Here is a 41934-nt window from a genome sequence, read left to right as displayed (position 1 = left end):
GCCGCGAGTTCGGCCGCGCCTACATTGAACTGGTGGAAAATAGCCCGCTGGCCAAGGAGCATTGGCAGAAAGCCGCACGCGAACAGGTCTGGATGAGCCATGGCGATCATGTCACCAGCATCCCGTCCGGCTTTAAGGTGATCGCCCGCACGGACAACGCCCCCTATGCCTTCGTTGCCAACGAAGCCAAAAGAATATACGCTGTTCAATTCCACCCGGAAGTTGCCCACACCCCGCATGGCTCCGCGCTCCTGCGCGATTTTGTGAAAGACATCTGCGGTTGCGACGGCGACTGGAACATGCAAGCCTTCCTCGACCAATCGGCCGCCGACATCAAAGCCAGGGTCGGCTCCGAAAAAGTCCTTTGCGCCGTTAGCGGCGGCGTGGACAGCTCCGTGGTGGCGGCCCTCATCCACCGCGCCATCGGCGACCAATTGACCTGTATTTTTGTCGATACCGGCCTGCTTCGCGGCCAGGAAGTCAAACAGGTCATGAGCATGTTCAAGGATGATTTCCACATCCCCGTGAAGCATGTGGATGCCAGCGCCTTGTTCCTCAGCCGCCTTGCAGGCGTGACGGACCCCGAACGGAAGCGCAAGATCATCGGCGAGACCTTCATTGAAGTGTTCGATCAGGAAGCGACCCAGCTTCAAGGCATCAAGTGGCTGGCCCAGGGCACACTATACCCGGATGTGATCGAATCCATCTCCTTCCATGGCGGGCCGAGCCACACCATCAAATCCCACCACAATGTCGGCGGTCTGCCAGAAAAAATGAACCTCAAGCTGCTGGAGCCCGTCCGCGAGCTGTTCAAGGATGAGGTGCGTGCCCTTGGCCGCGAGCTTGGCATGAGCGACACGATGGTCAAGCGCCATCCTTTCCCGGGCCCGGGCCTTGCCATCCGCATCCCCGGTGAGGTTACGAAGGAAAAGGTAGCCATCCTGCAGCAGGCCGACGCCATCTATCTGGAAGAAATCCGCGCCGCCGGCCTTTACGATGCCATCTGGCAGGCGTTTGCCGTGCTGCTGCCGGTCAAAACCGTCGGCGTAATGGGCGATGCCCGCACCTATGAAAGCGTCTGCGCCCTCCGCGCCGTCACCTCAACCGACGGCATGACCGCCGATGTTTACCCGTTCGACATGGGTTTCCTTACCCGGGTGGCCAACCGCATCATCAACGAGGTCCGCGGCATCAACCGGGTGGTGGTGGATGTTACCAGCAAACCCCCCGGCACCATCGAGTGGGAATAGCCTAAACTAAGCTAACCGTTTCAGTTAGGAAAACCGGGGCACCGCGACTGGGCCATTGAGGCTCCGCGCCATAAGGGGCGCATATTCCTTGCCGCAGGCAAGGCAGCCAAATACCCTATTAGTGTCCAAAAGAGTTGGGCGCTAATAGGGTTGTCCCTTTGGGGATAAATGTGTAAACACAGGCTTCAACTGCCAATACCCCGCTAGAGGAGATCGCCGTGAACGAGCAGGTCATTCAGGAAATCACCGACGAGGTCAAACGCGACCAGATGATTGCCATGTGGAAGCAATACCAGGGCTGGATCATATCCGCGGTATTGGCAGTATTAATCGGCGTGGGCGGCCAGCAGGGTTATCAGGCCTATCAGCATGCGCAGGCGGAAAAGTCATCGGTCGCCTTTGTGGCTGCCAGCAAACTGGAAGACGAACAAAAACTGGATGATGCGGCCAAAGCCTTTGAAGACACGATGAAGCACGGCACCCCTGGTTTCGGTGCCATTGCAGGGTTCCGCCTGGCGGCCATTTACGGAGAACAGGGCAAAACCGAAGCCCAGCTCGCCACGCTGAAGGCCATTGCCGATGAAACGCGCTTCGATCAGGCCCAACGCGAACTGGCACTGCTTACCTGGGCTTATAATTTGCTGGCTCAAGGCAAACAGTCGGAAGCGGAAGCACCTGTGAAAACCGCCCTGAAAGACAGCCTCTATCCCGGACTGTTCAAAGAATGGCAGGCCATGGCGGCACTGAAGCAAAACGATAGCGACACCGCTAAAATCCTGCTGAATGAAATCGCCACAGATGCCGATGCTCCGGAAAGCCTGAAAATGCGTGCCAAGGGCATTCTGGCCGTGGTGGAAACCGGCACGTCCAAACCGGCCACCGCAGCGGCACCGGCGGAGGCCTCGCATGAATAAACCCGCACGTCACCTGCTGCTGGCATTGTTCAGCCTGGGGTGGCTTGCCGGGTGCAGCACGCTTAGCAACATGTTTGGCAGCGATGAGGAACCGCCGCTGGAAGGCACACGCCTTTCGGTTACGGCCGAGGCGGATAACGCCCTTCCCCAGGCCGAACTCAAGGGTGAATCCATTACTCTGCCGGATGAGCAGGCCCCCAGTTCCTGGGTACAGTTCGGCCTGATGCCGGGCAACCATGCCGCCAATCTTGGCCTTCCAGACCACCAGAAAGGTGAGCTCTCAGTGGCGGATACGGCCAATGCCGGTCACGGCGCAGGCTGGAGCATGCCCTTCAGCAGCATCCCGGTTGCCACATCGGAACGTATTTACGCCATCGACGCCAAAGGCAGCGTGAGCGCGCACAACCGCGATAACCTCAGCCAGCTATGGACCTACGATCCGCCTGAGGAATGGCAGAAAACCTTGCCAGGCGGCGGCCTGGTGGTGGTGGGCGATACGGTTTATGCGGTCAATGGCGGCGGCCTCGTCACCGCCATCAATGCAGAAACCGGCGAAAAACGCTGGGAACGCGTGCTGGGCGTTACGGTACGCGCCGAACCCAAAATACAGGATGATCACCTATACATCTCTGCTGCCGACAACCAGATGCTGGTGATCAGCACCAAGGACGGCAGCATTCTCTGGAAACACCAGGGCATCACCGAACCGCTGCGTATTTTCTCAAGCCTTCCGGTCGCGCTTCATGAATCCGTGGTCGTCGTGCCTTACGGCTCGGGCGAATTATACGCCCTGGATGCCGCCACCTCACGTGAACGCTGGCGCGACATGGTCCAGCCCCGCAAGCGCGGCAACAAGTCAAAAGACATCAATGATCTGGCGGCTCCGCCGATGATCGCCTTCCCCAAAATGATTGCCGCCAGCCGCAGCGGCTTGATCGTTGGCATGGACGTGCGCAACGGCATGCATGTATGGGAACGTGAATTCCCCTCCATCCAGCATGCCTGGCTGGCCGATGGCGTAACGCTGGTACTGACATCCTACAATCAGGCCGCCGCGCTGGATACCGATACCGGCAAGATATTCTGGACGCAGAACCTGCCTTTTGAAGGAAAAAAGAACGAAGCATCGCCTTGGCGATTCATTTTGATGGCAGGCAGCCGTGTGCTGATAACGGGCATCAACGGCGAGGCTGTCTGGCTGAATGCACAAACGGGTGAACAGATCGGCACCCAGTCCTGGCCCAAAGGGGCATGGTCGCTTCCGATTGCCTTGAATGACGGCTGGCTGCTGGTCACCAAGGACGGCACCTTGACCAAGCTCCGCTAACGCCCAGATCATTGGCTTTTATGAACGCATCCGCAACACGCACCCTCGCCATTGTCGGCCGTCCGAATGTTGGCAAATCGACGCTTTTCAACCGCCTCACCGGCCGCCAATTCGCCCTGGTGCACGATCAGCCCGGCGTCACGCGTGACTGGCGCGAGGGCGACGGCTCAATTGCCGATCTCGCTTTCCGCGTTTTGGATACCGCCGGGTGGGAGGACACCGATAAGCAAAGCCTTTCCGGCCGCATGCGCATGATGACCGAAGCCGCCATCAAGGCCGCCGATGCTGTGCTTTTTCTGGTTGACGCCCGTGCGGGTCTTCTGCCGGATGACCAGGAAGTCGCGCAGCTGCTGCGCAAAGCCAAAAAGCCCGTGATACTGGCCGCCAATAAATGCGAAACGCGCCAGTCTCAATTCGAGGCTCAGGAAGCCTGGGGGCTGGGATTAGGTGAGCCCATTCCGCTTTCCGCCTCGCACGGCGATGGGCTGGATCTCCTGTATCAAAAACTTCGTGCCGTCTGGCCGGAGGATGAGCCGGATGAGCCGGAAAGCGCCCTGAAAGCGAAACAATTGCAGATCGCCGTGGTCGGCCGCCCCAATGCCGGCAAATCCACCCTCATCAATCAGCTGGTGGGGTATGAACGCCTGCTCACCGGCCCGGAAGCCGGCATCACGCGCGATGCCATTGCCATCCCCTGGGAATGGCACGGCACCTCCCTTACCCTGATCGACACCGCCGGCATGCGCCGCAAGGCAAACGTGAAAGAAGCGCTAGAACAGATGTCGGTCAAGGACGCCCTTCGCGCCGCCCGTTACGCGCAGGTGGCTGTGGTGGTGATGGATGCCACCGTCGCGCTGGAAAAACAGGATCTCACCATCGCCAGCCACATGGCGGAAGAAGGCCGTGCCATTGTCATCGCCCTGAACAAGTGGGACCAGGTTGAAAATGCCGAAGCCTACCGCAAGAGCCTGCGTTCACGGCTGGAGGACGTGCTCTCCCAGGTGCGCGGGGTACCCATGGTGCCCATCTCCGCCATGCGTAGCGAAGGGATGGACAAGCTCATGAACGAGGTCTTCCGCGTGTACAAGCTATGGAACACCCGCTTCTCCACGGCGGAGCTCAACCGCTTCCTCACCGACGTGCAAGCGCTTCACACACCGCCGCTCGCGGGCAATCGTCCCATCCGCTTCAAATACATGACGCAGATCAAGGGCCGCCCGCCACGCTTCATCATCTTTTGCAACAAGCCCGACGACGTGCCGGAAAGCTACATGCGCTTCATGTCCAACGCATTGCGCGATGCGTTCAACATGCCGGGGGTTCCCATCCGCTTCTTCCTCCGTAAAAGCGACAATCCTTACCACAAAGCGGATAAGGACAAATGAGCATCCAGTTTCAGCACGTGAGTTTTGCCTATAAAGGGCAGCAACACCTGGTGCTGGACGATGTAAATCTGGATGTTGCCGATAATGAAACGCTGGTGGTGGTTGGCGGCTCAGGCAGCGGCAAATCCACCCTCATCCGCTGCCTGTTGAAACTCGCCCGTCCGCGCAGCGGCAGCATCCTGGTTGATGGCGAAGAAATCGGCATGATCGACAGCGCCACATTGCGCCGCAACATGGGCGTTGCGCTTCAGGGAAACCGCCTGTTCGCGCATTTGCGTGTGTGGGAAAACATTGCACTGGGCCTCACGCTTTCCGGCATGCCGCGCGCCGAAGCGCGCAAGGAAGCCGAGAGCCTGCTCGAACTGGTCAAGCTGGACGGCGCCATGTCCTTGCGTTTCCCGCACGAACTCTCAGGCGGTCAGCAACAGCGCGTATGCGTTGCCCGCGCATTGGCCACCAAACCCCGTTACCTCATCATGGATGAACCCTTCGGTGCGCTGGATGCCATCACCCGCCGCGGCCTTCAGGAGGAACTGAAAAACATCCGCTCCACCATGCATGTCAGCATTCTGTTTGTAACGCATGATTTGATGGAGGCCTTCCTGCTGGCCGACCGCATTGCCGTAATGGACGCGGGAAAAATCATTCAATGCGCCGCGCCGGAAACCCTTCTGGAAAAACCGGCAAGCCCGGTGGTCGAAGGGCTCATTGCCAAACCGCTTGCAGACATGAAGCACCTGCTGAAACTGGCGAAGGAGCGCATGGATGCGTAACTACGCACAGTTTCTTCTCTCACGGTGGCCTGAGCTTGCCGCCGGCATTGCCGAACACATCATGCTCTGCGCCATCACGCTGGGCATCGCAGCGCCATTAGGCGTAGCGCTTGGCGTACTGGCATTCCGTAGCCCGCGCATCCGCGGCCCGCTCATGTCGGTTATCAGCCTGCTGCAAACCATCCCGGGCATGGCGCTGCTGGTGCTGATGCTGGCACTGGTAAGGCATATCGGCATGCTGCCCGCCTTGCTTGCGCTGATTCTTTATGCACTGCTCCCCATCAGCCGCAACAGCCTGGTCGGGCTCACCAGCTTCCCGCATAACCTGGTGGAGGCAAGCAAAAGCCTGGGCATGACGCCTTGGCAGCAATTGCGCCATATCCGCATTTTTTACGCATTGCCCTTCATCGTCACCGGCCTGCGCATTGCCGCGGTTCAAACCGTGGGGCTTGCAACGCTGGCCGCCTTTGTCGGCGCGGGCGGGCTGGGCCAATTCATCAATCGCGGCCTGTTTTTATCCGATACCCGCCTTATCCTGATGGGCGCCATCCCCGCCATCATCATCGCCCTTCTGGTAGACGGCGTCATGGCCATGCTGGAAGCATGGGTACGGATACCCCGCCCTTCTTCCGGCTCTCAGCACCAGTGGCAAATGGGCCTGGCTGGCGCGGCCCTTCTAGGTATGGCGCTGTTCACAGCAATGTTTCACCCCTGGTGGCAGGCCAAACAATCCGACGATAGCATCACCATCGGTTCAAAAAATTTCACCGAACAACTCATTGTAGGCGAATTGATTGCCCAGACACTGGAGCAGAATGGTTATCACGTCATACGCCGTTTTGGTCTGGGCGGCAGCTCCGTGCTCCATCAGGCGCTGATCAACGGCGAAATCGATATTGCGGTGGAATATACAGGCACCGCCTTAACGGCCATCCTTCACAAACCCCCGCTTCACAATCGCGAGGAAGCCTTCCTTGCCGTGCAAAAGGAATATAACAGACGTTTCAACCTGGAATGGCTGCCCCCCTTGGGCTTTAACAATAGCTACTGCCTGGCCATTCGCACAGGCGATCCCAAGCTGGAGGGCATTTCCACCATCAGCGATCTGGCGCTTCATGCAAACAACTTGAAAGCAGCCTTCGATTTCGAATTTGCTGAACGCAAGGACGGCTACGCAGGCCTGCGGCAGGCATATGGTTTAAAATTTGCCGAGATTCGCGACATTCACCCCGATATTCTCTACGACACCCTGACCAAGAAACAAGTCGATGTCATCTCGGCCTATTCAACGGATGGCCGCCTTGCCAACTCGGGCTTTATGGTGCTCAAAGACGATAAAAACTTCTTTCCTCCCTATGATGCGGCCATCGTTGTAAGGGAAAAAACCATCCAGAATCAGCCCAATCTTCGTGCTGTTCTCAGACTCCTGAGTGACAGCCTCAGCGACGACACCATGCGGCGCCTGAACGGAGACGTGGATCAGAAAAAGCTGACGGTCCGGGAAGTGGTGAAGGACTACCTTGCCCGGCAAGACGAACTGTAACAATTAAAGGTTATAGTGCCCGCAGGAGATGAACATGTCGAAATTCCTGCGTTTTTTAAAAGAAATCACCATTGGCAACGTGGTCAGCACCATTGTTGGTGTTACAGGAACCCTTGCAATCAAGCGGTTTTTTCCTGAAGTTGCGCTGAAAATCGGGGAAGTCATGCAAAAACTGGTGAAAACCATGCCCCCCAGCGAAACACCAGGCGAAAGCGCCAAAGCCGCGGAAGCCATGACCAACAGCCTGCTGATCAATCTCGCCGGCAGCGCCAACATGCTGACGCAATTCGCCCTTAAAAGATTGAATAATAATGAACATGCGCCTCTGCTGACCGATGCCGGGCGTGTGGGTGCCAGCTATATCGGTGGTTCCGCCGCTTATCAGGGCACCACGGCCCTGCTCTATAATCTTGAGGTTACACGCAACGCGATGGAAAAAATCGAGAATTTCATGGGTAAACTGGTTCATGGTGCCCGTGGCCTTATTAACTCCTCGGCGCGCGAGGAAGGCCCAAGCCCTCTGGACAAGGAAATCGGCAGCCTTATCACACTCTCCATGGTCCCTACCCCCGGCAGCATACCGGGCGCGGCACTGGCCCAGATGGCGTTTGATGCCGTTGCTTGCCCGCAAAAATAGCCAACTGTCACTTTATTTTCGCAGCCAATAAGGTTAAAAGGCGCCAGTCTGACCTGTTGTTGAGCCTATGAACGCCTTTCTGAGCCTGGATGATCTGACCGCCCAAAACCGCACCATTCTGCTGCGGGCGGATTTGAACGTGCCCATGCAGGGCGGCCAGGTGACCGATGCCACACGTATCAGACGGATTGTGCCGACCATCCGCGAACTGGTACAGAAAAAGGCCAAAACGGTCATTCTTTCCCATTTCGGCCGCCCCAAAGGCAAATATGATCCCGGCATGTCGCTGGCCCCCCTGGCCGATGCGCTGGCGCAGGAACTGAACCAGAACGTAAAATTCGGCGTAGACAGCGTTGGCCCTGAAGCCAAATCCGCCGTGGATCGCCTTCAGCCCGGCGAAGTGCTGCTGTTGGAAAATGTCCGCTTTCATGCTGGTGAGGAAAGCAACGATCCGGCTTTTGCTGCCGCCTTGGCGGAATTGGGCGAAGCCTATGTGAACGATGCATTCTCCTGTTCGCATCGTGCTCACGCCTCGGTGGAGGGCCTTGCGCGCCTGCTTCCTGCTTATGCCGGCAGGTTGATGGAAGAAGAGCTGAACGCCTTAAACCTCGCGCTCGAAAAACCGGCCCATCCGGTAGCGGCTATCGTGGGCGGCTCCAAGGTTTCCACCAAACTGAAATTGCTGGGCAACCTCGTCAGTAAAGTAGACATACTGGTGATTGGCGGCGGCATGGCCAATACCTTCCTCTATGCCATGGGCAAACCAGTAGGCGCATCGCTTTGCGAAAAAGATCTTAAACCGACGGTGGAAGCCATCCTGGCAACCGCGCAGAAAGAAGGCTGCGACATTATTCTGCCGGAAGATGTAGTCGTGACCAAAGCCTTCGAGCCCCATGCGCCATGCCGTGTCATCCCTGTGGAAAAAACCCAGCCGGATGACATGATCCTCGATCTCGGCCCCCTTACGCTTGCCGCGCTGGCAACCAAGCTGACGCAATGCAAAACCGCCGTCTGGAACGGCCCCATCGGCGCCTTTGAAACCAGCCCGTTTGACAATGCCACGGTAACCCTGGCCCGCATGATCGCGGGGCTGACCGCCAAAGGAACATTAAAAAGCGTCGCCGGAGGCGGCGACACGGTAGCCGCGCTTCGCCATGCAGGCCTGACCGATCAGCTTACCTATCTCTCCACGGCCGGTGGCGCTTTTCTGGAATGGATGGAAGGTCACGAGCTGCCCGGCATAGCCGCATTGCAGACAGCTAAAGCAGCCGCCTAAACTCCCAGCGCTTCTCGTGCCAGGCGGTCACTTGCCGTTTCAATTGCTTCATAAAGCTGTCCCACCATTTTCTCTGGCGGCAGGCCTGGAGGTATGGGTTTCAGCACTTCAAGCGTAATGACGCCTGGATACTTGGTAATCTGCTTTCTGCCCCAAAAAAGGCCGGAGTTAAGCGCAACAGGTAAAATGGGCACATTCAGCGCTTCATAAAGCGCCATAATACCACGCTTGCGATATTTAACGGGCATCCCTGGGGATGTACGGGTACCTTCGGGAAATATGACAACCGGCCTGCCATCGGCGACTGCCTTTTTCGCCGCACTCAGCATGGTGCTCAATGCATCGCTACCCTTGCTGCGGTTGATCGGGATCATCTCCAGAAGCCGCGTATAAGCCCCAAACAGCGGTATACGCATCAATTCCCGCTTCAGCACGTAGGCGGGCCGTTCCAATATGTCGGTAAAAACCAGCGTCTCCCAGGCGGACTGATGTTTGCATGCAATGATGAATGCCCCTTTTGGCAGATTCTCCAGCCCTCGCCGCTCATCCGTCAATCGGCAGACAAATGCCAGGCTGCCCAGCACCGAGCGCACCCAGCACCGGGCGCCATACCAGCGGGCCTTCTCATCCATGTGCTTAAAAAGAGGAATCCACAGCCCCAGCAGAATCATAAAAAACCAGACACTGGGAATAAAAATGAGCGAGCGTGCCGTGTAAAGCCAGACCCGTGGCGCGGATGTGGTATAACGCGGCATATGTTTGACCCAGAAGGCCTTGGATATATCGGCTTCAGACATGGTTCTCCGCTTCCTGACGAAGGATCTCATCCACATAGGGTCGCGCGTACAAACGCCACATGCTGAGTCCATATTTATGATATTCACCCCAGAGCAGCCGGTATGCGGTCCAGCGGCTAGGCAACTCAGCGGGTTTTTCAAAAGGAAACACCGCATTGGGAATGATGCGCGCATCCGGCAATGCATGCCCCAGCTCTAGCATGGCACGAGGCAAATGATAGTAAGCGGTCACAAGATAAAAACTCTGCACATGGCTGGACTTCACCCAGTTGGCAACCTCCTGCGCGTTACCATTGGTGTCCTGGGCTTCATACCCAAGCGCGATGCGCTGCTGCTTGGCCATCTGTTCCAACGTTTCGCGCGTGCGCCCTTTGGCATGGTTTACCAGCACGTCCTTAACAGTCACCCCTTTACCCACACCGGAAATAAAAAGCCGGTCGGCCAACCCACGCTCGGTTAGCTCAAGCCCTTCCTGCACACGGGCAGCCCCACCCGTCAGCACCACAATGGCATCCGCCTTGTCCACCGGCACAGGCTGGGGCGCTTCCGGCACAAGCCGGAGAAAAAGAGCGAACCCCGCAAGCCAGGCTAAAAATGCCGCCGCTATGGCATATCCGAAAAACGTCAATAGCAGTCGCATCACACACCAACCCTGAAATCCGGCGCGCGCAATTCGCGATAGGTCGTGACACGGGCAGCCAGCACCGTCAGCATCACGGATAAAATACCAACCGCTATAAACAGCCACACATGCGCGCCGCCAAAATCCAGCAGCGGGAGAAATGGCGCCTGGATATGCGTCGAGATTCTTGCAAACACGAGCATGGTGACCAGGGCGCTGATCATACCGGCAACCGTTCCCTGCACACTCATCCAAAGCGCTTTGGCCTGAAACTGGTTGGCGATATAAAAGTCCTCGGCTCCCAAAGCACGCAGCAACTCCAGCGTTGCCCGATGCAAAGCAAGTTCAGTTCGGGTCGACATCACGATAATCACAAGGGTCACGGCCGCAATCAGCCCGACCACCCCAATCGCCAGCCATCCGGCAGACCTGACCAGACGATTGAAATCATTCAGCCAGGCGGCATGGTCATCCACCCGCACATCGGGATAATGTTCGCCCAGCCAGCTGCGGAACGATCCGTCTGCCGCCGGGTCAGGCATCATCATCACATCCACCAACGCCGGCACCGGCAGGCTCTCCGTGCTGACCCCTTCCCCCAGCCATGGCTTTAGCAGCATGTCCACCGTCTCACGGCGCACCGGCTCAATTTTAGTGACGCCCGGAGCATGGCCGATATCGGCCAGCGCTTTTTCCATACGGTCGTGATCTTTGGCGATAGTGGCAGGAATCTGGAGACTCAGGCGAAAATCATACTGCTGGTGCCAATTTTGTGTAGCGGTCTGGATATTCAGCGTCACCGAGGCACAGAGCAATGTCAAAAACACCATAAACGCCAGAATCCATGGCAATGCCGCGTAGGAATCCCTGCCGGAAAAAGGAAAATCGAAACGTTTCATCTGCCATCCCTCTGGTAGGGCGCCATCATACTCCCGCCATACCAGCCAGGCAAGGCGGCCCATGCTGAAAAAAGCAGAAAAAACGGTAGCGGGATAAGCGATTAGGCCCTATCAGTTTCTGCCAACCAACCGTTACCTTATTAAGAATTCCATGGATCATCTTGACCAGCTAGAGGCAGAAAGCGTCTATATTTTCCGCGAAGCGTTCCGGCATATCAAAAAGCTCGGCATGCTCTGGTCCTTTGGTAAAGATTCCACGGTCATGATCTGGCTGGCGCGCAAAGCTTTTTTCGGTCACGTGCCCTTTCCCCTTATCCATTGCGACACCGGCCTGGAAATGGATGAAGTCTATGCCTACCGCGATCAATATGTGCGCGAATGGAGCCTGAATTTTCTGAGCGAGGAATGCCCCGCGCTGGAAACGACCGACCCTAGCCTTCCACACGATGCGCGCGTGGCGGCGCGCAAAACGGGCGGCCTGAAAAACGCCATCGCCAAACACGGGTTTGAGGCCATCATCGCGGGTATCCGGCGTGACGAAGAGGGCACCCGCGCCAAAGAACGTTATTTCAGCCCCCGCAACACCGAAGCCCAGTGGGATGTGAAAAACCAGCCACCGGAATTCTGGAATCAGTTCGCCACGCGTTTTCCGCCTGGCACCCATGTGCGCGTGCACCCGTTGCTGCACTGGACGGAACTGGATATCTGGCAATATATCGATCGGGAAAACATCCCCGTAGTGCCGCTTTATTTCGCCCGTGAATATGGTGAATTCTTCGGCCAGAATTATGGCGGGCAGATGATGCGCTTCCGCTCGCTGGGTGAAAAGGGCATCACCTTCCCGCTTCCCAGCACCGCCAGCAATATCGAAGAAATCATCGCCGAACTGAAAATCACCAAAACCTCTGAACGCGCTGGCCGCCCAATGGGCGCGGACAAGGATGAGTCATCCTTCGAACGCCTTCGTGCTGATGGATACATGTAAAATGAACAACGCCGCGCTCAAAACCGAAATCCAGACGGAAGCCGCCAAATCCACAGCGCTGAAGCTAGTCGTCGTCGGCCATGTGGATCATGGAAAATCCACCCTCATCGGCCGTCTGATGCATGACACAGGCGTACTGCCAGACGGCAAACTCGAGCAGCTTCAGGCCAACTGCCAGCGCCGCGGCATGCCGTTTGAATGGTCCTTCGTGCTGGATGCGCTTCAGGCCGAACGCGACCAGGGCATCACCATCGATACCACCCGCATCTGGTTCAAAACCCCCGAGCGTGATGTGGTCATCATCGATGCGCCCGGCCACAAGGAATTTCTGAAAAACATGATCAGCGGCGCCGCCGGCGCCGATGCCGCCATCCTCGTCATCGACGCCAAAGACGGCATGCAGGAACAATCGCGTCGCCACGGTTACCTGCTGCATCTGCTGGGCATCCGTCAGATGATGGTGGCGGTCAACAAGATGGATGCCGTCGGCTATAGCGAAGCGCGTTTTAATGAAGTGAAGAAGGACTGCCTGGATTACCTCGGCAGTATCGGTGTAAAGCCCGCGCACATCATCCCCATCGCTGCCCGCGAGGGCGAGGGCATGCTCGCTCCGTCCGCGGAAATGTCCTGGTTCCAAGGCCCAAACCTGTTGGATGCCATCCGCGCCTGCGAATCTCATAAACCAGCGGAATCCCTTCCGCTTCGTTTCCCGGTCCAGGATGTGTACAAGTTCGATGACCGCCGCATCATTGCCGGCCGCATCGAAAGCGGCTCGCTTAAAGTAGGGGACACCATTCTCGTCTCTCCGCGCAACCAGCTTGTTAAAGTCAAATCCATCGAAGCCTGGGGCAAAACCGCCCCTTCCCAGGCCTTCGCCGGAGAGTCCGTCGGCATTACGCTGGATGAGCAGCTCTTCATCGAACGCGGCAACATCATCAGCCACGTCACGCAGGCGCCTGTTCTTGCCAGCCGCTTCCATGCCCGCATCTTCTGGCTGGGTAATGAATCGCTGCAAACCGGCAAACGCTACACCATCAAACTTGCCACAGCGGAATTCTGGGGCGAAGTTGAGATGATCCATCAGGTGCTGGACACCGAGACCCTGGGCCATACCGGCGCAAAAACGGTGAGCAAAAACAGTGTCGCTGAAATTTCCATGATCATCCGTGGCCATGCCGCGCTGGACGATGCCGCGGATATTCCGGCCATGGGCCGCTTCGTCATACTGGACGGTTACGACATGGTCGGCGGCGGCATCGTGTCGCTTGAGGGCATCCAGGATATACGTCCGCGCATCCGTGAAATCGCCTCAAGCAACATCACCCATGTGGATGCAGCGGTGGCCTATAACGAACGCTGCCAGCGCAACGGCCATTTAGGCGGGGTTCTCTGGTTCACCGGTCTCTCCGGCGCAGGCAAATCCACCATCGCCAAAGCCCTGTCGAAGCACTTGTTTGAGAAGGGCTATCAGGTTTACGTACTCGATGGCGACAACCTCCGCAGCGGCCTGAACAGCGACCTCGGCTTCAGCCCCGAGGACCGTTCCGAGAACATCCGCCGCGTGGGCGAAGTCGCCTCTCTCTTTGCCGATTCCGGCGTCATCGTCATCTCCGCGCTGATCTCACCCACCCATGCCGACCGCCTGATGGCCAGCAACGCCTGCCCGGATAAGTTCCACACGGTCTATGTAAAAGCCGATGTCGGCACTTGCGAGCAGCGCGATGTCAAAGGCCTCTACAAAAAGGCCCGCGCAGGCGTCATCCAGAACTTCACCGGTATTTCCGCCCCCTACGAAGAACCGGAAGATCCCGAAGTGACCCTCGACACGGTCAACGAATCGCTCGAAACCTGTGTCGAAAAACTTTCCGCCTATGTCGAGAAGCAACTGGTAGCGCCTCTGCGCCATCAATAGGCACTGAACATCGCCATGTCCGAAAACGCCATGAAGATTGCCGATCTTGCCAGCGCCACGCCGGTGCTATCCCTGGCGCATGGCCTGACATTGGCAGACTTGTATGAGCGTGAAGGGCTGATAAAGCTCGACGGCTTTTTCCTCGATTATCTGCGCCACGAACACACGGAATATCACAACCGCCTGATGGCCGCCCGCGCCGAACCGGACAAGCTGGACAATAAAACCTACTCCTCCCTGCTGACCGATCTCGCCCCGGCGCTGGACGCCTTCATGGCAAACCTGTTCGGCATCATGCCGGAACTGAACCGCCTGAACGCCACCCATCACACGCTGGAACCGCTCTACCGCTGCAAGCGCCTTTTCATCCAGCGCCGCGCCGCAAAGGCCCTGACCGCCGAAGCCGCCGCCACGCTTAACGGCAACGACCTGCTGCAGGAACTGGAAAACCACCTCGGCCGTCCCTACGATGAACTGACCTTCGCCACCGCCGTTTGCAACTGGCTGGAAAAAGAAACGGAACATACCGAAGCCCTGAATGCCGCCAGCCGCTTCGCTGCATGGGTCATCCACAATAAGGATGGGCACCATCGCTACGGCCACAGCCTGCTATTCAAGTTCCCCAGAAAACTCGATTTTGAACAGCTTGTCCCGGTCGAAACCATCGAAGTTGATGGCGTGCGCATGCTCGCCCTGCCCCATCATCACCGCCGCCAGCGCAATGGCTTCTCCCTCACCGATCAGGGCGCCACGCTCAAACACGCGCTGGACGAAGCCCATTACTGCATTTTCTGCCACCACCAGGGTAAGGATTCCTGCAGCAAAGGCCTGAAGGAAAAAGACGGCTCCTTCAAAAAAAGCCCGACCGATGTCACCCTCGCCGGTTGCCCGCTGGAAGAAAAAATCTCGGAAATGAACAGCCTGAAAGCAGCGGGCATTTCCATCGGCGCGCTTGCCGTTGTCTGCATCGACAACCCCATGGCCGCGGGCACCGGCCACCGCATCTGCAACGACTGCATGAAAAGCTGCATCTACCAGAAGCAGGAGCCCGTCAACATCCCACAAATCGAAACCCGCACACTAAAAGACGTACTGGAACTGCCCTGGGGATTTGAGATCTACAGCCTGCTCACCCGCTGGAACCCTCTCAACATCCACCGCCCCTTACCCAGGCCCTCCAGCGGTTATCGCGTGTTGGTGGTAGGCATGGGCCCCGCCGGTTACACATTGGCCCATCATTTAATGAATGACGGTCACGATGTCGTGGCCTTGGACGGCCTGAAGATCGAACCAGCGCCACCCGGGCAAAGCGGCCGCGATACACAGCTCAATCCTGTTTCTTTTGCTCCCGTGCATAGCATAGATCAACTGCAACAGGATCTCGCCATCCGCACGCAGGCCGGCTTCGGCGGCGTGGCGGAATATGGCATCACCGTCCGGTGGGACAAGAATTTCCTCTCCATCATCCGCCTGCTGCTGGAACGTCGCCAGCAATTTCTGATGTTCGGCGGCATTCGCTTCGGCAGCAACCTGACGCTGGAAGATGCTTGGGCGCTGGGTTTTGACCATGTCGCCCTCTGCATGGGCGCAGGCAAACCCACCCTGCTGAACATTCCCAACGGTCTTGCGCGTGGTGTGCGCACCGCATCGGATTTTCTGATGAGCCTGCAACTAACCGGCGCCGCCAAAACCGACAGCATCGCCAACTTGCAGCTACGCCTGCCCGTGGTAGTGATCGGCGGCGGCCTCACAGCCATCGATACCGCCACAGAGGCACTGGCCTATTATCCGGTACAGGTGGAACGTTTTCTCGCGCGCTATGAAATCCTTACCGCCACAACCGGTGAAGCCGCTATCCGCCAGCATTGGTCAGCGGAAGACAACCTCATCGCAGACGAATGGCTGGCGCACGCCAAGGCCATTCGCACGGCCAAACAACAAAACCCAAAAGCCGACATCCAAGGCCTGCTGGATAGCTGGGGCGGCGCCACGCTTGCCTATCGTCGTCGTTTGCAGGATGCCCCTTCCTACCGCCTCAATCACGAGGAAGTTGAACTGGCCATGCAGGAGGGTATCCGCTTCCTGGAGAACGCTACCCCTCTCTCCATTGAGCTGGATACATATGGAGCGGCCAGAAGCATTAAACTGAAACTGCCGGAACGTGAGATCGATCTTCCCGCCCGCAGCATTCTCGTCGCCGCCGGCACCCAGCCCAACACCGTGCTGGCCAGGGAACGAAACGACATCGCGCTTGACCGCAATTACTTCCAGGCCATCGACGAACAAGGCCAACCCGTCACACCGGAGAAAATCGCCAAACCATCCAGCGTGAATATCCTCATGTACCGCGCCGCCAACGGCCACGGCATGAGCTATTTCGGCGATCTTCACCCATCTTTTGCTGGCAATGTGGTGAAAGCCATGGGCAGCGCCAAACAGGGCTATCCCCACCTCACCCGTGATCTGCTGCGTCAGCCCCCCGCCAACGCCCAGCTGCGTGAGGATTTCTTCAACCACCTGCGCCAGTCATTACTCGCCACCGTGCATGCGGTGAGCCGCCTCACCCCCACCATTGTGGAAGTTGTTCTTCACGCCCCATTGGCCGCAGAGCATTTCCAGCCTGGCCAGTTCTACCGCCTGCAGAATTACGAAACCTATGCCGAAACCAGGCAAGGCACTACACTAGCCATGGAGGGCCTCGCCCTCACCGGCGCCAGTGCCAATCCCAAAACCGGCCTGCTTTCCACCATTGTGCTGGAAATGGGCGGCTCCTCCAACCTCTGCGCACACCTGAAACCTGGCGAGCCGGTCATCCTCATGGGCCCCACCGGCACACCCACCCACATTCCGGCAAACGATACTGTGCTGCTGGCAGGCGGCGGCCTGGGTAACGCCGTGCTTTTCTCCATCGGCCGCGCCTGCCGCGAACAAAACAGCCGCGTCCTCTATTTCGCCGGTTACCGGAAAAACATCGACCGCTACAAACTCGACGACATTGAAGCCGCCGCCGACATCGTCATCTGGTGCACTGATGAACCGCCGGATTTCATGGCATGCCGCCCGCAGGACCATGTTTTTCACGGCAACATCGTTGCCGCCATGCAGGCCTATGGCGAGGGCAGATTGGGCGAACAGCCCATCTCCCTGTCTGCGGTCAACCACCTCATCGCCATCGGCTCCGACAGAATGATGGCTGCCGTCGCGCAGGCACGCCACACCATCCTCAAGCCCATGTTGAATCCCAACCACATGGCCATCGGCAGCATCAACTCCCCCATGCAATGCATGATGAAGGAAATCTGCGCCCAGTGCCTGCAATTACAAAAAGACCCCGTCACGGGTGAAGAACACTATGTCTTCTCCTGCTTCAATCAGGACCAGCCGCTGGATTGCGTATCCTTCCCGCATCTCAACACACGGCTCATGCAGAATCGCGTCAGCGAATCACTGACCGCGCAATGGCTCAAGCATATCGGGGTTTAAGCACTTCTCGCCAGCAATTCATCTTCTGCGGAATGGCTCACCTCGGGAGGTTTCACATCCTCGACTTCCGCACCGGGAAACGCCTCCAGCCATTCTTTTACATCCGGCCTGGCCAGCAGGGCTTCCCGCACATGCTTTGCATGGCTGGCTTCTTTGGCGGCGATGCTTTCCGTTTTGGCTTCTGCCGTTTCATCCAGCACCACCATCCACGGCGCACCCGTCCACACGCGCAGGCAATGGCTGATACGACCAGCGAAATCCGGCGTTAAGGCCGACCCAACAGGCTTCAACACAAGTCTGCCGTCACCACACTCCACCGGCACAACCTGGCTTCTCAGCAATTGATGCAGCACCATCTCGCGGCGTTCAGAAAACAACGCCACCAATGCATGAAAATCCTCGGGGCTGGCAACCGTCGTTGCCACATTATTTGCCTCCCTGTCATTTGCGAGAGGGGGCATCACATGCACCGCTGGCGGCTGCGGCACAATCTGAAGCACCGGGGCCTGCGCCATCACGGGCAAAGGCTCCTGCCGTTTTGGAGCAAACTGCACAGGTGCCGCTTGCGCAGAAGAACCAGACCCTGGCTTCACCAGCTTCCACAAATCATTCGGCGGCGGCAGCTCGCTCATATAAGCCAGACGCACCAGCACCATCGTCAATGCCTGCAAGGGGCTCGGCGCCTGCTTCACTTCCTGCAGCCCCTTGAACAGGGTCTGCCATGCACGCACCAATGCGGGCATGCTTAATTTCTGAGCCATCTCACTCGCACGCTGCCGTACATCCGCTGGCAGGGAAAGGTCAGCCGCCATATCTGGCATCAGCTGTATCTGCGTAATGACATGCAGCACATCCAGGCTGTCGGTCAAAAGCAGCGAGGGGTCCATGCCTTCGTAATAAAGGCTTTGCGCCAGCTGCACCGCTTCGCTCGCCCGGCCCGATGACACATGCTCAAGCAAATCGAAAATACGTCCTCGGTCTGCCGTACCGATCATGGCCTGGATATGATGCTCCTCCACCTGCCCCATCGCATGCGCGATGGCCTGATCAAGCAACGACAAGGCATCACGCACAGACCCTTCGGACGCCCGGGCAATCATCGCCAGCGCCGCCGGTGTTGCCTGAATCGCTTCCTTCTCGCAGATATGCGTCAGATGCGCCTGCATGGCCGCGGCATCCACCCGGCGCAAATCAAACCGCTGACAGCGGGAAAGAACCGTAACGGGAATCTTGCGCAGCTCAGTGGTGGCAAAAATGAATTTCGCATGCGGCGGCGGTTCTTCCAATGTCTTCAACAGCGCGTTGAACGCGCTGTTGGAAAGCATGTGAACCTCGTCGATGATGTAGATTTTGTAGCGCCCGCTCACCGGCCGGTAATGCACATTCTCGATGATCTCGCGGATATCGCCTACGCCCGTGCGGCTTGCGGCATCCATTTCCAGCACATCCACGTGCCGGTCGGCTGCGATGGCAAGGCACTGCTCGCATTCACCGCAGGGATTGATGGTTGGTCCGCCTTTTCCATCCGGTCCCACGCAATTCAGTGCGCGCGCAATGATACGCGCCGTCGTGGTTTTACCAATACCCCGAATACCGGTAAGCAAAAACGCATGCGCAATACGGTTCATATTAATCGCGTTGGACAGGGTCTGCACCAGCGCTTCCTGTCCGATCAGGTCCTCAAACCGTGTGGGGCGGTATTTACGCGCCAGCACCTTGTATGCCTGGTTGCTGTTACCGGCATTGCCTGTTTCTGTATCCATAGCCAACCCGCTTGCCCCTAAACGGGCAACCCGCAGGAACATGTTTGTTATAGGAGTGGCTGAGCGGCGACCCGCAGCTAACCCGTTACGGTTGCTTCGTTTCCGACCTGGCCGGGTTGGCGGGGGCTACGCCCGCCGTCAGCCACCTCTGATTATGGGCCCTCCCCAAAATTAAGCAAGCTTAACCTTTGCTCAGGCCATAAAAAGCCTCACCTCCGCCTCCCGGCGAATCATCAGACCGGGCAGCTTGCGCCCCCCGGCATATACCCAGCGCCTCAGCTCATCCGGCACGGCAGCAACTTCCCCCCGGTTCAGCTTGCGCCGCAGGGTCGAGCGCTGTAACGCCCCAGCCCCGAGATTAAACGTAAAACTGACAAGCGCCCCCTGCTGGTTGTCGCTTAACGGCCATTGAACAAGCCTCAACACCGCCATCCGGGCCTGGTCTATATCCTGTGCCAGCAATCGCTCAGCATCTTCAGACGATATCGGACTGTCGATATGCTCGTCTCGTCTTATAAGGTGTCCCCAGCCGATCGTGGTATAACCCGCCGGGCAGAGATACGGCCTATCCGAAAACCCTTCATGCCGCTTGATAAAACCCGTTAGATCCATGCTCACGCTTTGGCCCGCTGCTGCATGGCACGGTGGCCGAAATAAAAGCTGATAATGGCGGCAAAAATAGCCTGATCTTCGGCGCTCCAGAGCAACCCGGCCATTTCAAACGCACTCGCCACAATTATTTGAAACTGCACCCACTGCAAAAGCTTGACGGCCGCATACAGGGCAAAAAACGCATAAGCCAGAATGGGTCGCACCGTGCCATTCAACGCATCCACCCATTTCACACCAATCGTGTAGGTACCATAGATAGCCTTTGTCGCTTCACTGTCCAGCTGCAGCCGCACCTCTTCCATGCGTTGACTCAGCCCCAGCTTCTGCTGCTCGAACTGCAGCCTCAGAATTTCCAGCTCATGCGCACGGTCGCGCTTGTCCTGAAACATCTTGAAGCATTCCGGCACCACGCTGCCGATAAAGCCAAGCAAACTGGCAAATAACGTAATGATCATGATCTGCCTTTCAACCTATCAATCTTTCCCTCGAGCCTTCCAAGCGTATCTTCCAGCCTCACCAGCTGGCGGGAAGTGCTTTCCTGCTGTGCCTCCAGCCTGACAATCCGCTCATAGATAAGCAGCCGCTCCTGAGAGGTTTTTTCCAGCTGGGAAATACGTGCCTCATGGTTGGAGACATGGCTGTCCAGCCGCGCCCCCCACCAGATGACACTTCCCGTTTGCACCAGAATGGTCAGCACCACCGCCACCGGAATATGCTTATCCAATATCCACCCCTGCCGGTAAGGCTGGGTCTTCAAGGGTGCCCCCATCATTGGATAACGCCGCCCGCCGCCACCCATTCATCCACCAGGCGCGCATGTTCCGTACCGCCCGGATAAGGCGCATAGCTCACATCGCCATCCAGCCAGCTTACCCGTATCTGGCCTTCACCGGCTGTTTCCACCGTCTGTATTTCCATTACTTCCTCCTAATATTCCGCATTGGCCGTGGCATGAATGCTGTAAAGCGCATTGTCGACAGAGGCTGCGTTATTATACAGCACAAAGCTCTGCTCACTCAGGTTGTTACTATCCACAATAACGGCCAGGTCGGTTCCGGCGCCCACATTCCGCCAGTTGGCGTTGCTGGCCTGGGGATTGTAGGTGGTGATGCTAGGCAATGCCCGCATGGGCACCGGCAGCCGCACTTGGGCGCATACGGAAAGGTTGGTGGTGGTGCCGGTGGCGGTCAGCATGATTGCGCCTTCCCTGCCCGTATTCTGCGCAGGGGTCACGCTGGCTCGAAAGCTTTTCCAGAAGTAACGCTGACAAAGCCCTAGCTCGGTTGCCATCTGCCTTCCTTCAAACGGCGTGGCAAAAGGTCCTCTCTCAAGCTGCACACCCCACAGCAGCAGGTTAAAGGTGGAACCCGAAGGCCCGCTGAAGATCAAGCCCAGATAGTCATTGGCATTGCTTCCCATGGTTTTCCCGCTGATGGAATCCAGCGTCCAGGTAAGGCGAAATCGCTGCCAGTTTGTAGTCAATCCTGCTGTTTGTGTGCTGGAATCGTTATTGGAAGATGGGCTCCCGCCGGTACCAAAACATTGACGCAAAAAACAGCTCAGCGTCATCGAGCCGGACACGGTGCGCGCGTAAAACGACACCGTCACCTGCTGGCCGCTCAACAGGCGCACATTCTCGATAGGCTGCATAAGATAGTTGCCGGTACCACCCGTGGTCTGGTTCCATTGCAGCGAATAAAGCGGCTGGGTGCCATCTCCCACACTTTCTCCCGGAGAAAATGCCGAGCGTGATACGGTGGCTGCCCCTCCGGAACCATAATTAAACTGCCAGCGGTCGGCGACGAATCCATTGCTGCCGAAACTCGTTCCCCGCTGCCATATGTCAAAAGCCCCGTTGATGATGGTATTGCGAAACCCTGCCAGGGGCCCCCCATTCAATGATTTGATCCGGGCGTCATTGATAACGGCATTGCCATTTCCAGGGTCGGCTTCATTCACGTCCACCACCAGCCCCTGCAACACGCTGAGGCGCTGAACACCGCCCGTCGCCACATCCAGACGGTCGGCTGCGCTGCGGTAAATCCCCGTGTTCTCATCGTTATAAAACGCATAGGCAGGCTGCCCGGCGGCACCATCCGCCGCCCGGTTGACGATATTACTCGGAACGCTCGCGTTCAGCGCGCTCAATGCACCCAGCGCAACCGCCGTCAGGTTTGAAGTCAGGCTGGATAGATCAACGGTTACCGTTGTATTGGGGCTGCCATACCCACTGTCGGCAATAGTGGCATAAAGGTCGGCCCCGTTATCCGTCAGCCGCACGCGTCGGCCTTTATGATAAATACCCGTCACATCTCCCGCCAGGGCAAAGCTGTTCGCGCTCAGATAACTCGGCTCATGCCCCAGATTCACCCATTGCGAATCGGCATACCAGGTGCGAATATCGGCCATCATCTGACGCGCGCAGTTATTCACCGCGCTCGGTGCCATGCCCTCCGGCCATCCATAGGGCGGCCCTGCGATATTATTGGCCGGATTGCTTGACCAGTCTTTGATTCCTGACATCTGTGATTCCTTTACTGTTACATTACAAGACCGAACAACCCACCAAGGCCGGCACCCAGCACCGAACCGATCCCAGGAATCATGGACCCCAGGGACAATCCCGTCAGTGCGCCGTTGATACCCTGCGCAAGCGGGTTAGGTTTGCTGGGCGTTGTCACGCTGCTGCTGCTGCTGCCGTAATTTCCCTGGATCAGCGCCATATAATCGGCCAGCATTTGTTTCGGCAGGTTGGCGTTGTAGTTATATTGGTTCATCTTGCTGTCCAGAACGGCCTGCGCCTGGTTATCCTGAATCGCACCCGCCGCGGCCAGGCGTTGTGAATCATTGTAATCGGCCTGGGCAAAAGCCGGCGCAGCCAAGGTGGCTGCGTTCTGGTTATTCCGTTCATCCCGGTAATTCTGATAGGCCATATCATTGGCAATATTGCCAAGAGCCGTTGCCAGCTCCGATTCACTGCGCGCCCGGCTGGTATCATAGGCGTTGCTTCCATAACGTCCGCTGCGCGAAAATTGCGCATCAACACCAGGCAGCACTGCATCCCTGTATTGGCGCATCACAGGGCTTAAGGCCGAATCAATAGCCTTGTTAAGATAAGGATTCTGATTGAGATATTGACCGCTAATGGTTTGCAGCATCTGGTTTTGCGCAGCACTTTGCAGGGGGCTTCCGTTCATGGCGCGCTGCTGTGTCATATAAATGGCCGCCTGTGTATCAGGAGACAGCGACGCAACCGTATTGCCCGAATAATATTGCGGCCAGAGATTCTTGTTATTGTAAAGCTGCGCCGCCTGTTGAAACCCGTATTTCAGATAAGACTGCTGCCCCACCCACGGGTCGGCCTGCTGCACAGTTGTTGTGCCGCCCGTTGCTCCCTTGCATTCGGCAATATCTCCCTCATGCTCCTCATGCTGGCATGCATCGGCAACCCAATTGCCCTCTGCATCCAGCACCAGTTTTGTCCATACCCGCACCATCATTCCTCCTTGGTGAATGTTTTTCTAATCACTGAATAAGCATGGCTGTATCCCACCCCGGCAAAGACCTTTTCCCAGCCTTTACGCCCCATCACGTCAACGGCGTCACAGCCATGCTGCCGTCCCCAATCCTCAATGCATTTCAACCAGCCGCACCACCGTGGTTGAAGGCAGCCTGCGCCATATTGCACCTGCACATGCAAGCTGGACGGATAACGGATCAACCGTGTCACGGCCGCTCCCGTCACACGCTCCCCGCCATCCAGCTCAATCCATAACTGCGCGTCACGCTGCCTGAGCGCCGCCAGCACATCCTTCATGGGCTCGCATATCTCCGCCCGCGCGAACGTCCGCTGCAATAAGGGCTCAACCTCTGGCCACCAGCGATCAAGCTCGTCCTGGCGCACACCGGTAAAGCGGTAACACGAATGCATGGGCTGGCTTTCGGGCAATAAAAAAGGGCGCCGGAGGCGCCCTTTCAAATCTATGTAAATCGCATCATTCCGTCGGCGCTTTGGCCGTCTTGGCATCTTCCGACCGAATCACCACACGGTAAATCGGCTGCTTGGGGTCCGGCTGCGCCGTTACGCCGGAAATACGCAGGCTGTCTTGAATGAAGCTGCTTTCCAGGCCGGAGGAAATGCTTTTCATCAATGCGTCAAACTTGGCCGCATCAATACGGTAAACTTTTAGAAACTCGCCTTCAAACGCTGTCTCGCTGGGCTTGTCGCCACCTTTTTTGATATCCACCACCACCGCATCAGTCGTCTTTCCATTTCCAAGAACCTTGGCGGAAATTTGCGTGGAATAGCCCAGGCATTGAACCCGCTGCGGCTCGTCATGGCATTCGCCTTCCTGAACGAAGAAGCTTTTCACCACAGCGCTTTCCTGGTCAAAATCCAGCAGGTTCGCTTGCTTCTGCACTTCCTTTACGGCACGCGGCGCGGCAATGGCCAACTGGTTGGCCACTTCTTTCGGATTCACGCCATCCACCACCTGGCCTTCCGCCAGCGCTTTCGCCGTGGGCGTGCTGGCAAAATGTTTCTGGATATCTTCCAGCAGCAGGTTGGCCTGCTCATATGCCTTAGCTTTCTCGGCATAGGTCGTCGCCTTAATCCCCGTATCCATGTGAACCTTGGCTTCGGCCAGCTTTGCTTTTGCGGCCTCATCCCGGTCCGTACAGGCACTCAGCATGCCGATGCAAAGAGCAGCGGCGGCAAAGCGGGAAACAAACGAACGGGTTACATAAGCACGCATAAAACACTCCTGAATGATAGGAGCAATCTATCCATCTGCATGGGAAACGCAACCACGCAGGTAGCGTTAACCAAGAATCACATAATCAAACAAACGGTCATTCACCGGCTGGCTGTCATGCGCCAGTGTAAAAGCGCCGTTGGTGACAATGGCGGTATAAACCGCTTGGGTCGCTATGGCTGCGCTGGCACTTCTGGGGCTTAACAGGATAACGCTTTTTGTACCGCAGCGCGGGTCAGCAACCACCGTGCTGGTGGCGCCCGGCTGAAGAGAAACCTCTCCCCCGGCTCTTATTTTTCCGGCACTGATGCGATTGATCGCATCGGCCAGTTCGCGCACATAATCTTCTCCCAGGCGGGAGTTTAATGGAGCTCGCATGGTTTTGCCCATAAAAAAGGCTTGCCGTCTGGCGGCAAGCCTTTGTTAAATAATAGGTTAAATTAAACAGTGCGGCCGGATGCCTCTGGCTGCCGCACTACACTGTTCACCAGCTCTGCAAAACTCTGCAGCTGCGCCCTAAGCGCCTGTTGTGTAAGGTTAAAATCAGATGCATTAAATACGCCGGATACGGCTTGAACCGCTTGATTTATATTCATTGTATCGCCTCCCAAACGATGAGAAAGGCATAACAAATCTTAATCTTTAAAACAAGCGTTTTAATATTTGCCAGCAGGTATGAGGCCTACACGCATACCTGTCGCCTTTTCCCAATCGCCTGAAAGGGTAAGCTCCACCGCATGACTGCACCCATGTGTCAGGCTGTCACACCACCCATAGTTATTGATGGCCGTAGCGCCGCCTAATACTAGTGGCCCGCGCGCATAGGCCCGCCCGCCCACGCGAACACTCACATCCCCACCCGTTACGGCCGGCATCACACCTTGCAGCAGAAAGGACTGCTCTCCGGCGATAATATCCCCCGTCAGCAAGGTCGCCTGCAATGCTTCACCATTGAAATTGGCAAGCCGGTGACTGGTGGTAAAAAATGCCAGCTGCCGGTCCTTACCCTGCCACACGCGGCTGTCCAGCGGATAGGGCAGGGTTTCAAGGCTGGCCGCAATCGCATCCAGATCTTCCAGACGGTAACTGTCGCCGAATAAGGGCAACAGCGTTTCGCTCTCCAGTTCTATCCAGCTCCACCGGTCCTGCTGCGTGTGGTACACCAGCAGCCGGTTGGCGAGGCCGTTTTGTCCTTTCTCCGGAAAGCTCCAGATCACCAGCGGCCGCACAGGGTCCGCGCATGCCTGAATGCGATGCAGGTAATTCCGGTCGATCAGATCGAAAAACCATTGATTGACCCGCCCCTCTCCTATCGGCAGGGAACGCACGCCGTCAAAACGGTAGAACCCGTCCTCGGCAAGGTAATAAATATCCTGCCCCACATTGGTCACGGCGCTTCCCGTCAATGCTCCGCGGCGGCGCTCTACCTCGGCGAAGGTGAAAATTTCCGGTGGGCCGACATATTCCATACGCACAATGGCATATTCCTGCAGAATGATACCGTAATTCTGGTGGCCGATCACCGCCTGCACTGCACCGCCTTCATTCTCAAGTCGCTGGAAATCCGCCTGCGTTGCAGCCGACCTCTCCCAGCTTGTAGGCGCATCAAGGCCGCTCCATTGCACCAGATTACCAGCCTCGGCTGTATGCCCGGCCATGATAAAGTTATTGATCACGGCAAGATGTTGTGCCGCGGGCGCATACGCATCAACCTCATCGAAATGAGCATCGGTGCCGATGAGGAAACTCTGAACAGGGTCGGCGCCGTTCGCTGCCAGCACGCGGTCGCCATATTGCACAAACTGCCAGCCCTGCTCCGTCCCTAGGTTATAAGGCATGCCTGGCCGCGTCACATCCTGCCATGCACCGGCATTCCGTTTGTACAATCGGGTCGCGGTCCCGGCGAATAAATGCGGGTTGCCTTCGCTATCATACAGAGCCACCGCTCCCAGACAGTCATCCGGCAACGCCTCGCCAATCTCAACCGGCTCACACCAGGGGGCATAACCGTTCATTTCCGGCACAAGGTTCTTGGCCTCCACCAGCCCAGGATTGGCATAGCCCGGCATATCGGGCAGCCACGGCCCAAACGCAATATCCTGCATCATGTCAGCACCTACCCTCGGAACGTATCACCAACGAGGAACTCGGCACCCGGCGCAGCTCATCCTCCTGCCGCATCGCATCCAGCACGCGGCTGAACATGCTGTCGTAATAGGCCATCGCATCCGGGTTCTGCAGTTGTGCCGCCACGGCGGAACAGGTGCCGTACAAATAAGCGTCCGGATGCTTCTCAAGCAGCCAGTTGGTAGGAGCCGCTTCGGTCAATGGCGTAACGGCCAGCGTATGAATCAGCTGAATGTCATATTCGCCGTCCGGCACGGGTGCCAGCCGCAGCTTATCGCGCTCAACGGCCATCATGATGGGCCGCCCATGGCAGCCGGCAATCTGTGTTTCCACCAATTGCGTCAGGCTCACCAACCCAAGCCGTGCGGGGCTGCCATCCAGCCATGCCTGCCGCACATGGCGGCTGCCCTGCGGCAGGTCGATCGTCGCCTGATTCGGGGTGGTGGTAAGGCTCGCCAGGCTTTCCATATCCAGCAGCCTCAATTCCCGGTTCATACGAGCTTCGGCTGCCTGAACCGCACGGGGAATCCGCCCGCTCAAATCGCTTCGTGAAAATTCGCTTTCCACCTCGGTCAGCAAATTCGTGTAATTGTCAATGATCGGCATGCGCCTCTCCTGCTGTGTTAGCTGTCTCGTAATAAGCCGGGATCATCGGGTGCACATAATCCAGCCTGCCGCAGTGCCGCACCTCTCGGCTCACGTCATGGTCCACATAAATGGGAATGCCGTGCTCCGCCAAACGCTGGCAGAAAAACCAGTCCTCACCCGTATACCTGCCCGTTTCGGCATTCCAGCCGATGGTAAACCAGGGCTCGGCGATGGCGCGAAACACATCCGCCTTCGCCAGCAAAATTCCTGTGCCGACAACGGCGACCGGCTCCAGCCCTTGTGATCCTTGCCTCGTATAACAACTGCTTCCATCCGCATAACGCGCGGTAGGTAACGGCGGCAGACATTTGGTGGCGCAATTGGCCGCCACCACCGGCAAGTCATGCGCCAGTAAACGGATGATCGTCTCCATGGGAAACCCCATATCGTCATCCAGAAACAACACATGCGTGCACTCACTGGCAAGCGCCTCTCTCACCATCTCCGTGCGCTGCGTCGGCAAAATACTGCCATGATGATTGAAAAGCTTGATGCTGGCCTGCAACCCTTCCGGCAGGGTGGTAGCGAATGCCAGTACCGCCATCGCCAGCGACTGTCCGAAATCCGCCTCCCATTGCCCACGCGTGGGAATGCAGATGCCGAGCTTGATATGCCGCCCCATGAAACCTCCTTCAAAACCCGCCGTCGCTGGTTCGCAAATAGGCATATTCCCCGCGCAACCGCCGCTTCAGTTCAGGCAAATTATCCGGTTGCAGCGCATCAAAGCCTTGCTTCAGCCAGCGGTGATAAAGCACCAGCGGAATGCTCGCCACGCGGCGCAGTTCACGGCTTTCGCTAAATCCCGTACCTTCCGCCCTCAGCCTGGCATTATGCTCCAGAAGCGGATCAACATCCTGCACATGGCGGATGGCAAAACGCTCTTCCGCCGGGTTAAAGTGAAACTCACTCACCACCCCGTTATGCGCATCGAGGATACGGCGCATGTTACTGGGTCAGTTCGGTAACATAACCGGCGCCGCCAGCGCTGGATTGGATAAACGCCACCTTGGCACCAGGGGCGATGGTAAAGACCTCCGGCACGCCGGCCTTAACAAACATGTCATTGACCGTGGCCGAAGGGCTGTCGCCCGAATTGCCGATTTTCACGAAGCAATCCGTCGTGCTGATAATGCGCACTGCCTGGATGTAATTGCCCACGCCGTTGGTAATGGCGGCAGATGCCGCGCCAATGGTCACTTTCTGCGTCACATCGGGTTTATAATGCGTTTGGTAACCACGCATAACTGTCTCCTTTAAAATAAAGCCGGTGCGGCTTGCCGCACCGGCACATGAAGTTAGGCGGTCAGATCGGCCACAACGCCGCTGGAAGCCTCGTTACGTGCTTCAAGCGTATATTCGGCGATTACCATGCTGCGCACATGGTCGCCCGTATCTGCCAGCGGTTTCTCCACGAAGGGTCGCAGATAAGCCACGCCCCACATGTCTTTTTGAAGAATGAAGGCCGAGCGGTCGCGCTGGAAGCGGTTGGGCACCACCTTGATGGCGCCGAAATCGCTTTCATAAATATCGATCGCGGCCACCAGGCGTTTGTCCTCGCCCGTATCCATGCGGGTGCTGTTGCCGGTAAAGGCAGAAACCTTCTGCTTGTTCTTGGAGCCGACCATCAGGATGTCCGGACGGCCGCCACTGGTCCACACTTTCTCGACCATGTCTTTCAGCAGCGTTTCGGTGAAGTCGCGCAACGCGCCGGTCGTCGCATCGGTCGCGGCCTGGGTGGTAGACCCGTTGGCACCGCCTGAAGCGCGGCTGGTATTGGTAGTGAACCATGCTTCCAGCGAACGCAGCTTTCGCGCCGTGGAGGCATTGCCCGCCAAGCTCGTCTGGTTGCGCACCAGCACGGCTTCCATGTCGCGCTTCAGCTCGTTACCGGCCTTTGCCACCTGATAGGCGGACTCCAGGGAACGGCCTGCCTTTTCCACCGCCTCCTGCGTGCCGGATACGATAACGGTTTTGCTGGAGATCTGGCAGGTATTGTCCAGACGGGTCGTCGCCGTAATGGCGCTGCCGCTGGCATCATCACCTTCAAGCTGGGCATTGCCGGCATTGACGGTGGCCAAAGCGTCGGTCTGCCATTCATGCTTCACGGCACGCGCGGTGCTTACATCCGCCACCATGCTGATGAAAGGCGTATCGATCGGAGAGATGTTGTAGATGGTGTCGAGCAGGGATTCACGGTTACCCTTGGCATCATAACTATCAAAAGTTTCGGTTGGTTGTGTCATGTTTGATCCTTGAATGTGGGTTGCAAAAAACCTGCCTCTCCATTCGGTTAGAGGCCGGTGTGTGCGGTGTGTTCACAAATGTGAAGACCGCAAAAATTATCGGTAACGGGATTCGATCAGCCTTGCCGCATCCTTCAGGCTGCCGCTTTGCCGCAGCTTTTCAAATGCTTTCTTGCGCGATTCAGCCTGTGCGCTATCCGCGGACCCTTGACCTTGCGCCTTCTGCAAGGTTGCAGCTTTTGCCTGTGGTTTCAGCACCGTTTCTTTACGGGCCATCAGCTCGTCATAGCGTCGCGCCTTATCCGCCACCATTAACGCACGATGATCGATAAGGTTCGATAATTCCTCGCCGCTATAGCCTTGGGTTTTCAGATAACCTGCCAAAGCCTGACGCGCGCCTGCATCGGCCAGTTCCGGCATTTTTTCCTTCAATGTCCTTGCCTCCTGCTGGAGCCGCTCCTTCAGTCCATCCAGCTTTTTCGCCGCGCTTTCCTGGTGTAACTGGTGCCGATGCGTCTGCCACGCCGCACGCTGATCGGATGAAAATCCCATCGCCTCAAGCAGCCCGTTACCGTCATCCCCGAGCAGGGCATCAAGTGCCGCAAGCCGTTCCTGTTCCCGCGCCCGCAACTGGCCGATCTCATCGCGCTCCTGCTGCAGGCTTTTACGGCTGTCTGCCAGTTCCTGTGTTTTTTTCGTATAATCGGCCTGACGCATATAGCCTTTGGCCAGTTCATTCACCGGCACGGCCTGCTCCTCGCCATCCAGCTTCACGCGCACCACAAGGTCGGATGAATCAACAGACTGGCTGCGCTTGTCAGAGATCTGCTGCGCCGCCTCACCCATGGTCAATTCGGCATCTGCCGGTTTCTCCGTATCTGCCTTCATGTCATCCACGCTCATTCCGTGCTTCCCTTTCCTGCTGTTGTTGTGCGGCCATCTCTGCTGAAATCACCCATTCCTGAAGCTGCGCTTCCAGCCGCAGCAACGCCTGCATGTCATGCCAGCATTGTTCCCGCTGTTCAGCCTCCTGCGCGCCAAGCCACACATCCTGATAGCGCCTCTTCAAGCCGGTGAAGCAATCCACCAGCAGTGGGTGCTCAAGCAGAGACTGCGCTTCATATCCCTTGGCAATCTCCCTGCGCAGCCGATGCTCATCCATGCGCGCTCTCATCCTCTTTCATAAGTTGCGCGGCCTGAAGCTTCGCCGCCTGCAGCTGCAGTTTCTCGCGCTCCAGCAGCATCTCATCGCGATGCTTCAGCACATCCAGTTCAAACTGCCGCTGGTCTTCCTGAGCCCTTCTGGCCAGATCGGCCTGCGCAAGCTGCAATGCTGCATCCGGTGCAGGAGGAGGTGCCGCATATAGCTGCTGTTGAAGTGCGATTTCCTGCAATCGCGCCAGCGGCTCACGGAAATAACGCCCCGCCTGCTTCAGCCCATAACATTCCACCAGGTCGGAAAGCGTATTATGAATGGACCCGATATCCACCAGAATGGCATTTTCACCCATTGCACCGCCCTGGATCTGCACAATCTTCTCCTGCCAGGCGGCAATCGCTTCCAGCGCCTGACGCCGCTCATCCAGCGCCACATTCCCAAGTCCGATGCTGATGGTCAGGTCACGTTTTTTCCGCCATGCGCGCGGGTCGATCAACACACGTCTGCCGTTCAGCTCCACCATGTGCTGCGAGCTTTCATATTTGGAAATCAGCGAAAAAATACGCTGGAATAATTCCTTGAAGCCTGTTTCGGCAAACACGCGGGCAATCAGCTCAATCTTCTGCTGCGCCGCTCCCATCAGGGCCGACATGCCGTAAATACTCTGGTCGCGCAGCGCGGCGGGGTCCAGCCCCTGCATGGTTTTGGAAACGCCGCTTCGCTCCTCACGCACACTGTCAAGGTAATCCAGCACCGGCAATGCCTGCTGCCCGACAAAGGGCACATTGAGCATCGTCACCGCCGATGGGTCGCCGCGCACAATACCGCCGATGCGCCCCGTCATCAGGTCATCCAAATTCACCCGGTGCTTATCCGCCACCACGCGCGGGTTGTTGGAAAGATACAACGAATCCAGCATCTGCCGCCAAAGCGCCGTCTTGATCTTTTGCAGCTCCATCACCAGTTCAGCAATGCTGCGCCCATAATGCCGGTGCGCCATCGGCAGCGCGGTAAGCGAGATGATCGGCACCGCATCCACCACATCATTGGCCAGCAGCGCACGCGCCTTGTCGCCCGCCAGCAGCACGCGGCGAAGCTCGGCAATGCCGTCGCCATTCACATCCACCTTGATGTAACATTCATACACCCACACGCGCCGCATGGACGGGTCGCCCTTATCCTCGCTTCGCGATGTCTGCCCTTCCAGATTGCGCGCGCGTGTCACGCCGTCCTGCGCACCATCCGCCTCGGCGGCGGCTTCCACCGCTTCGCGGTCATACCCGTCAATCAACAGGTCGCTCACCGTCCGGTATTCCCGGTGGCACACAAACGGGCATTCATTCAGGCCGATACCGTGATAATCAGCCGGCACCAGCACATGTTCCGGCGGCAGGGACTGCACCCGAATCTGGCTCGCATCATGTCGGCGAATCACCGCCAGGTCATGCAACAGGCGGCCATCCTCCTGCTCTACGCATTCATGGCGCAGCACGCGGATATCCGGGTCCGACAGAATCAGAAGCGCCTCGTCTTCCTCACGCCCGCTATATTCCTCGCGCTCCTCTTCCACCGACTCGTCCCACCACACCTTGAGGTAACCGTTCTTGTGCAGCAGCGCATCCTGAATCCAGCTATGCGTATTTAAAAAGCCGTCATTCTGCACCTGGTACACATGGCGGCAATAAGCCCCCACCTGCCGGGCGCTATCCACATCCTCATCTCCAACCGGGTGAAACTGCACGATGGATTTCTCACCGGTGAACTGGCGCATCAGGCTGGGCATCAACCAGTCGATGGTTTCCGCCACATCGGTGGACACCACCTTGCTTCTGCCCTCCACTTCGTTGCCGAGCGGCTTGCCCAGGAAATAATCCAGCACCTGCTCACGCTCACCCTGCAACTGCCCGGCAAACTGTTTCGCCGCATCCAGATGGCGCGTTACGATATGGACGAGTTCGTCGTCATTCATGCATCTCTCCTGATAATCAATGGTCAGACAACCCAGCTGGTGTCCGTTTTCAACAACGCATCCGCCCGCCCGGTAACGGCAAAACGCAGCATCATCATGGCATATCGCGTGGCGCAGATAAGGTCGTCGCGCTCTTTCACGATTCGCCCATCCTTGCGGTGATAGAGCCTGAACTCCTCCCACCAGTCCGCCAGATGCGAGAACACTTTGAGCCTGCCGGTCTGCATCCGCTCCAGCATCTCAAGCACCCCCGCTTCCACACCGTCACCACCATCCTCGAATGTTGCGCGCTCTGGCAGCATGTTTAAACCGTTTCGCCGGTATTGCGCGGCAAGCGGCTCGCCGCTGTCCTTGCTGTGTTGCAGCCCGTCATGCGGCCATGCCCATGGCAGGCTGGTTCCCCAGGCTTTCAAGGTTGCCGCATGCATCACGGGTGTTGCCTCCCGCAAGCGGTAGGCATGGGTCACATAGATGCAGTCCACATCCCGGTCCCACGCCAGTTGCACGGCCGCGGTGGGGTGATCCCAGCCAAAATCCAGCCCGCCGATACGCGCCCAGTGCGCCGGTATGGCAAAACTTTCCACTCCCACATCCCGTTCCTCTACAGGAAAAACCCGACCACTCCCAAGCCCCGGCACGCCATAAGCCCTCACCTGCCGCTCATGCGCTGGATAACTGGCCAATATAGCCTCCCGCTCTTCCGGCGAATAATGCCCCGCATCCTCAATCGTCATGCTGGTCACATGCGTACCTTCCGGTTGCGTCATCAGAAAGCGCCGCACCACGTCACTCATGCCAAGCAGCGGTGTAAAGCTCATCCACACCAGCCCGGCTCCCCGTGCCAACGCTGCGTTGGTGCGCGTCAATCCTTCCATATAAATGGTCAGGGGCGGCTCTTCATCGAACCATACCCAATCCAGCGTTTCGCCCTGCCATTTCTCACGGCCCTGATTATAGCTTTTAAACCCGATCAGCGACTGGCCGCCCGATGCATGCGCAATCCGCAGCATAGAGCCGCCTAAATCACCCACCAGAGAATCCCTGGGCACCGCCCCGCTGCCCACATCGCCGTCGCGCCCCAGTAGAATACGCATGGCGCTCCCCTGCAGTGCTTCCATCGTCACCCCGGCCACCCAGCCTGTTGTCGGCCGGTCAAATCGCCTGCCCTGCCACCAGTCCGGATAGAGCCCCGTGGCATGCATGGCTGTTTCAAAACCGCCCGCCCAGGTCTTCCCGAGCTGGTTACCGGCCATGAACAGCCGTTCCCGGTTATCCGCACCGGCTTCATGAAACCTCATCTGCTTTGCGTAAGGCCGGTAAGCATCCAGCTTGCGGTAATGCTTACGCTCCCATTTTTTCCGCAGGCATGCCCGTAACCGTGCTTTCTCCTGCAACGGCATAGCCACATTCCTTTATCAAACGCGCAATTTCATCGTCCAGCCGGTCTTCTTCAACCAGCAGGGCACCGTCCCCTCCGGCAACCGGCTGAAGCAGCCCGTAATGCTTGCCGAGCATTTCCAGCCCCTTCAAGGCGGCGGAGGCGTCAAACTGATAAAGCCCCGTCCATTCGCCTTTCCGGTCCATCACCGTTTCTGCCTGCATGCAACGCTCTACCACACCCTTCAGGCGTGAAACCCACCAGACCCGCTCATCCGGGGCAATCGTGACTGTGACTGGTTTCTTTGATGCGGCACGCGATGTTGCCTTACGTGCCATGCTCTGTCGCATCTCTTTGCATCATACATAAACTATAACATAAAGCGTGACGCTGGTGCAGGGGGGTTTGATAATTTTGTGGCATCCCCGCAACGCCGCCGCGAAAATCCAGCCCATCGGCAGCCAATACCAACTCGTTTCTTGACAAAAACCCGCCCCGGATGATTGCGTCGGTTAAACCACTGTTAAGGGCCGCCCATGGAGTCCGAACTTCTCGTCACGCCGCTTTATGCAGGCATTTTTGCGCTGATGCTTCTGGTGCTGAGCGCCATCGTCATCAGCAAGCGCCGCCGTCACAATATCCCGCTTCTTCATGGGGACCATCCTGAAATCATGCGCGCCATCCGCGCGCACGGCAACTTCACGGAATACGTACCCTTCGCCCTGTTCCTGATGCTGCTGATCGAGCTGAACGGCGCCCCGCGCCTCTTCATGCACGCTGTAGGCCTGACGCTTCTTGCCGGTCGCTTCCTGCATGCCTATGGCATTCTGGTGCTGGAAAACAAAAGCAAGGAAGAAGCCAAGACATCCTTTACCGGTCGTGTCGTCGGTATGGTGCTCACCTTCAGTGCGCTCGCCCTGACGGCCTGTTTCGCCATCTACCAATTCATCGGGCACGAGTTGGGCTATAACAGCGTAGCCGTCGTTTACTAACCCTTCAGCGTCAGCACCATGTAGTCACGCTGAACCATGGCCTTGCGTGCGGAATACCCAAGCGTTGCGGACACCTCATCCGCACGCATGCGGCAAATCGCTGCGGCCTCCTGACTGTTGTAATTAATCAACCCACGGCCAATTTCATGCCCGTGCGCATCACACATGCGCACGGCTTCACCTCGCTCAAACTGCCCGTCCACCTTGGTCACCCCTACAGGAAGCAGGCTTTTCCCTGCCTTCAGCGCCTGCAACGCGCCTTCATCCAGCCACAGGCTGCCTTTCACGCTCAATTGCCCGCCCAGCCAGCGCTTATGCGCATTCAGCGCCGTGCCTTCAGCCAGAAACACCGTATGTCGCTCTCCCGCCGCCAACCGGCTGAGCGGCGCATCCGCCTGCCCCTTCATGATAATCACCTGGCAGCCTGCGCGCATGGCCATGTCGGCCGCCTGCAATTTGGTCGCCATCCCGCCGGTGCCGAGCTGGCTCCCCGCGCCACCCGCATAGGATTGAATCTCCGGCGTAATCCGCTCAACCACGGGAATATGACGGGCCTCCGGCTTCGATGGGCTCATGTCGTATAACCCATCAATATCGGAAAGAATCACCAGCCCATCCGCTCCCGCCATCGCCGCTACACGTGCGGCCAGCCGGTCATTATCGCCCACGCGCATATCTTCCGTCGCCACCGTGTCATTCTCATTCACCACCGGCACCACCCCGGCGGAAAGCAACTCCTCCAGCGTGGCGGTTGCGTTCAGAAAATTCGCGCGCCGATCGCTATCCTGCGGTGTCAGCAGCAGCTGCGCCACGGCCATTCCTTCTTTGGCGAAGGCCTCATGATAAGCTGCCATTAGCAAAAACTGCCCGCAGGCCGCCAGCGCCTGTTTGCGCTCAAGCGTCTCGCCCTCTTTCAGGTAGCTGGGCGCATGCAGCCGCCCCATCGCCACCGCGCCGGACGACACTATCACCACCTGCTGTCCCTTATGCTGGCATGCACGAATGTCCTTTGCCAGCGCATGCAGCCATTCGGCGCGCGGCTTATCCTTGCCCATCACCGTGGATGAGCCGATCTTGATCACCATGCGCTTGAACATACGCGCCGCCTTACTCATCGGTAGATGCGAACGGGTCCCAGTTATCCATGGCAGGGGGAGCATCCTTCACTTTCTGCTCCTCACGATACTGGTCTATGGTTTCCAGCATCTTGAACAAAAGCGGCTTCAACCCGTCCGTCATTACGCCGGAGATGGTCCACACCTCCTGCTTGCTGGCTTTTTCCAGCGCCTTTTTCTTTTTGGTGATTTCTTTTGCATCCAGCGCATCGCATTTATTCAACGCAATCAATCGCGGCTTCTCATACAGCCCATGCCCATAGGCTTCCACCTCATGCGTCACCACGCGGTAATCCGCCACCACATCTTCCGCCGTGCCGTCAATCAGATGCAACAACACGCCGCAGCGTTCGGCATGGCCAAGGAACCTGTCGCCAAGGCCAATTCCTTCATGCGCCCCTTCTATCAACCCCGGCAAATCCGCCAGCACAAACTCACGCTCGCCCACATACACCACACCCAGCTGCGGCGTGAGTGTCGTGAACGGATAATCCGCAATCTTGGGCCGTGCGCGGCTGGTCGCCGCCAGAAAGGTCGATTTTCCCGCATTCGGCAACCCAATAAGCCCGGCATCCGAAAGCAGCTTCAACCGCAGCCATATGGTCAATTCCTGCGCCGCCTCGCCCGGCGTGGCAATGCGTGGCGCACGGTTGGTCGAGCTCTTGAAGCACAGGTTGCCAAGCCCTCCCTTGCCGCCTTCCAGAAACACAATGCGCTGCCCCTCTTCCAGAAGATCGGCCAGGATTTCTTCCTTATCTTCAGACAGTATCTGTGTGCCGATCGGCACCTTGATCACGCAATCCTTACCCGCCGCGCCATGGCAGTCGCTACCCATGCCATGCTCGCCGCGTCCCGCTTTAAAATGCTGCTGAAACCGGTAGTCGATCAGCGTATTCAGGTTATTCACCGCCTCGATGATCACATCGCCGCCACGCCCGCCATTGCCGCCGTTAGGGCCGCCAAACGGCAGGTTCCGCTCACGCCGAAAGCTCACGCAGCCGTTACCGCCTGCGCCACTTTGGACATAGATCTTTGCTTCATCTAAAAATTGCATGGAAACTTTAATCGCTTCATGTTCTTATTGCTCTCAACACACCTGTGAGCCTAGCTCAAGCAAAATCGCCCACTGATTGCGGAGACCCGCCATGCGCCTGCGCCTTCTAGCCCTTATCCTTACCCTGGCCGCCTCACCCGCTTTTGCCCAGGAAGCCTGGAAAACCCAGCGATACGATGGCTCCGCCAATGCCCGCACAGTAGACCGCGCCACTTCCGGCACCAAAGCCTACGATCCTTCCCAGACCGCCACCCCGGCCTACGACCCCAAGGCCGTCAAAGCCAAGGATTACAACCCCAAAGACACCTACAATCCCGAAACCTACCAAAGCGAAGCCGATAAAAAGAAAGAAAAAGAGGAAAAGGAAAAAAAGAAAAAGCGGCGTGAGGCCCTTCAACAGGAAGAGCCCAAAACCGGCACCGAACCACAATAAGGCAACGCCTTAATTGTAGGTCAGCGCCAGTTGCTCGCCGCGCAGCATCTCATCAACGGCCTGCGCATTGAACGTGGCATCATGGAAATAGACCGGTGCCCGTTCGAAAATCCCCACACAGGCCGTGAAGGCGGCATGCGCATCACGGTAATTCGGTGAATCCGGCGCCAGGTTTTTGCCATCCTTGAATTGCAGCAGATATTCCCGTGCACGGTCGGCATTCTGCATCTGAATGCCCAGTTCCACCTTCAAACCAGGAGCAAGCTCATCATACAAATCTGAACGATGTACCTGGCGCAGATGGTCAAACATCTCGGCACCATTGAAATCCATCTGCCCGCCCGGATAGGCAATACCATTCAATTCATAAATAGCCTCGCCATGCCCAACGCGCAAATCATGCAGAAGCGCGCGCACCACCGGCAGGCACAGGGCATGTTCAAGTTGGAAATAAGCCAGCTGACGCACCGCCCCACGCTCATGCTCCACCAGCTTCGTCACATGGGTCCAGGTCTTTCCTTCATCGAACGAAACCTTGTTCGTCTGCTGGTCAAGCTGCCCGCCCAGCCCTTTCCACGCCACATCGAAATTCGCCATCACCAGCGCATAAGCACTGCGCAGCAGCATTTCCTGGAATTTGGGCGAGGCCTGCGTCAGAATTTCCAGTTTTTCCAGGTTATCGCGGTTGAACGTCTGCTCAATCAGACCGTTGAGATTCCCACCCAGCATCGCGTGGTAGGCATCCTCCTGCGAAATCTCATCCGGGTTGCCATGAAACATGGTTGAAATCATGCTGTTCGAAATAGTCCCGGCCAATGCCTTCCCCACGCCGATATAAAGCGGCGCGCAGCTGCCCGCCACGTTCAACGCAAGGTTATAACCGATGGCACGGCTATCCTGGTGCTTTTGCACCACTTCCTTCGGTTTTTCCTCAACAGCGGCCACTTCACCGGCTGCGGGCTCCACGCGGTCGCGGCTGTCTTTACGTGCGCTATGGTTTCCAACGGCGGAAACAAGTTTATGTGCCGCGCCTTCCTGGAAATATTCGCCAAAATCGGTTGCGACACCCCGCTCGCCGAATATTTTGCGGTAATAATGCACGCCATTCGTGCAGCGTTCCTTGATTTCCTTCCACTGCGGCTCGCCTTCGCGGGGTTGCAGCAACTGGTTGCCAATCACCACTTCCTGCGTTTTTCCCGTACCTTTTTGCATGGTGGCGCGGGTGTTGCCGCTGAAATATTGAAGGATGTTGTTTACCTGCGTGGCCTCTACCCGATCAGCCACAACCTGGCGCAACCCTTCCCACATCAATGATACGCCCTGAAACGTAGCCTGCTGCTGCAAGCCGCCATCCTTACGGAATACGCTTCCACCCTCACCGGCATAAAGCTGCACCAGCACACCGTGGCGCAGGCCCTGAAGAATAGCGTGCTCTTTGGCCCGCTCAAGCAAAGGCACAATACAAGCACCGCTGCTCTTGATCGAGTCACTGCCCGCATACATCACGGTCTGCTTTTTCTCGAGTGGGCGGTTGAGAATATCCGCGCTCACGCCAAGCCCACCCTTCTCATGCCCGGGCGAACGGGTGGCAAACTCGCTGTCAATACCCATTGCCTTTAAAATATCATTCGGCGTCACCGGGTGAGATTGTTTGGTCTCAGGATCAATGGCATACACCAGCGGGGCGTGGTGAATGCGGTCCTTGGAGTTTTCTTCCTGCCCATTCACCGGGTCCAGCAGCTGCGCCAGCCAGTCTTCATTGAAAATATCGCCCGTGATATCCTTGTTATCGATGATTTCCTTCCAGCCTTCAAACAGCGGCACGATGTGGGTTTTAACGGCGGGCCGGTCCCCATGCGCCGTAGCCTGTAAAAACAGGCGCACCTTCAGGATGTCATGAATCCCTTCGCATTCCGCAATGATATAATCCTCAATCGCCCCGGGATATTCATTGGCCAGCCAGCAGGATTTAAGCGTTTCATAGGCCAGACGTTTTTCTTTGGGAACATGTTTATTCTGCGCAATCTCCTGTCCAACGCCATCCAGCCACATGGCGACCGTGCTGCGCAGATTACTTGCATATTCATCGCTCACTTCAAGGCATCGCGCCATCACATGTTCGGCAAATTCCGGTTCCAGCTCCCGCTGCCTCAACAGATATTCCATTTTCGGCAACACACCGTCAATTCGCTGTAAGCTCTCCAGAATGTCCGCCTTCTCATCATTCTGATGGTTGGCATCAATCCATTCACCTACCGCCTTCTCAGCATCACGCACAAAATCAGGGTCACTTGCCGTAAGCGCTGCAATCCCACCGGTCAGTGATTCTGGCGTTAGCCAGCCCTCCGCCACCATATAGTCATACGTCACATTGTGCCGGTCGCGGTTCTGGCGCAATTGCGGGTGCGCCGCATAGCCGCGCATGTTCGCCGCCTGAACGCGCAGCGCATCCAGCGTGGTCATGCGGTATATTCCTTCATTATTCGGCAATTGAACCGTGGCGATCTCGGGAAGATACGGGTTCAGCCATTGGCGCCATGCATCCAGCTTTTCAACAAAAGCCTTATTGTCCGTAAGAATGGGCGAAAGCTCCGCTTCTTTCCACTCAGCCAGATTGGCCATGAAGGCATCCGTCACCATATTGGCCAGCGAAGGCAACCCCTTCTCACCCGCCGCATAACGTTCCAGCAGCTCGTCCAATGTGGTGAATCCTTTAGTCTTGGCTTCGGCGGCAATATCCGCCAGCCTGCCGCGAATGGCCCCGGCCATCGGCTGAAACGCGTCATCTTTGGTGAGAAGATAAACGATTTCCTGGTTTGCCATCCCGCTCAGTGCCTGGAACATCGATTGCCCGGCCTGCTGAATGATGTCCTGTAACGACTTGCGATAGAACCCGGTTGCGGCATCACGATATTCGTAAATAGCCTTCTCAATTTCCACCGCCGTCACATTGTCCTTGTTGTCGCGGTCGCCACCAGCCCAGCTGTCAATCTGCAGCAGCCTGTCAAACACGCTCAAATCATACAGGTTTTGTTGATTAAACAGCCGGTAACGCTCCGCGAAGGACTGGCCGCCCATCTGCTTGTTCTGGGGCGCATCGTCAGCATATCGCTGATCAAGGCGGTTCTCCGCCTGCACATAGCGCTTCATCAGCTCGGGCACTGCGCCGATGATTTCCAGCGCGAAATCCGCAGCACGGCGCACTTCACCATTTACCGTCAGCTTGGTCGTGGGCTTGCCTAGGTCGGGAATCACCCAATCCTTGCCGCGATAATAAACGCGATCGCCTGCGCGGTTCTGATCATCCCTTTCCTGCAGTTCCCGGGCAATCTGCTCGCGGATAATAACAGCCTCGGGATGCGCATCCAGAGCATCCTTCAGGGAATATTCATGCTGGTTCTTCTGCGCAGCCTCGTATGCCGCATTACCAAGACTGCTCGCGCCTGCCCGATAGATGTCAGAATAGGTGTAATTGGCCAGATCCAGCGGGTCCTTGCCCGGCTTAAGGAAATAATCATGCCCATCCAGGGCAATCACATCCGTCTCCACCCATGCGTCAACCGGAAGATCGTAATAGTAATGCGTCAGATCGGTCATGACGAACTGATCCAGCAGCGCATCCAGCACCTGGTCGAATTTCATTTTAGAGTTTAATTCGCTGTAGCGCCCAACCACGCGCTGGCTCACCTGCCCGGTTGCCGCATATTCCTGCATCAGGTCCTGGATATCGAAAATCAGCCACATCATGCGGTTGCTAAGGTTCTGCGTCGGGTGTGCCGTCATCACAATATGCGTGCGGAAATGCGGTGCAACGCCTTCCAGCAGCTCATCGCCCTCACCACGGTTGGCGGCGTTTATATACCGCTCGCCTGCCAGACGGTTAT

General features: G+C 57.4%; 39 protein-coding genes and 1 other RNA gene. 13 read left to right on the top strand and 27 right to left on the bottom strand.

What is annotated here, in order from left to right:
- The 8 genes from guaA to pgk form a co-directional block, all read left to right on the top strand.
- The coding region (gene guaA / locus GC177_05465; GenBank protein MBI1275403.1) for a glutamine-hydrolyzing GMP synthase at nt 1-1250 on the top strand (1250 nt) is incomplete at its 5' end.
- Nucleotides 1251-1468: 218 nt separating this feature from the next.
- Nucleotides 1469-2164, top strand: coding sequence for a tetratricopeptide repeat protein (locus GC177_05460; protein MBI1275402.1), 696 nt, complete (start codon nt 1469-1471; stop codon nt 2162-2164).
- Nucleotides 2157-3491 carry a PQQ-binding-like beta-propeller repeat protein gene (locus GC177_05455; GenBank protein MBI1275401.1) on the top strand — a complete coding sequence of 445 codons (1335 nt, stop codon included), beginning with the start codon at nt 2157-2159 and terminating at the stop codon, nt 3489-3491. Before GC177_05460 ends, GC177_05455 begins: the two co-directional genes overlap by 8 nt.
- A gap of 20 nt (nt 3492-3511) precedes the next feature.
- Nucleotides 3512-4876, top strand: a complete 1365-nt coding sequence (locus tag GC177_05450; protein MBI1275400.1) for a ribosome biogenesis GTPase Der — start codon at nt 3512-3514, stop codon at nt 4874-4876.
- Nucleotides 4873-5649: an ATP-binding cassette domain-containing protein gene (locus GC177_05445; protein MBI1275399.1), complete on the top strand. Its 777-nt coding sequence runs from the start codon at nt 4873-4875 to the stop codon at nt 5647-5649. The genes GC177_05450 and GC177_05445 overlap by 4 nt, the downstream gene beginning before the upstream one ends.
- Nucleotides 5642-7192 (top strand): ABC transporter permease subunit, encoded by a 1551-nt coding sequence (locus tag GC177_05440; protein MBI1275398.1) that lies wholly within the window; start codon nt 5642-5644, stop codon nt 7190-7192. Before GC177_05445 ends, GC177_05440 begins: the two co-directional genes overlap by 8 nt.
- 34 nt (nt 7193-7226) lie before the next feature.
- Nucleotides 7227-7829: a hypothetical protein gene (locus GC177_05435; protein ID MBI1275397.1), complete on the top strand. Its 603-nt coding sequence runs from the start codon at nt 7227-7229 to the stop codon at nt 7827-7829.
- 67 nt (nt 7830-7896) lie between these two features.
- Complete coding sequence (pgk, locus tag GC177_05430; protein ID MBI1275396.1) at nt 7897-9105, top strand: phosphoglycerate kinase; 1209 nt, start codon at nt 7897-7899, stop codon at nt 9103-9105.
- Here pgk and GC177_05425 read toward each other — a convergent pair.
- From GC177_05425 to GC177_05415, 3 genes are read right to left on the bottom strand one after another with little or no spacing between them, the layout of a single operon-like run.
- Entirely contained in the window at nt 9102-10088 is a 987-nt protein-coding gene (locus GC177_05425) for a 1-acyl-sn-glycerol-3-phosphate acyltransferase (GenBank protein MBI1275395.1), read from the bottom strand. The two genes, pgk and GC177_05425, sit on opposite strands and share 4 nt — an antisense overlap.
- The gene (locus tag GC177_05420; protein MBI1275394.1) at nt 9895-10545 is read right to left on the bottom strand and encodes a YdcF family protein; all 651 of its coding nucleotides are present in this window, start codon (nt 10543-10545) and stop codon (nt 9895-9897) included. The genes GC177_05425 and GC177_05420 overlap by 194 nt, the downstream gene beginning before the upstream one ends.
- Nucleotides 10542-11486 carry an FtsX-like permease family protein gene (locus GC177_05415; GenBank protein ID MBI1275393.1) on the bottom strand — a complete coding sequence of 315 codons (945 nt, stop codon included), beginning with the start codon at nt 11484-11486 and terminating at the stop codon, nt 10542-10544. The genes GC177_05420 and GC177_05415 overlap by 4 nt, the downstream gene beginning before the upstream one ends.
- Nucleotides 11487-11562: 76 nt before the next feature.
- On the opposite strand from GC177_05415, the gene cysD reads away from it, so the two are divergent.
- From cysD to GC177_05400, 3 genes are read left to right on the top strand one after another with little or no spacing between them, the layout of a single operon-like run.
- Nucleotides 11563-12408, top strand: a complete 846-nt coding sequence (cysD, locus tag GC177_05410) for a sulfate adenylyltransferase subunit CysD (GenBank protein ID MBI1275392.1) — start codon at nt 11563-11565, stop codon at nt 12406-12408.
- Between the two features lies 1 nt (nt 12409).
- Nucleotides 12410-14320: an adenylyl-sulfate kinase gene (gene cysC / locus GC177_05405; GenBank protein MBI1275391.1), complete on the top strand. Its 1911-nt coding sequence runs from the start codon at nt 12410-12412 to the stop codon at nt 14318-14320.
- A gap of 30 nt (nt 14321-14350) precedes the next feature.
- Nucleotides 14351-17803, top strand: coding sequence for a pyridine nucleotide-disulfide oxidoreductase (locus GC177_05400; GenBank protein ID MBI1275390.1), 3453 nt, complete (start codon nt 14351-14353; stop codon nt 17801-17803).
- On the opposite strand, the gene GC177_05395 is transcribed toward GC177_05400, so the two are convergent.
- The 21 genes from GC177_05395 to GC177_05295 all read right to left on the bottom strand — a co-directional run bounded on the left by GC177_05395 (nt 17800) and on the right by GC177_05295 (nt 34794).
- Complete coding sequence (locus GC177_05395) at nt 17800-19608, bottom strand: DNA polymerase III subunit gamma/tau (protein ID MBI1275389.1); 1809 nt, start codon at nt 19606-19608, stop codon at nt 17800-17802. The genes GC177_05400 and GC177_05395 overlap by 4 nt on opposite strands.
- Nucleotides 19609-19617: 9 nt before the next feature.
- Nucleotides 19618-19713, bottom strand: an RNA gene (gene ffs / locus GC177_05390) — signal recognition particle sRNA small type.
- A 45-nt stretch (nt 19714-19758) separates the two neighbouring features.
- Entirely contained in the window at nt 19759-20178 is a 420-nt protein-coding gene (locus GC177_05385; protein MBI1275388.1) for a glycoside hydrolase family protein, read from the bottom strand.
- A gap of 2 nt (nt 20179-20180) precedes the next feature.
- On the bottom strand, nt 20181-20633 hold the full coding sequence (locus tag GC177_05380) for a hypothetical protein (protein ID MBI1275387.1): 453 nt from the start codon (nt 20631-20633) through the stop codon (nt 20181-20183).
- Entirely contained in the window at nt 20630-20935 is a 306-nt protein-coding gene (locus tag GC177_05375; GenBank protein MBI1275386.1) for a hypothetical protein, read from the bottom strand. Before GC177_05375 ends, GC177_05380 begins: the two co-directional genes overlap by 4 nt.
- Nucleotides 20936-21105: 170 nt before the next feature.
- Nucleotides 21106-22701: a hypothetical protein gene (locus tag GC177_05370; GenBank protein ID MBI1275385.1), complete on the bottom strand. Its 1596-nt coding sequence runs from the start codon at nt 22699-22701 to the stop codon at nt 21106-21108.
- A 17-nt stretch (nt 22702-22718) separates the two neighbouring features.
- The gene (locus GC177_05365) at nt 22719-23678 is read right to left on the bottom strand and encodes a hypothetical protein (GenBank protein MBI1275384.1); all 960 of its coding nucleotides are present in this window, start codon (nt 23676-23678) and stop codon (nt 22719-22721) included.
- Nucleotides 23675-24109: a hypothetical protein gene (locus tag GC177_05360; protein ID MBI1275383.1), complete on the bottom strand. Its 435-nt coding sequence runs from the start codon at nt 24107-24109 to the stop codon at nt 23675-23677. The genes GC177_05365 and GC177_05360 overlap by 4 nt, the downstream gene beginning before the upstream one ends.
- Nucleotides 24110-24173: 64 nt before the next feature.
- Entirely contained in the window at nt 24174-24932 is a 759-nt protein-coding gene (locus tag GC177_05355) for a hypothetical protein (protein ID MBI1275382.1), read from the bottom strand.
- Between the two features lie 66 nt (nt 24933-24998).
- A complete protein-coding gene (locus GC177_05350; protein MBI1275381.1) occupies nt 24999-25322 on the bottom strand; it encodes a hypothetical protein in 324 nt (107 codons plus the stop codon).
- Between the two features lie 266 nt (nt 25323-25588).
- Complete coding sequence (locus GC177_05345) at nt 25589-27040, bottom strand: hypothetical protein (protein MBI1275380.1); 1452 nt, start codon at nt 27038-27040, stop codon at nt 25589-25591.
- 1 nt (nt 27041) lies between these two features.
- Nucleotides 27042-27665, bottom strand: coding sequence for a hypothetical protein (locus GC177_05340; GenBank protein MBI1275379.1), 624 nt, complete (start codon nt 27663-27665; stop codon nt 27042-27044).
- On the bottom strand, nt 27652-28329 hold the full coding sequence (locus GC177_05335) for a hypothetical protein (GenBank protein ID MBI1275378.1): 678 nt from the start codon (nt 28327-28329) through the stop codon (nt 27652-27654). Before GC177_05335 ends, GC177_05340 begins: the two co-directional genes overlap by 14 nt.
- Nucleotides 28330-28339: 10 nt before the next feature.
- A complete protein-coding gene (locus GC177_05330) occupies nt 28340-28651 on the bottom strand; it encodes a hypothetical protein (protein MBI1275377.1) in 312 nt (103 codons plus the stop codon).
- Between the two features lies 1 nt (nt 28652).
- The gene (locus GC177_05325) at nt 28653-28949 is read right to left on the bottom strand and encodes a hypothetical protein (GenBank protein MBI1275376.1); all 297 of its coding nucleotides are present in this window, start codon (nt 28947-28949) and stop codon (nt 28653-28655) included.
- Nucleotides 28950-29002: 53 nt separating this feature from the next.
- On the bottom strand, nt 29003-29950 hold the full coding sequence (locus tag GC177_05320; protein MBI1275375.1) for a head protein: 948 nt from the start codon (nt 29948-29950) through the stop codon (nt 29003-29005).
- A gap of 96 nt (nt 29951-30046) precedes the next feature.
- Nucleotides 30047-30853 carry a hypothetical protein gene (locus GC177_05315; protein MBI1275374.1) on the bottom strand — a complete coding sequence of 269 codons (807 nt, stop codon included), beginning with the start codon at nt 30851-30853 and terminating at the stop codon, nt 30047-30049.
- The gene (locus GC177_05310) at nt 30840-31112 is read right to left on the bottom strand and encodes a hypothetical protein (protein MBI1275373.1); all 273 of its coding nucleotides are present in this window, start codon (nt 31110-31112) and stop codon (nt 30840-30842) included. The genes GC177_05315 and GC177_05310 overlap by 14 nt, the downstream gene beginning before the upstream one ends.
- On the bottom strand, nt 31105-33078 hold the full coding sequence (locus GC177_05305) for a hypothetical protein (protein MBI1275372.1): 1974 nt from the start codon (nt 33076-33078) through the stop codon (nt 31105-31107). Before GC177_05305 ends, GC177_05310 begins: the two co-directional genes overlap by 8 nt.
- Before the next feature lie 23 nt (nt 33079-33101).
- Nucleotides 33102-34478 (bottom strand): DNA packaging protein, encoded by a 1377-nt coding sequence (locus GC177_05300; GenBank protein MBI1275371.1) that lies wholly within the window; start codon nt 34476-34478, stop codon nt 33102-33104.
- A complete protein-coding gene (locus GC177_05295; protein ID MBI1275370.1) occupies nt 34420-34794 on the bottom strand; it encodes a hypothetical protein in 375 nt (124 codons plus the stop codon). The genes GC177_05300 and GC177_05295 overlap by 59 nt, the downstream gene beginning before the upstream one ends.
- A 198-nt stretch (nt 34795-34992) precedes the next feature.
- Here GC177_05295 and GC177_05290 point away from each other — a divergent pair, with 198 nt between their 5' ends.
- Complete coding sequence (locus GC177_05290; protein MBI1275369.1) at nt 34993-35448, top strand: glutathione metabolism protein; 456 nt, start codon at nt 34993-34995, stop codon at nt 35446-35448.
- Here the strand turns inward: GC177_05290 and GC177_05285 are convergent.
- Both GC177_05285 and obgE read right to left on the bottom strand, forming a co-directional pair.
- Nucleotides 35445-36563: a glutamate 5-kinase gene (locus GC177_05285; protein ID MBI1275368.1), complete on the bottom strand. Its 1119-nt coding sequence runs from the start codon at nt 36561-36563 to the stop codon at nt 35445-35447. The genes GC177_05290 and GC177_05285 overlap by 4 nt on opposite strands.
- Nucleotides 36556-37617, bottom strand: a complete 1062-nt coding sequence (gene obgE, locus GC177_05280; GenBank protein MBI1275367.1) for a GTPase ObgE — start codon at nt 37615-37617, stop codon at nt 36556-36558. The genes GC177_05285 and obgE overlap by 8 nt, the downstream gene beginning before the upstream one ends.
- Before the next feature lie 91 nt (nt 37618-37708).
- Here obgE and GC177_05275 point away from each other — a divergent pair, with 91 nt between their 5' ends.
- The gene (locus GC177_05275; GenBank protein ID MBI1275366.1) at nt 37709-38050 is read left to right on the top strand and encodes a hypothetical protein; all 342 of its coding nucleotides are present in this window, start codon (nt 37709-37711) and stop codon (nt 38048-38050) included.
- A gap of 9 nt (nt 38051-38059) precedes the next feature.
- On the opposite strand, the gene GC177_05270 is transcribed toward GC177_05275, so the two are convergent.
- Nucleotides 38060-41934, bottom strand: a 3875-nt coding sequence (locus GC177_05270; protein MBI1275365.1) for a phosphoenolpyruvate carboxylase, incomplete at its 5' end; no start/stop codon positions are given.

Source organism: bacterium (genome assembly GCA_016124905.1).
In the GTDB taxonomy this organism is placed as follows: Bacteria; Pseudomonadota; Alphaproteobacteria; order Rickettsiales; family RI-342; genus RI-342.
The sequence above is the reverse complement of the archived record's forward strand: the minus strand, read 5'-3'. Positions and strand labels throughout refer to the sequence as shown.

Coding starts and splice junctions, on each gene's coding strand:
- GC177_05370 (MBI1275385.1), bottom strand. CDS start 22,701: ATGTCAGGAATCAAAGACTGGTCAAGCAATCCGGCCAATAATATCGCA.
- GC177_05425 (MBI1275395.1), bottom strand. CDS start 10,088: ATGCATTGCCGGATGCGCGCATCATTCCCAATGCGGTGTTTCCTTTTG.
- GC177_05415 (MBI1275393.1), bottom strand. CDS start 11,486: ATGGGCCGCCTTGCCTGGCTGGTATGGCGGGAGTATGATGGCGCCCTA.
- GC177_05380 (MBI1275387.1), bottom strand. CDS start 20,633: ATGATCATTACGTTATTTGCCAGTTTGCTTGGCTTTATCGGCAGCGTG.
- GC177_05365 (MBI1275384.1), bottom strand. CDS start 23,678: ATGATGGTGCGGGTATGGACAAAACTGGTGCTGGATGCAGAGGGCAAT.
- GC177_05455 (MBI1275401.1), top strand. CDS start 2,157: ATGAATAAACCCGCACGTCACCTGCTGCTGGCATTGTTCAGCCTGGGG.
- GC177_05345 (MBI1275380.1), bottom strand. CDS start 27,040: ATGATGCAGGATATTGCGTTTGGGCCGTGGCTGCCCGATATGCCGGGC.
- GC177_05295 (MBI1275370.1), bottom strand. CDS start 34,794: ATGGCACGTAAGGCAACATCGCGTGCCGCATCAAAGAAACCAGTCACA.
- GC177_05440 (MBI1275398.1), top strand. CDS start 5,642: ATGCGTAACTACGCACAGTTTCTTCTCTCACGGTGGCCTGAGCTTGCC.
- GC177_05290 (MBI1275369.1), top strand. CDS start 34,993: ATGGAGTCCGAACTTCTCGTCACGCCGCTTTATGCAGGCATTTTTGCG.
- GC177_05445 (MBI1275399.1), top strand. CDS start 4,873: ATGAGCATCCAGTTTCAGCACGTGAGTTTTGCCTATAAAGGGCAGCAA.
- GC177_05275 (MBI1275366.1), top strand. CDS start 37,709: ATGCGCCTGCGCCTTCTAGCCCTTATCCTTACCCTGGCCGCCTCACCC.
- GC177_05385 (MBI1275388.1), bottom strand. CDS start 20,178: ATGGATCTAACGGGTTTTATCAAGCGGCATGAAGGGTTTTCGGATAGG.
- cysC (MBI1275391.1), top strand. CDS start 12,410: ATGAACAACGCCGCGCTCAAAACCGAAATCCAGACGGAAGCCGCCAAA.
- GC177_05340 (MBI1275379.1), bottom strand. CDS start 27,665: ATGCCGATCATTGACAATTACACGAATTTGCTGACCGAGGTGGAAAGC.
- GC177_05310 (MBI1275373.1), bottom strand. CDS start 31,112: ATGGATGAGCATCGGCTGCGCAGGGAGATTGCCAAGGGATATGAAGCG.
- GC177_05300 (MBI1275371.1), bottom strand. CDS start 34,478: ATGCCGTTGCAGGAGAAAGCACGGTTACGGGCATGCCTGCGGAAAAAA.
- GC177_05335 (MBI1275378.1), bottom strand. CDS start 28,329: ATGGGGCGGCATATCAAGCTCGGCATCTGCATTCCCACGCGTGGGCAA.
- GC177_05360 (MBI1275383.1), bottom strand. CDS start 24,109: ATGCATTCGTGTTACCGCTTTACCGGTGTGCGCCAGGACGAGCTTGAT.
- GC177_05395 (MBI1275389.1), bottom strand. CDS start 19,608: ATGTTCCTGCGGGTTGCCCGTTTAGGGGCAAGCGGGTTGGCTATGGAT.
- GC177_05315 (MBI1275374.1), bottom strand. CDS start 30,853: ATGAGCGTGGATGACATGAAGGCAGATACGGAGAAACCGGCAGATGCC.
- GC177_05325 (MBI1275376.1), bottom strand. CDS start 28,949: ATGCGTGGTTACCAAACGCATTATAAACCCGATGTGACGCAGAAAGTG.
- GC177_05285 (MBI1275368.1), bottom strand. CDS start 36,563: ATGAGTAAGGCGGCGCGTATGTTCAAGCGCATGGTGATCAAGATCGGC.
- GC177_05320 (MBI1275375.1), bottom strand. CDS start 29,950: ATGACACAACCAACCGAAACTTTTGATAGTTATGATGCCAAGGGTAAC.
- GC177_05450 (MBI1275400.1), top strand. CDS start 3,512: ATGAACGCATCCGCAACACGCACCCTCGCCATTGTCGGCCGTCCGAAT.
- GC177_05355 (MBI1275382.1), bottom strand. CDS start 24,932: ATGCGTGCTTATGTAACCCGTTCGTTTGTTTCCCGCTTTGCCGCCGCT.
- GC177_05330 (MBI1275377.1), bottom strand. CDS start 28,651: ATGCGCCGTATCCTCGATGCGCATAACGGGGTGGTGAGTGAGTTTCAC.
- obgE (MBI1275367.1), bottom strand. CDS start 37,617: ATGCAATTTTTAGATGAAGCAAAGATCTATGTCCAAAGTGGCGCAGGC.
- GC177_05305 (MBI1275372.1), bottom strand. CDS start 33,078: ATGAATGACGACGAACTCGTCCATATCGTAACGCGCCATCTGGATGCG.
- pgk (MBI1275396.1), top strand. CDS start 7,897: ATGAACGCCTTTCTGAGCCTGGATGATCTGACCGCCCAAAACCGCACC.
- GC177_05350 (MBI1275381.1), bottom strand. CDS start 25,322: ATGGGCAAAACCATGCGAGCTCCATTAAACTCCCGCCTGGGAGAAGAT.
- GC177_05400 (MBI1275390.1), top strand. CDS start 14,351: ATGAAGATTGCCGATCTTGCCAGCGCCACGCCGGTGCTATCCCTGGCG.
- GC177_05435 (MBI1275397.1), top strand. CDS start 7,227: ATGTCGAAATTCCTGCGTTTTTTAAAAGAAATCACCATTGGCAACGTG.